The following is a 57287-nucleotide window of genomic DNA, read 5'->3' as shown; positions in this document are numbered from 1 at the left end:
TCGAAGGACGACGCCTCGAAGTCGAAGCCGCACCCGGACATCTTCGAGGCGGCGCTGGAGCGGCTGGGCCGGCCGGATCCGCGCGGCGTGGTGGTGATTGGGGACACGCCCTACGACGCGCTGGCGGCGAGCAAGGCGGGGGTGCCCACGGTGGGGGTGTTGTGCGGAGGCTTCCCGGAGGAGGACCTGCGCACGGCGGGCTGCCGCGCCATCTACAAGGATCCAACGGACCTGCTGGCGCACTACGAGTCCTCGCGAGACACCTGGCCGTGGGCCGCGGACGCGGTGGCCGCCGCCAAGGACGAGGAGCCGCGCTAGCGCGGAAAAAGTCAGAGGAAATCCCGCCCGCAACCAACTCGCGGGACCCGGGTTCATGGAACCGAGGCCGGACAACAACCCTCGGAGACAATCCATGAACCGCACCACGCCCTACCGCCGTCTGCTCACCGCTGCCCTCTGCTTCACCCTCCCGCTGGCCACCGTGGCCTGCAACTCCGCCATGCAGGAGGAGGAGCTCGTCGTCGGAGAGGCCTCGGCCTTCCTGGCCACCTCGGAGGAGTCCGGGGACATCGGCTCCGACGCCGTGGTCGATGCCACCGCCGAGACGCTCACCTCCATGAGCGCCGAGGACGTGGACACCGCCCTCGAGCCCACCACCGACGAGCCCGGCATCTGTGACTTCAGCGCCCGCCGCCAGGAGGTGCTCCAGAAGTACGACGCCAACCAGAACGGCTCCCTGGACCGCGCCGAGCTGAAGGCGCTCAGGGATGAGCTCGCCGCGCAGACCGGCGCCCCGCGCTTCGTCCGCGCCGGCATGCGCGTGCGCCACTGGGCCTTCTGGCGCGTGCGCTGGGCCTTCGACGAGAACGGCGACAAGGCGCTGTCCGCCGAGGAGCGCGCCGCCCTCGTGGACGCCATGGAGGCCCGCTGCGAGCGCCTCCGCCAGGGGGCCCTGGAGAAGTTCGACACCAACAAGGACGGCACCCTCGATGAGGCCGAGCGCCAGGCCGCCCGCCAGGCCATCCGCACCGCCTGGGAGCAGAAGCGCCAGGAGCTGCTGACCGGGTACGACACCAACGGCAACGGCGTGCTCGAGCTCTCCGAGCGCGCGAAGCTCCGCGAGGACCGCCTCGAGGCCGCGCGCGCCCGCCGGCAGGCCCTGCTCGAGCAGTACGACACCAACGAGGATGGCCGCCTGAGCCCCGAGGAGGCCCTGCCCCTGCGCCAGGAAATCCAGCGCCGCATCATCGAGGGCCAGGGCGCCAACTGAGCTGAGCACCCCTCGCTCCCTCCCCTGCCCTGGGAGGGACGAGGCGGGGGCGCCCAGGCGTACACCGTCCTCCTGGCTGCTTCGATCGCTCGTGCGCACCCTTGCTGATGATGGCCAGCGAAGCGTCTCCAGAGGTCGCACTCACGAAGCCTCCCAAGCGCGGTGCCCTCGACGAGGGGCCCGCGCTCCTCGTCGTGAACAGCAAGTGCCGCATGGGCAAGGAAGCCTTCCCGGCCGCACGCGAGGCGCTCGCGGCCCGAGGCATCCCCCTGGCGGCCTGCCACCGGCTCTCGCGCCAGAAGCACATGGACCGGGTGCTGCGCGAGGCCCTGGACGCCGGCGTCCGGCGCATCTTCATCGGCGGTGGTGATGGCACGCTGAACGCCGCGGTCCAACGGTTGCTCGGACGCGACGTGACGCTGGGCGTGCTGCCGCTGGGCACGGGCAATGACTTCGCGCGCTCGCTCGGCATCGCGCCCACGCTCGAGGACGCCTGCGACGTCATCGCCGCGGGCTACACGGCGCGCGTGGACGTGGGGCTCGCCAACGGACGGCCCTTCCTCAACGCGGTGAGCCTCGGCCTGGCCTCCGCCATCGCCCGGCGGCTCACGCCCCAGCTCAAACGGCGCGCCGGCAAGCTGGCCTACCCCGTGGCCGCCTTCGCCGAGCTCTGGGAGCACCAGCCCTTCCACGTGCGCATGAGCACCGACCGCGGCGAGATGGAGCTGGACGTGCTCCAGCTCGTGGTGGGCAACGGGCGCTACCACGGCGCGGGCAACGTGGTGACGCCCGAGTCCCGCCTGGATGACCGCCGCCTGGACGCCTACACCATCGCCGCGCCCTCGGCCGAGTCCGGGCGCGAGGGCACCGGACTGGGCCACGTGCAGGACGTCTCCACCCTGGCGCGCATCGCCCTGTCGCTGCGCCGGGGCGAGCACGTGAGCCACCCGGCCGTCACCTCGGTGCACACCACGCACCTGTACGTGGATGCGCAACCCGCGCAGGACATCAACGCGGATGGGGAGATCATCGGCCACACGCCGGTGCGCTTCGAGCTCGCGCCCGCGGCCCTGCGCGTCTACGCGCCCGCGCCCACCCCGCACTGAGCCGGGATTTCGGCACGGGCCGCTTTCACGGGTAGTCTCACCCAGGGGTGCCATCCATCCCCGCGGAGAAGCCCGTGAGCCAACGTCCCCTCTTCCCGCTCATCGTGGCCGCGGCCCTCTCGGTGGCGGCGCTCCTCCTGCTGTGGCTCCGCCCCACGCTGGGAGAGACTCCCGGCACGGCGGCCATGAGCCCCCGGGCCACCGCGCGCCCGGGTGGCGCTGGCACCCCACCGGCCCGCGCTTCGCCGCGCCCCACGCCACCGCTCGAGGTGCCCGCGACGCTGGCGGATGGCAGCTTCGTGGTGCGGGTGAGGGCCTCGGGCGCGCCCGTGCCAGGAGCGAGGGTACGGGCCTGGTTGAAGGGGCCGGAGGACGGCTCGGGCCAGCCCTCGTGGCGGCGCGCGGGTGAGGGAACGACGGGAGAGGACGGCACGCTGCGGCTGCCCGCCGCCCCGGGCCTCTACCTCCTCAGCGCCCAGGCGGAGGGCCACGCTCCCGCGCGGCGCGAGGTGCCCCGGCACCAGGGCGAGCCCGAGACGGTGGTGGAGCTGTCCCTGCCCGCGAGCGTCTCGCTGCGCGGGCGCACGGTGGCCGAGGGCCGCGGAGAGCCCGTGCCGCTCGCGGAGGTGACGCTGCGCCCCTACACCGAGCCGGGAAGCCCCATGGCCCGGGCGCACGCGCTGCCCGAGGAGGTGGCGGTGGCGACGAGCGACGCGCGGGGGCATTTCGACTTCACGGGGCTCGCGCCGGGCCGTTACGAGCTGGTGGCGGAGGCCCCGGGCTTCAGCCGCCGGACGTTGCGCTTCGTCGCGGTGCCCGGCCCGGGTGAGCTGGAGGTGGGGCTGTGGCCCGCCTCCACGCTGGAGGGTTTCGTGGTGGGCGCGGACGGGCAGCCGGCGCCGGACGCGGAGGTGCGGGTGCTGGGAGGGCCCACGGACTTCCGCACCACCACGGGCGCGGGCGGCGGCTTCGCCCTGGAGGTGTCTGGCGGGACGTACCAGGTGGTGGCCCGGAAGGGTGGCCAGGTGGGACGGGCGCCGGGCTTCATCGTGGTGGGGCCGGGAGAGACGGCGCGCGACATCACGGTGCGGCTCGGGGCCTCCGGGCACCTCGTGGGAACGGTGACGCACGCGGCGGACGCGGGGCCCGTGGAGGGAGCGTGGCTGGTGGCGAGCCCGGCCGGTGCGGGGGGCGAGCTGGGCCGCGCGCGGACGGACGCCTCGGGCCAGTACGCGCTGGAGCTGCCGCCGGGAGACTACGACGTGAGGGTGCTGGCCCCGGGCCTCACGGACACCTCGGGCCAGGGGCTGGTGGTGGAGGCGGACCGGTACACGGTGGCGGACTTCCGCCTGGAGGGCACCACGTCGGTGGCGGGCACGGTGGCGGATGGCCAGGGACGGCCGCTGGCCGGAGTGAGCGTGCGCGCGGGCCTGTTGCGCGGCGCCTCGGGCGAGGAGCTCTACACGCGCACCGACGCGGAGGGCACCTTCCTGCTGGAAGGGTTGCCGGTGGGCACGGTGCGGGTGCGAGCGAAGCAGGACGCCTCGGCCGTGTGGATGAGCCGCACCACGCCGCTCACCGCGGGCGCACGGGGCCGGGTGGACTTCACGCTCTCGGAGACGGGCATGGTGCGAGGCCGGGTGACACGGGCCTCGGGCGCGCCGCTGCCCGAGCCGGCCGTGGTGCGGGCGATGGCGAAGGAGGGCTCCGGTGGCGTGCTGGACATGGGCCTCGCCGAGACGGACGCGGAGGGACACTACCAGCTCGAGCTGCGCGCGGGCGTCTACCAGCTCACCGCCGTGCTGCCGGGAGCCCGCTACACCTACCGCCACGTGGACGACCCGGCGGTGACGGTGGAGCCCGGCACCTCGGTGACGATGGACCTCACGCTGCTGAACGAGCGCGGGCTGCACGGCGTGGTGCTGGAGCCCTCGGGAGCGCCGAGCCCCGGAGCCCTGGTGGTGGCGACCCAGGCGGGAGACTTCCCCTTGTCCATTCCCGTGGACGCGGACGAGGAGGGGCGCTTCAGCGTCCCGCCCCACCCCCAGCCCACCCAGCTGACGCTGCAGGCGCACAACGCGGGCCGGCTCAGTGCGCCCCTGCCCATCCCGGAGGGCGCGGGCGAGCTGAAGCTCCAGTTGCGGCCAGCGGCCACCCTTCGGGGACGCGTGGTGGCCCGTGGCGGCGCCGCGCCGAGTGGCTTCACGCTGCGGTTGCTGAACGCGGACGGCTCGGCGCCGGCGTGGGCTCGCGATACGCAGCGGACGTTCCCCGGCAACGAGTTCCTCCTCACCGATGCCCCGGGACAACCGCTGAAGGTGAGCGTGCGCACCACGGATGGGCGCACGGGCGAGGCACAGGTGACGCTCTCGCCGGGACAGCGCGCGGAGGTGGAGGTGCCGCTGACGGGCGGTGCGGCCTCCATCTCGGGGCGGGTGGTGTGGAGCCCCTCGGGAGCAGCGGCCGCGGGAGTGGGCCTCTACCTGGACCGGGCAGCGGGTTCGGCGGCGGATGCACGCTCGGGACCCGACGGGCGCTTCCGCCTGGAGGATGTGACGCCGGGGGCACACACCGTGCGGTTGCTCGCGCCGGAGGGCAGGCCGGAAACGCGTAGCGTGACGGTGGCCGCGAGCGAGGCGGTGGACGTGGGCGACGTGCAGGTGACGGCGCGCAAGGCGAACGCGGGCAGCGTGGGTGCGGGCTTCAGCGACAACCAGGGGCAGGTGTCCATCGCGTGGCTGACGCCGGAGGGGCCGGCGGCCCGGGGTGGCGTACGCGTGGGGGACCGGCTGCTGTCCGTGGATGGGCAGGTGGTGCGAAACCGCACGGAGGCGGAGCGGCACACCCAGGGAACGCCCGGCACACCGGTGCAAATGACGGTGCGGCGTGAGGGAGGAGCAGAGCAGACGTTGCTGTTGACCCGAGCCGATTGACCCGTGGCCATCCCCTCTCCCTCTGGGAGAGGGTTAGGGTGAGGGTCTTCCTCTTCACCCGGCCCGCAGGAACTCCAGGGCCGTGTCCCGGAAGCGCGGGGCCATCGGGCCGAACACAGGGACATGCCCCCCGTTCGGCACCACCCACAGCGCCGCGCGAGGAATGGCCGTGTACATCTCCACCGCCAGGTTCACCGGATACAGCGGATCCCCATCCCCGTGCACGATGAGCGTGCGAGCGGAGATCGTCGACAGGTACGGCGGCGTGAAATTCATGTCGTCGTAGCTGTCCTTGAACGCTCGCATCTGCGCGTACAGCGCGCGGATCTGCGCATCGCCGTGGACGTGCTTCTGCCGCAGCATCGCCCACTCTCCGTCGCTCAAGGTATCCGCGGTGCTCCGCGCCATGATCTCGCGGGCCTGCGGGGGAAAGTACGGAGTCGCGCTCACGAGCACCATCGCGTCGACGCGGGCCGGCGAGGCGGTCGCCACATGCAGCAGGGCCTTGGCGCCCAGGCTCATCCCAATGGCCTTGAAGCGCTCGATGCCGAGGAGATCCATCAACGCGAGCACATCACGCGCCACCTGACGGAAGGTGAGCGTCCCGGAGGGATTCGTCGAGCGTCCGTGGCCGCGCAGGTCCGGCACGATGACCCGGTATCCCTCGAGGGGCGCATCGAAGACGTAGCGCCAGTCACCGCCCGCGCCGGTGCCACCGTGCAGCAAGACCAGTGGCTCACCGTCCCCGCGAACCTCGCAGTGCATCTCGATACCGTTGAGCTCGAACGTCCGTTCCACGTGCATGAGTGCCCCCTTGATGGATTCGCTCAACACCTCCAGAATCGAGGTCCGCCAGGTGCTGCTGCACGTTCGACGGCTCCCGCGTCCGCGTCGTCGGCGGACGCGTGGAGCCCACCTGAGCCAGGCAACGGCTCAGTTGCAGCCCTGGCTCGTCAGCCAGTTCACGCCACGGTTCTTCTCGTTCGTGCCGTTGGAGCCGCCGTAGTCCGTGTTCGCGAAGGACAAGGACACGTAGCTCCCCGAGGACTGGTTCCGGAGCTCCATCGTCATGTTGTTGGGGATGAGCGCGGTGGAGTTGGGGTAGTTCGCGCCGATGTAGTAGCGGATCCGGCCGCTCGGCAGGCTCCCGCACTTGGCCATCTTGTTCTCGAGCGTCACCCAGTTGCCCCGGTTGAAATTGGCATCCTGGGGCACCAGGTTCGCCCGGCCGCCCCAGCCGCCGAGCTGCGAGCCGATGAGGTGTCCCCCGTCATAGTCGTTGCTGGGGTTCTCCGCGTCGCCCCACTGCCCCACGTTCGTCTGACACGAGTCGATGCGCGCCGCGGCGCTGATCGGCGGCAGGTACTTGTACGCCCGGCTCGGCCGGCCCGCGCCCTCGATGAGGTAGTACTCCCCGTCGAAGTTGAACCAGACGTTCCTATCTCCTGACGCGAAGTACTTCGGGCAGTCGCTGATCGCCATCTCGGTGACCCGCCCACGGACCTGGTACCCGACGCCGTAGGGCTTCAGCGCCTCGCGAATCTCCTCCTCGGTGTGGCTCTCGAAGAACTCCATCAGGCCATCCGGGCCACCGAAGTCCTGCTCCATCTGACTGGCGACGCCATCGCCACCCAGGTCCATCTCCGAGACTCCACATCCGCCGAGCAACAGGCCAGACACCACCACAACCGAGAGCTTGTTCAGGGGGCGCATTCTTCTGGGTCCTTCCTCATCGGGTTCGCTGCCTTCGGGTTCTCGACTATCGAGAAAGTGAGAGCCGAATTGCAACAATTGTGAGAAAGTCGCGCCAGGAAGTTTTTATGCAAAAAACACGCCGAAACGGCCAAACCCGCGAAAACCGTGTGCAACGGACGCGGAAACGGACGCGGGCCGCTCCCGCTACGCGCGGAGCAGCCACGGAGATCGTCCGGAGAATGAGAGGGAGGGACGACCCTCACCCCAGCCCTCTCCCAGAGGGAGAGGGAGTGGGGCTCAGGCCTTGTCGAGCGCCAGCGACAGCACCTGGGCCGTGAAGTTCACCAGGGGGATGATGCGCTGATAGTTCATGCGCGTGGGCCCGATGACGCCCACCGTGCCCAGCACCTGCTCGCGGCTGCCGTAGGGGCTCGCGATGACCGTCACGTCACCGGCCGAGGAGAAGTCGCTCTCGGTGCCGATGAAGATCTGCATCTCCCGCGCGCGCTGCACCCGGTCCAGCAGCGACAGCAGCTTGTGCTTCTCCCCGAGCGCCTTGAAGAGCGCGCGCATGCGCTCCACGTCGGCGAACTCGGGCTGCTCCAGGAACGAGCCGGTGCCCTCGATGAGCACGCGCTCGCCCGTCTGGAGATCCGTGGCGGCCGCGCCCAGCTTGAGCGCCTTGGACGTCAGCGCGTTGTAGAGCGCCTGCTCCTGGTCCAGCTCGCCGCGGATGCGCTCGCGCGCCTCCTCCAGCGTCACCTCGTGGAGCAGCTCGGAGAGGTAGTTGCTCGCCTTGAGCAGCTCGTCCGAGGTGATGGGGAAGTCCACCACCAGCAGCTTGTTGTGCACCTGGCCGTTCTGCCCCACCAGGATGGCGAGCACCCGGTCCTCGCGCAGCCGGACGAATTCAATCCGCTGGAAGATGGCCACGTCCGGGCGCGGGGTGACGACGACTCCCGCGTGCCGGGTGAGCGAGTGCAGCAGGCGCGAGGCCTCGGACAGCAGCTCCTCCATGCCCGACTCGTGCGCCAGCCCGGCGTGGATGAGCTCCCTGTCTCTCGGCGCGGGATCCTTCAGCCGCACCATCGTGTCCACGTAGAAGCGGTAGCCGCGGTCCGTGGGCACGCGGCCGGCGGAGGTGTGGGGCTTCTCGAGGAAGCCGAGCTCCTCCAGGTCCGCGAGCACGTTGCGCAGCGTGGCGGAAGAGACGTCGAACTCCGCACGGCGCGCCAGGTGCTGACTGCCGACCGGGCCTCCGGTGGAGATGTATTCCTGAACGACGGCGCGGAGGACCTCCTTCTCGCGCTCTCCCAGTTCCTCGGACATCCTTGGCTCACACTCCCCAACGACGACGCTTCACCCGGACTGGGGGAAGACGTCGAGAATGCCCTGAAACATTAAGAAGGTGGAGGGGACGGTTCAATCCCCGCCCGCCTGGCGAGCGGGCGAGGAAGCCCCCTCGGCCGCCCGTACCTGTCCACACACGGCTCAGGGCTGCCGGGCGCGACAGGCACGGTCCAATTCATTCATAAGCCTGGGCTCCAGGGCGCGCGTCGTCCGGGGGGACAGTGTCCGGAAGTGTCGGCACCGCTCCTCGGGGTCCTTCTCCTGGCGGAAGTAGCGGCTCATGACGTCCGCCGCCTCGTCCACCCGGCCCTGCTTGAGGTGGAGGCGCTGCAGCGCGAGGTAGGGCTCCGCGGGCACGGGGTTCTCCTGGATCTGGCGCTCCAGTTCCAGGATGGCGGCCGCGTCCCGGCCCTGGCGCTCCAGCTCCATCGCGCCCTCCATGCGGGGCGTGCCGGTGCAGGCGGCCCGGATGCCACGCAGTTGCTGGGCGAAGCGGGCGCCGATGCGCTCGTAGGGGTCGAGGTCCACGGACTTGAAGATCTGACAGCGCTCGGAGCGGGGCTCGTTGGCGGTGGCGTCCCAGACGGCGTCGTACACCTGGGAGGCCTCGCGCACGCGCCCGGCCGCGGCGAGCCGGTCGGCGAACTGGATGTCGTCCAGGGCGTCCTCGCGGCCCTCGTAGGGGCGGACCGAGAGGTGCGTGCGGTACTCGCGCACGGCCGCGTCCACCTGTCCCTGGGTGAGCAGCAGCCCGGCCAGGTCCTTGTGGGCCTCGGGGTGCTTCGGGGCGAGCTCCAGGGTGCGGCGCAGCAGCCGGAGGCGGGTGTCCGGGTCGCGCGTGAGGACGCTGAGCCCGTAGTAGGGCCGGGCATCCGGGACGCCCAGGTCCACCAGTTGCTGGTAGAGCTCGAGCGAGCGCTGGCGGAGGCGGTCACGCTCGGGAGAGCCCTCGCGCTGGCGGAAGGCCTGGTTCCAGACGGCCTCCGCGAGCGCGAGCCGCGCGTCGAGCTGGCGCGGGTCCTCGCGCACGACGGCCTCGAGCTGGCGCACGGCCTGGTCGCACGAGGTGTCGTCGAAGTCCTCGGCCTGGCAGCCCCGCTCGTAGAGCCGCAGCGCCTCCCGGGCGGCCGCGGAGGGGGGAGCGGGCTCGTAGCGCGCGGCGGGCGCGACGGCGGAGGGCCGTGCCGGAGCGGGCGCGGGAGGGGCAGGCCGCTGGGCCCACGCCGCGGAGGACAGGAGCACACAACAGGCGAGGAGACGGAAGCGGGGGGAAGCCATGGGCATGTTTCCTTTCCGGGCCTCAGCGCTGGACATGGACGTGGTCGGCGGCCGGGCTGTCGCACGCGAGGAAGAGGGTGGCGCCGCGCTCGGTGAAGGAGTCGCGCTCGCCGACGACGGCGTCTCCGGCGGCCTCGACGATGCACATCAACTGCTGCGGCGTCTTGCCGGGGATGGGCATGCGGCGCGGGTCGATGTCCAGCGCGCTGCCGCGGGTGTGGCGGCTGTTGATGGTGGCGGAGCCGGCGGCGCGGTTGCGCTGCGGGTTGCGGAAGGCGCTGCTGACGAAGTCCTCCAGCTTCACCTTCGTCTCGCGGTTGTTGGCGCGTGTGTCGGCGATGCCATTGGGCCCGGCGAGGATGGAGCCGGCGCACCGTCCGCCCACGAGGGGGCCCGAGCAGACATCATCCCCCTGGGGATCCGTGTCCCCGAGCGCGCCCACGGTGAGGATGGGTGCACCGGGCGACACCACCACCGTCTTCGGCGTCAGGCCGCGCGTGCCCACCGGTTTCTCCTGCACGTCGTTGTGGAGGAGCGCCTGGAACCGCTCCTCCATCTGGTCCAACAGGCGCGAGAGCCCACCGGCCTCGGACTCGGCGATGACGGTGTAGTTGCCGGTGTTGAGGCTGGGGCGGCCCGGAATGGAGATGTGGTCGCGGCCCGGCTGGAAGCGCGTGCCGAAGTCCAGGTACTCCTGCCGCAGCACGTCGTCCTCCTCCTGGCGGAGGAAGGTGGTGGGGGGCAGGCGGACCTCGAGCCGCTCCCCGTCCTCCATGGACAGCGAGGCCACCAGCTCGTACTCCAGCGGCGGGTTGGGCTCACGGTTGCCCCGGGTGCCCACGCGCGAGCTGGCCTTGAAGACGGCCTCGGCCCCCTCCTTCGAGGCCGGCGTGGCGGGCCCGGTGTGGGCCCCCACCGGCTGGAGGCTCCACTGGATGCGCGGCTCCAACTCCTCCGCGTTGCGCACCCGGCCGCGCGCGGTGATGGGCTCGCCCGTGACGAAGGAGGTGCGCGAGGCCTCCGCGCCCTCGCCGCCCACGGAGACGTCGAGCACCTCCAGGACGATCTCCTCGTCCTCGCGCCGCATGGAGTCCTGGCCCAGGGGCTCGGGCGCTCCGGCGCCTCCCGTGCCTTCCTCGCCGGGATGCTTGGAGCACGTACAACCCGCCAGCACCATCGCCACGCAGGCGAGCCACGCCCGCCAGTCCGTCCGGGTTCCGCTCACGGTTCTCTCCTCCCCCGCCACCGTAGAGAGCGCCCCGCGCGCGTCTCCATCGCCCTCCGGGCACGGGTGTCACGCAACTGACGCGCGCGGCGGCGGATGTGAGGCAGGCAGCCGAGCAATGCCCCGCAGGGTAGGCCGAGGAATTACATCGCCGGGCAGAAGGCACGGCGTTAAAAGCGCGGCGCCGTGTCCTCCGCCACCTCTTCGATTCCCGCCGCGGCGCTGCCCGCGGAGTCCACCCCCGCGGACCCCCACCGCGGGATGCTGCTGTTCTGCCTCTTCGCGCTCTACGTCGTCTGGGGCTCGACGTACCTGGCCATCCGCTGGGCGTTGCAGGGGGGCTTCCCGCCCTTCCTCATGGCGGGCCTGCGCTTCCTGCTGGCGGGCCTCATCCTCTACACGGTGCTGCGGGTGCGCGGGTACGCCAACCCCTCGGCGCGCGAGTGGGGAGCGGGGGCGCTCATCGGCACGCTGCTGCTGGTGATGGGCAACGGCAGCGTGGTGTTCGCGCAGCAGTACGTGCCCTCGGGCGTGGCGGCGCTCGTGGTGGGCAGCGTGCCCTTGTGGGCGGCGCTCTTCGGTGGACTGTTCGGCCAGTGGCCGGGACGCGCCGAGCGTTGGGGCCTGGCCATCGGCTTCTGCGGCCTCATCCTGCTCAACCTCGGCAGCGACATGAGCGGCAACGCGTGGGCGGCCTTCGCGCTGCTGCTGGGCCCCATCACGTGGGCGTTCGGCTCCATCTGGTCGCGCAAGCTGCCCATGGCCCAGGGGCTCATGTCCACCGCCACGCAGATGCTCACGGGTGGCGCCCTCTTCCTGCTCATCAGCTTCCTGCTCGGCGAGCGCCTCACCGCCGTGCCCGAGCCGCGTGCCCTCAGCGCCTTCTTCTACCTGGTGTTCTTCGGCTCGCTGGTGGCCTTCAGCGCCTATGGCTACCTGTTGCGCAACGCGCGGCCGGCGCTCGCCACCAGCTATGCCTACGTCAACCCGATGGTGGCGGTGCTGCTGGGCACCTTCCTCGCGGGCGAGTCGCTGAGCACCTGGGGGATGCTCGCCATGGGCGCCATCCTCGGCTCGGTGGTGCTGCTCACCCGCGCGAAGCGCTGAAAACCCCGCCCAGACGGGCCCGGCGTCAAGCCCGAGTGTCGTCACTTTGACGTGACACCCCCGCGCACTGACTCGGGCGAGGGCGGAGTGTCACGCCCCGCGCACGTGGCTCTTTCCTCTGGAGGGGCTCGTTCCTAGTGTCCGCGGCGCACTGGGAGTACCACCCGGCGGAAAAAGGACAGCGCCCCCTATGACGAACAAGACGGCGAAGGACGTGCTCTCGTACGCGAAGGAGCACGGCACGCAGATGGTGAGCCTGCGCTTCATCGACTTCATTGGCCGCTGGCGCCACTTCGCGGTGCCGATGCACGAGCTGACCGAGGGCATCTTCGAGGAGGGCCTGGGCTTCGACGGCTCGTCCATCAAGGGTTGGTTGGAGATCCACAACTCGGACATGCTGGTGATGCCGGACCCGAACACGGCGGTGATGGATCCCTTCACGCAGACGCCCACGCTGGTGCTGCTGTGCAACGTGAGCGATCCCATCACGAAGGAGCAGTACATGAGGGATCCGCGCAACATCGCGGCGCGCGCGGAGAAGTACCTCAGGAGCACGGGCCTGGCGGACACGGCGTACTTCGGGCCGGAGGCCGAGTTCTTCATCTTCGACGGGGTGCGCTACAGCACGGAGCCGCACCACATGTTCTTCGAGGTGGACTCCATCGAGGGCGCGTGGAACACGGGGCGCGAGGAGCCGGGCGGCAACCTGGGTTACAAGCCGGGCTTCAAGGACGGCTACAACGCGGTGATGCCCACGGACGCGCACAACGACATCCGTGACGAGATGTGCCGGATTCTGGGTGAGGTGGGAATCACGGTGGAGCGCCAGCACCACGAGGTGGCGACGGCGGGCCAGTCGGAGATCGACTTCCGCTTCGACACGCTGGTGAAGACGGCGGACAACCTGATGTGGTTCAAGTACGTGCTGAAGAACGTGGCGGCGCGGCACGGCAAGACGGTGACGTTCATGCCCAAGCCCCTGTACGGGGACAATGGGAGCGGCATGCACACGCACCAATCGTTGTGGAAGGGAGGCAAGCCGCTGTTCGCGGGCGAGGGCTACGCGGGCATGAGCGAGATGGCGCTGCACTACATGGGCGGCATCCTGAAGCACGCGAGGGCGCTGGCGGCCATCTGCAACCCGACGAACAACTCGTACAAGCGGTTGGTGCCTGGGTACGAGGCGCCGGTGAACCTGGCGTACTCGAGCCGCAACCGGAGCGCGTCCATCCGGATTCCGATGTTCAGCGCGAGCCCGAAGGCGAAGCGGCTGGAGTTCCGCTCGCCGGATCCGAGCTGCAACCCGTACCTGGCGTTCGCGGCGCAGCTGATGGCGGGGCTGGACGGAATCGAGAACAAGATCGATCCGGGCGAGCCGCTGGACAAGGACATCTACGGGCTGTCGCCGGAGGAGCTCAAGGACGTGCCGAAGATGCCGGGCTCGCTGGAGGAGGCGCTGGACTGCCTGAAGAAGGACCACAAGTTCCTGCTGAAGGGGGACGTGTTCAGCGAGGACTCGCTCACGAGCTGGATCGAGCAGAAGCAGAAGGAGGTGGACGCCATCCGCCTGCGTCCGCACCCGATGGAGTACCAGCTCTACTTCGACATCTGAGCCGGTATCCACCCGAGCCCCTTGCTCCCCACGGAGCCCACTTCCCCTCTCCCCCCGGGAGAGGGACGGGGTGAGGGTATCGGGCATCCCTGATTCCACACGGGGCGCGTCCCGGGGACAACCTGGGGGACGCCCCGTGACCATTCAGTGTCCGTGCACGCAAGCCCTCTCCACGCATCGCGCCCTGGAGTCCCTCCATGACCTTCCCTCGCATGTCCATCGTGGCACGGCTGCTCGGCGGCCTGCTGCTGTGCCTGGTCTCCGGGGCCCACGCGGCCGGGAAGGCGACACCACCTGCCGCCAGCACGGCCTCCCCGGCCCCACGACTCCACAACGAGGACATCACCCTCATCTACACCTTCATGCTCTTCCACCCCACGCCGCCGAAAGGGGACGTGGTGGCCGAGGCGCGCGAGCTGCTGACGTCGCAGTACGAGGAACTCGCCGGAGCGAGGAAGCCCGAGGCACCGCGGCCCGCGGTGGAGTTCAAGACAGTGCCCTCGGAGGGGCTCATCCCCACCGACGATGCGGTTCTGGACGTCTGGGGCCAGAGGCTGAATGCGGAGGAGCGCAAGCGCCTGCTCGGAGCGAGGCACGCCACGGCGCTGACCTTCCACGTGCCGTTCGCCCGGCGGAACGAGGCGCTCCTGGCGGCCACACGCTTCGCCCACCAGCTCGCCGTCGAGCATGAGGGCATCCTGTGGGACATATCGACGCGCGACTACTACTCGCCCCTGTGCTGGAAGAAGGAGCGGCTGGACCGCTGGAGCGGCGGGGTACCCGCCGTGCCGGCGCACATCACCGTCGACGTGCACGGCGAGGGCGAGAGCCGGCGCGTCACCACGAGCGGGATGGTGAAGCTCGGCCTGCCGGACCTGGTCGTGGAGCAGGTGCCGAGTTCGATGCTCAAGGACATGGGGATGCTCGTTGGCGTTGTCGCGCAGCTCCTGGCCGAGGGCCTCGAGCTGTCCAAGGACGGGACCCTGAACGTGGACCTGGCGCGCTTGAAGGACGCCAGGGTGAAGTGCCTGCTCGAGGAGATGATGGCGGAGGGGGCGCGCCGCAACATGAACATGAAGCTGCGGGCCCTCGAGGCCAGGCACGGCAAGGCAGGCCCCCAGAAACACCTGCTGGAGATTGTCTTCCCGGGCAGCGGCACGGCGCACGAGCGGCACCAGGCGGCGCTCGACACACTCTTTGGCAAGAGGCCCGTCTCCCTCATGGGCGTCAAACCGGAAGACCCCGAGCTGGCGGAGGTAGCGCGCAAGGCCCGCCTGCGGCTCGACGAGCTGAAGCCCCGCGTGGAGAAAGGGCTTCAGCCTCCCGAGAGGCTGGAGGTCAGGGCGAGCTTCCGCACCGATGACGGCGGCTCCGAGCAGCTGTGGTTCGAGGTCACCGGGTGGGAGAATGACAAACTGCGCGGCAGGCTGGTCAACTTGCCGTTCAAGGCGAGGACGGTGAACGTCCCGCTGCAGGACGTGAGCGACTACCTGTATAAGCGCCCCAACGGCACCCACGAGGGCGGGCAGAGCAGCCGCATCCTCATGCGCCGCAAAGAGGGATGTTGAGCCCCACGACGAAAACCGCGCCGCTCACCACGCCGGATGGCCGTTACATCGTGGTGGACGGGCAGCTCTGGAGGCGCTCGAACCCGACGCTCGGACAGAAACAGCGAGCGCTGTTGGTGGAAGCGCTGATGCACGCGAGGCGGGACGTGGGCCTGGCACTCCGGGCACATGACGCGGAGGCGGAGCGGAAAGCCCGAGCGCGGGTGCACCTGGCGAAGGTGGCACTCGGGGAGAGGGGGCCGCCGTGGTGGACGGACGGCAGCCCGGACTTCAACCGCCGCCGCGTGGAGAACACGCCCTACGCCGCGTGGTTCCGGGCTCAGCGAGGCCGCTGAAGGCGCTCAACCATGACTGAGACGTGGCGCTTACGGCGTAGAGCAGGTGCGGTTGATGAGCGTGCCCGATAGGGTCTGCCAGAACGTCACGCGGTAGTACCTGTACGGCACCCTCATCGCCGAGTTGCTATCGCCGTAGCAGGTCGTGATGTAGACCGTCTGTCCCCAGGCCCCCGTGTTCCACCGGTAGAGCGAGCCATCGACGTAGATCCGCGTGTCCGCGCCCGGGAAGAGCGAGAGCAGCGAACCGTCCCAGTACGAAGCCCGCGAGTAGGGATTCCAGCACTGAAGGCGATACTTATTCTCGCCACTGCAGAAGAAGTACTCCGTGCTCTCGGCCGGACCGAAGCCGAGCAGATCCTGCACCACCTTGCCGTCCACGAAGGTCACTTTGCGCGCTGAGCCCTGGGTGGCCGCGTCGTAGTTCTTGATGTCCTGGATGGTATTGAACGGACCGCTCCCCTGCAGCGTGGAGATTTCGCCCGCTCCCTCAGCGCGCTGCGCCGACTGCTCGGCCTCGGCCGCTGCTTCATCGGCCTCGGTCCCCGCCAGGGCGGAACTCGCCAGCAAGGAGGCCAGGGAAATGCCAGCGATAATCGTTGCTCTCATCGAATGGCTTCCTTTCAAGAGCCGCTGTCAGTCACTCTGGGGTGAATGAGAGAACAGGCTGGCGGAGGTTCCAGCCCCACGTCTGCGGCTGCACGTATATCTGTATCGGCCGGCCAGATGAGACAAGGTGTTCTTCACCACCAGTGGCTCACACCCAACACCTAGGGTATTCGCCAATGCTCTCGAGAGCAGCCCTCCGTAAGATAGACGACCTCGACCAGTTCGACACCATGGCGAGGTCGAACGCCATGGGCTTCATCGACAATCACCGCGGCCACGAAATGCGCGAAGCCTTGAAAGTGCTCCACCGCGTATGCGTCGATGGAAAACGAGGCATCTCCATACATGACGATTCCCGCCTGTTTGGCCTCCGAAAGGGTCATGTGACTGATGTTTTTCTTTATTCTTTGGAGATCGGGAAAACCGCCTTGGACTCCGGCGCCTGGCAACCGGCTCACCCCCGCTGCTTGCGGCGACGCGACATGATGCGGCTCAGGGCCTCCTCGGTGATGCCGAGATAGGCCGCCACGTCGCGCTGGGGGACGCGGCCCTTCAGGTGCGGGTGCTCCTCCCAGAACCGCACCAGGCGCTCCTCCGCGGTCAGGTCGAGGAACTCCTGCTCGCGGCGCTCCTTGAGGAGGAAGTGGTACTCCGCCACCCGCCGCGCCAGCCGCTCCCAGCACACGTGGCCCCGCTCGAGCTCCTCGAGGTCTCTCGTCCGGAACACCAGCACGCGGCTCGGCTCGAGCGCTTCGATCGCCGTCATCGAGGGCCGCCGTTGCAGCATCTCCGCGTAGGCGCCAATCAGCTCGCCCTCCGCGCGGAACGCCTTGATGGACTCGGCGCCGCTCGCCGACACGCGCACGGCCCGGAAGACGCCCTGGAGGACCAGCGCGAAACGGTCCGACGGCGCTCCGGGCTGGAGGAAGAGCTCGCGTCTGGCCAGCACCTGCTCCGACGCCAGCGCCTCGGCCTTCTCCCACTCCTCCGCGGGGAGGGAGACCTGCGCCGCGAGGCGCTCGAAGAGCTTCGGGAATCTCATGGGGGAGTCCCTCGGGTTGACCCAGGTCAAGGCGGCGACCGGCCCGGATGCCATACACCAGCACGAATGACCTTGAACATCTACGCCGTGGCCACGCCCTTCGTCATCGTCCTGGCCCTCGCGGAGTTCGCGTACTGCGTGGCGAGGCGCAACGGCTACTATAGCTTCCAGGACTCCATCGCGAGCATGGGGACGGCGGTGATGAACCAGTGCGTCAACGTGGCGGTGGCGCTGCTGGTGCTTCCCCTCTTCACGCGGCTCGGTCAGTTCGCTCCGTGGCGGCTCGATGTCTCGTCGCCGCTGTCGCTGGTGGCCCTCTTCCTCGGGGTGGATTTCCTCTTCTACTGGTTCCACCGCTTCGGCCACCGCACCAACATCGGCTGGGCGGCGCACTCGCCCCACCACTCCACGGAGGAGCTCAACTACGCGGTGGCCCTGCGCGCGAGCGTGACGCAGCGGCTCTTCTCGTTCCTCTTCTACTGGCCGCTGGTGCTGGTGGGCTTCCCACCCGAGGCGGTGCTGGCGATGGTGGCCTTCCACCTGGTGCTGCAGTTCATCCCGCACACCCGCGTCATCCCCAAGATGCCCCGGTGGGTGGAGTCCTGGCTGAATACGCCCTCGCACCACCGCGTGCACCACGCGCGCAATGACGCCTACATCGACAAGAACTACGCGGGCTTCCTCATCATCTGGGACCGGATGTTCGGCACCTACGCCGAGGAGGTCGAGCCCTGTTCCTACGGCCTCACCACCCCGGCGAACACGTGGGACCCCACGGCCATCAACTTCCAGGCCTGGGCCCGGCTCATCGGCGACGCGCTCGCGACGAAGAGCACGTGGGACCGCTTGCGCATCTGGGTGATGCCCACGGGCTGGCGGCCGGCGGACCTTCCCCCGCGCTCGCTGGGTTACTGGAAGCAGGACGGCGTGGAGGTGAAGTACTCCTCGACGGAGCTGCCCGGCATCCGGCGCTACCTCGTCTTCCAGTTGTTCGCGTCCATGCCCTTCATGCTGCTGGTGAGCCACCATGCCTCACCGCTGTCGGGCTGGAGCAAGCTGGTGCTGAGCCTGCTGCTCTGGGGCATGGCGACCGCCTGGAGCGGGATGCTGGAGTCCAAACGCTGGAGCCTTCCGCTGGAGCTGGCGCGGGTGCTCGTCATGGGCGTGGCGGTGACGGTGTGGCTGATGCGGGCCGGCGCGCCCCAGGCGTGGAGCGCCCTCTCCGCGGCCTGGCTCGCCCTCTCGCTCACCTGGCTGGTGGTGGGAGTCCTGGGGCCGCTCCGGCCCCACGTAGCGGCGAGGCCTGACGGGGGCTGAAGCCACCTCAGGTCTGGGCTTGCCCAGGTCGAGCGGCCGGAACAAAGTCCTTTCAGGGGTGGGTGAGTCCGCCTTCCGGGCGCGCTCTTCACGAACTTGTCCAGTTGTTGGACAAGTCTGGCGAGACCGTGCCCGGAGGGGTCCCTCCTGCTTTCGAGCTGAGAACAGACCCCTGAACGGACTGACTTCGGCTGGCATAGAACGGCATGCGGTCCTTCGCGCCTCCGAGCAGTTCGAACGCGGCGTCCCATGTCTGGGAATCGGATTCAGCGCGCGGCGGCAGGCGGTAGTGCGCGGGCCGACCGTCCTCGTCCGGGGCCCTCGGGTCAGCGCCTGCGGCGAGCAGCCGCTTGCTCATGGGGAGATCCAGTCGGCGTGCCGCATGCCCGAGAGCGGTATACCCGGACAGCCCGCCCCAGTCGTTGATGGTCTGGGCGGCCCCCGCGTACAGGAGCAGAGCAGCCATGGAAAGACTGCCCACCTCCGCGCATGCCCGCAGCGGCATGATGCCTTCGCTGCTGCGAACATTGGGGTCGGCCCCCGCCCTCACGAGCACTTCGAGGGCCACCACTTCTTGCTCGCAGATGGCTACCCATAAGGGGGTCAGGTCGCGTTTGACGTCCCAGGCGTTGACGACAGTAACTCTGCCCCCCCCCACCTGCGGTGAGGCCCCTGGCCTCACGCAGTCAGCCCACCGCCCGTGACGAGGACGCTGTCCAGGGGCGCGTAGCGACTCGCGAAAGCGAGCCTGACCTGGACAGCACCGCGGGCTCGGGGCATGCCAGGGAGGGCGCTTCGCACCGAACCAGCGGGGTCAACGTTAGTGGCGCGAGGGGGTTCGTTTCTGCTGTCGCTCTACAGGGGGCAGGCGCCACTTATGAGGTATGTCCACAAAACCGGCTCGAGCCCAGCCTCCGATGGCCCCGCCTCGGTGAGCCCTTTCGGTCTGGAGGGTCCGTGCCTCGTTCTCTCCACGGTAGATTACCGCTCATGGGATCCAGGAGGGTAGACGTGAGGCGCTGGCTCGGGTGGATGGCGGTCATCATGCTCTGCTGCACGGCGGGTGCGGCGGCAGGGCAGGCGTCGGCGGATGCGCGGCTGCAGGAGGCGCAGACCGCCTTTGACGAGGCGACGAAGCTCAAGGACGCAGGCAGTTACTCCGAGGCCCTGGCCCAGGCCGAGCAGGCGCTCACGCTCAGGGAGGCCGTGCTCGGAGGTACCCATCCCGAGGTCGCCAATTGCCTGCACCTGCTCGGGGACATTCATCGGCGGCGAGGGGACCTGGCGCGGGCGGAACCCCTGCTTCAACGCGCGCTGACCCTCCGGGAGGCGGCGCTCGGCAAGGACCACCTCTCTGTCGCCTCCTCGGTCAACAACCTCGCCATCCTTTACTCCGCGCAGGGGTTGTACGAGCGGGCCGCCCCCCTCTTCGAGCGCGCGCTCGCCATCAATGAAGCCGCCCCCGGCGACAACCATGCCCGCATCGCCGCCTCGCTCAACAACCTCGCCAACCACTACGAGAGCATGGGATTGGCCGGCCAGGCCGAGCCGCTCCTGCGGCGCGCGCTTGCCCTCTATGAAGCCACTCCCGGCACCCCTCCATTCCTCGTCGCCTACCCACTCAACAACCTCGCCAAACTCTACTTGAGCCAGGGGGCGTACGGTCAGGCCGAGTCCCTCTTCCAGCGCGCGCTCGCCGTCAACGAAGCGGCCTCCGGCCCCAACCACCCCGATGTCGCCATCTCGCTCTCCAACCTCGCCGTCCTCTACGCGGAACAGGAGTTGTACGACGACCGGACCCAATCCCTGTACCAGCGCTCGCTGGCCATCCGCGAAGCGGCTCTCGGCCCCGACCACCCCGACGTCGCCTACTCGCTGAACAACCTCGCCTCGTTCTACAAGAAACAGGGGCTGTACAGCCGGGCCAGACCCTTGTACCAGCGCGCGCTGGCCATCCGAGAAGCAGCCCTCGGACCTCAACACCTCGACGTCGCCGTCTCGCTCAACAGCCTCGCGGCCCTCTACATGGAGCAGGGGCAGTACAGCCGGGCCGAGCCCCTCCTCCATCGCACACTCGCCATCAGTGATGCGGCTCCTGACAAGTACAACCTCAACACCCAGTTCGCCGTTCTCAACCTCGCCATCCTCCGGGTGGCCCAGCGGCGCCTCGACGACGCCCTGCCGCTGTTCACGCGCGCCTTCGCCGTGATGGAGCAGCGCCTGCGCCGGGAGGCACTCGGCTTCTCCGAGTCGCGCCTGGTCAGCTTCCTTCAACATCTGCGCGTGATCGAGCAGTTGTTCTACGCCCTCCTGCGCGAGCATCCCAAGGATGCCCGGGTGCGGAGACTGGCCCTCGGCGCCGTGCTTCTGCTCAAGGGCCGCTCCGTCGAGGAGACAGCCAACATCTCCCGCACCCTCCACCGGAGTCTGGGGACCGAGGAGCGCGGCACCCTCGAGCGGCTGCGCGGCCTGCGCACCCAGCTGGCCACCCTCTCGCACGCGGGCCCCGGTTCGCTCGCCCCGGCGGACTACCAACAGCGCCTCCAGACGCTGATCGCCGAGGGCGATGCCCTCGAAGCGGACCTGGCCCGGCGCTCCGCCCCCCTCCGCGCGCTCACCGCACTGCCCTCCACCGCCGAGATCGTCGACAGGGTCGCCGCCTCGCTTCCCCAGGACAGCGCCCTCGTCGAGTTCATCGCCTACAAGGACAGCCCCGTCGCCTCCAAACCCGGGAAGACCCCCAGCCAGCTGCGCTACCTGGCGCTGGTGCTCTTCCCCGATGGCTCCACCCAGGCCCTGGACCTGGGGCCCGCGGCGGCCATCGACGCGGCCGCCACGCGTCTGCGCGATGAGCTCGCACGCCGCGACGCTCGATTCCTGCCCTCGGCCCAGGCCCTCCATCGGCTCGCCTTCCAGCCCTTGCGGCCCCTGCTGGGCACCACCCGCCGCATCTTCCTGTCTCCCGACGGACAGTTGGGCCTGGTCCCCTTCGCCGCGCTCCACGACGGCCGCCGCTTCCTCCTCGACTCCTTCGACTTCACCTATCTCACCTCCGGCAAGGAGCTCCTGCCCCGCCCTCAGGAGCTCCCCCCCGCGACCTCCGTCTTCGTCCTCGCCGACCCGGACTTCAATGCCTCACGGCGAACGGCGCCCACCGCCTCCGCCGTCCCCCCCGAGCTCGCCGAGCGCTCCGCCGCGCTCGAGCGCTTCTTCTCCACGCGGAGCGCGGACCTCGCCACCACCCCCTGGCTCCCCCTGCCGGGGACTCGCAAAGAGGCCGAGAGCATTCAGCGCCTCCTTCCCCAGGCCCAGCTCTTCCTGGGCCCCGAGGCCACCAAGGAGAGGCTGTTGCAACTGGCCACGCCCGGTATCCTGCACCTGGCCACCCACGGCTTCTTCCTCGAGGACGCCCCCGTCCCCAAGAACTCCCGAGCCGTGAGCCACTTCGGTGCGTTGGGGGACAACGCCTTCGTACCGCGCCCCCCCGACCCCCTGCTGCGCTCGGGGCTGATCCTCTCCAGCGCACGCGCCCCGGCGCCTGACGTCTCCCCGCCGCCCGACGCCGCGCTCGTCACCGCGCTCGAGCTGGCGGGGCTCAACCTCTGGGGCACCCAGCTCGTCATCCTCTCCGCCTGCGACACGGGCCGGGGCGACGTCAAACTGGGCCAGGGGGTCTACGGCCTGCGCCGCGCCCTCGTGGTGGCGGGAGCCGAAACGGTGGTCATGAGCCTCTGGAAGGTGAACGACGAGACGACCCAAGCCCTGATGGAGCGCTACTACCGCAACCTGCTCGAGGGGCAGGGCCGGGCCACGGCCCTGCGAGAGGCGATGCGCTCCTTGCGTCTGAGCGAGGTCCATCCCCACTACTGGGCCCCCTTCATCGCCGTGGGCAGCGACGCCCCGCTGCGCGCCATTGCCCCTCCCTCACCGTGAACACCGGAGAGCTCAGTGTCCGCCGGTGTTCGAGCTCCAGAGCACGAGGCCATCGTCGCCAAAGAGACGGATGGTGAGGTTTCCATCATTCTGGAGGATCAGATAGGCGTAGGAGCCCGCCCACCCGTAGGTGTCGCTCGACCAGAGGTGATAGCCGACCGTCGGGGTGGTCGTCGTATAGAGGACGAAGTTGCCATCGTGCTGCATCCAGGCCGACTTGCCCTGCGTGTTCCAGGTCCCCGTCGACCACAGGGGCCCGTACCCGTGAAAGTAGAGGACCAGGTTTCCGTCGCCCTGCATGCCGAGCCCGAAACGGCCATCCTTCGACGAGATGCTCTGCCCGACGGAGAGGCTCTTGTCCGTCAGCAGGACGTTGTTGGGATAGAGCGAGCGGATGCCCTGGATATCGTCAGCGGCCAGGTTGCGGCGCACGCCGGTGTAATACGCGTACATCACCGCGGAGGTGTCGGCGGAGTGACCGAGCCCGAGCGCATGGCCAAACTCATGCACCGCCACCGAGAAGAGGTCGGTGCCGGAGCTGCCGTCGCTCCAGGTCTCCGCTTCATCGAAGTGAACGTGACCACCGTAGGGCGGAGAGAATGCGTGGGCCAGGACACCGCCAGGGCCGTCGAAATCGTTTCCGGTGCCGCCGTCGCCGTGATTGCCCGAGTAGAAGTTGATCACGATATCGCCACCGCCGGCGCTGACCTCTTGGAGCCTCAGCCCCGCGACCGCCGACCAGCGGGCGAACGCCCCGTCCAGGGCGGACCGCACGGTGCTCGCGGGCATATCCGGCGTGAGGCTCGCGTAGCTGTAGCGGATGTAGTTCCGATTGCGCCACGGAGAGCCGAAGGTGGTGAAGCCCTGCGCCGGGTCTCCACCGGCCCGGACGTTGTCGGGGAACCCACAGCGGGGCTGCTGCATGAGGTGCCGCGTCCGCTCGTTCAGCACGCCGTCCTGGGGCAGCCCATGCGCACGCTGGAAGAGCACGAGCGCGCGCTCCAGCACCGCGTCGAAGACCTGAGGATCCGCGGGCTCCTCCGCGACCACCGGCCGCCAGCCGGAATACTTGCCGAGCTCGGGATTGGGGAAGTAACCGTAGGCCTTCAGGTATTCGTAGAGCTTGAGCACCTCGGGACCCCGGGCGCCACGCTTCAAGCCCTCTTCCGCCAGGGCACTGGCTTGGGCTTGCACGAGAGGGGCCGCGACGTCCTGGGCACCGTCCTGTCCACCACCGCACGCGGGAGTGAACGCAATCCCCGCCAGCAACAGCGAGGCGGTGATTCTCCGGCTGGACGAAGGAGCCGGGCGGTTGCTGCCCATGCGCGAGTTGGATTCCATGTGGTTGCACCTTTCTTGAGGAGTCAGGGAACCTGAAGGGTTTCGTGGACTCATCTCGAAATGCATGAGCCAACGAGGTCGAAAATGATGCGGAGAAATCGCATCACGCCTCGACAGGAGCGCGTGTCCTGGATGAAGACGGCTCCTGCCCCACGCGGTTGCGAAGGAGCTCGCGGATTCCCTGCATGATTCTCCAGGTCACCGGCTCTCCTCGGTTGCGGGCCGGCGATTCGCGCCCACCGACGTGAAGGCAAAGGAGAGAGGGCCATGACCGCGATGATGAGGAAGTATCTGCTTGCCTGGATGTGTCTTCAGCTTCCCATGCTGGCGCATGCCGAGCCCCCCGGACCCGCGAGCGTGGCCGCCCCGGTGGCCGAGGCCGAGCGCTATGCTCGGCGATGCCAATCCCAGTCGCTCCACCGCACCGTCAAGCCCCAGGGGACGATGCTGTGGGGCACCCGGCGGGACTGGGACACCGAGAAGGTGGCCGACGAGCGCAGCAGTGTGCTCGTCTCGGTCGGACTCGAGCCCCTGCGGCTGGCGGATGCCCAGGTGAAGGCCATGAAGCTCGAGGGGGGGCTCCTGGTGGCCACCTCCGCCACCTCCCCCGCGCGAGGGCTGCCCGCGGGGAGGGGGGTTGTCGGTACCGTGCTCCAAGGCAGGGCGAGTGACGGCAAGCCCGTGGAGGTGGCCATCTGCGGCGCGGAGCCCTCCCCCGAGGATCCCGGAATGGCCTGGTACCGCATCGAGGCCTGGAACGCGGTGGCCCAGGAGTGGGAGAACCCCTGTGTCGCCCTGGCTCGCGTGCCAGATCCCCGGGCGCTCGCGGTAGGCGGCGTCTGGGACGAGAGCGGCGCCCACCACCCCACCCCGGGCAGGTTCACCTTCGCCTGTGAGAACGGCGCCATCACCAAGTGCATCAGCTGGGGCTACAAGCCCTGGGCGAGCCACGCCGGGCAATCGCTGGCCCATTTCCACCAGGCCTGCACGCGCATGGCTCGCGCTGACTACTGCGGCAACGGCCGCAGCCACACGCACGAGGACACCGCCCTCGACATCTATGATCGGCTCGGCGTGCTCGCGCGGACAACCGAGGCCTCGGCGGGCTGGGAGCCCGCGCGGGCGTCGTTCGAGGCGGCCTGGGCGACCGATGGGGCCACCTGCCTGGCTCGGACTCGCGACGGCCGCGCTCTGTCGGCGATTCTCCAGGAGTGCCCCAACCGCTTCCGCACGGGCGCGGCGCTCGAGCTGGGCAAGGGAGAGCGCTGCACGGTGCGGCGTACGGATATGAGCCCCGCGGCGGCGCTGCTGAGCAACCAGTCCTATGAACCTCCGAAGGGTGCCGTCCCCCAGGACAAGGGGCCGTAGGACTCCCCGTCCCCCGCGTCAGCCCTGCTTGGGGCCGTCCTCCTCCTTCAGCAACTGGCTGAGGCCCAGCTCCAGCTGGCTGTCGAGGACGGCCAGGAAGCTCTTGAAGTCACGGTGGGAGAGGCCCAGCCGCGCCTGCAGACGGCGCTGCGTCTCCTCGTAGATGGCCTGCCTTGCAGTCTTCAACCAGCGGGAGACCGTCGATTGATTGACGCGAAAGAGCGCGGCCAGCTCGTACATCGAAAGCTGATCCACGAAGTAGAGGCGGAGCACGTGGCGCTCGTCCGCCGAGAGCACGGAGAAGGCTTCGCGCACGCTCTGGCGGAAGTCGGTCTGGTGGCGCCGCTTGATGAGATCCAGCTCCGCGTCGACTCCTGGCGCTGGCAGTGCCGCGAAGAGGGTGTCCGCGTCCTGCTCTGGCGCGGGCTTCTCGACGGCCCGCAGCTTGATGGCGATACGCACGGCGGTGACACGCACCCAGCTCAGCAGCGCGCCCCGTCCCGTGTACTCAGCGAGCTTGGGGCCACCTTCGGGGGTGTGGACCAGGAGCTTCACGCGTGCCAACTGGCACACCTCGTCCATCATCGCATCGGACTGCTTGGGACCCCTGAGCAGCCCCGGTAGCATGGCGAGGTAGTTGCGCTCGAAGAGCTCGATGGCGGAGGCAATCCCTCGCACGCAAGCACACGCGAGGTAGAGTTCCGCCAGGGAGAGTTGCTCGAGGAGTGGCTCGATGGGGCTGTGGGGCCCCGCCTCGGGCAGCCGTTCGGCGAGGTGCGTCACGAACGGCTCGGCGGGGAGCGCCACGGCCGGCCACTGCGCACGGGAGGTCTCCCATGCGCGGCCGAGCAGACGTTCGAGAGTGGCGGTATCCACGGGAGGCGCGAATCGCACCTTCGCGTGAGCGATAAACGTCGCCGCCAGCCCAGACCCTTGCACCATGCGGATTGCTGTACCATGCGCTTCGCCAGGCCTGCAATCCGCCACCAACCTGAATCTCCCGACTCCATGCGCTCATTCACTTCCAGTGACAACGGGTCGGGCGCATCCGATTGCCTGACGGATGAGGTCCTGGTTGAACTCCTCGATGAGCGGTTGTCCGACGAGGCGCTGGCCCGTGCCCATCAGCACGCCACCGGGTGCGGTGCCTGCCGGACCCTCCTCGTCTCGGTCTCGCGAGGGGGCCTGGGGGCGAAGCCAGGTGTCCCGGAGCGCTCCGGACCGGCCGGCGTCGACGTGGAGGAGCCGGGTCTCCCCTGGACGCCGCCCGAGGTGTTCGACGAGTTCCGCCTGGAGCGCGTGCTCGGCCGTGGCGGCATGGGCGTCGTCTACCTGGCGCATGACACCTCGCTGGACCGGCGCGTGGCGGTGAAGTTCATCGCCTCCAGTCAGCCCGAGCCCTGGGTCCGTGCGTACTTCGAGACCGAGGCCCGCGCGCTCGCCCGGTTGCAGCACCCGAACGTCGTCAGTGTGTTCCGCGTCGGTGCGGTGGGCGGGCACCCATACATCGTCTCCGAGTATGTCGTTGGCCAGAGCCTCGCGGAGCTGCCATTGCCAGTACCCTGGCGCCGGGTCCTGGCGTTTGGCCTCGGCCTTGCCCGGGGGCTCGCGGCGGCGCATCGCCAGGGGGTGCTCCACCGCGACCTCAAGCCCTCCAACGCCCTGCTCACCAGGGACGGCGAGGTGAAGCTGCTCGACTTCGGTCTGGCCGAGCGCTTCGAGCCAGGTGCGGCCCCGCTGTCGTCCCACACGGGCCTCGCGGGCACGCGGCTGTACATGGCCCCCGAGCTCCTGGAGGGTGCTCCGGCGTCCCCCAGGAGTGATCTCCATGCCCTGGGCCGCGTGCTCCACGAGCTGTGGACGGGCGAGCTGCCACGGAATCCTCCCCGTGGGGTGGAGGCGGGGGGCTCGCGGGAGGGAGGACCGGAGATCGACCCGGACTTCGCGCTGATCATCGCGCGGTGCCTGGCGCCCGACCCGCTCGAGCGTTTCACCTCGGCCGAGGCGCTCTGCGAGGCCCTCGAACGCCTCGAGCGGAGCATCGACCCCGTCCCCCTGGCCGCCAGCAACCCCTACCGCGGTCTCGCGCCCTTCGAGGCCGAGCACCGGGCGCTCTTCTTCGGACGCGACACCGACATTCGCGCCGTGCTGGAGCGCCTCCACCACCGGCCGCTCGTCCTGGTCGCCGGGGACTCTGGAGCCGGCAAGTCCTCGCTGTGCCGCAGCGGCGTGCTGCCCCGGGTGGAGGCTGGGATGCTGGGCGGCGCGCGTGAGCGAATCACGGCCACGCTGTGGCCCGGCCGCCGCCCGCTCGAGGCCCTGGCCGCCGCGCTCGCGCCTGTCCTTGGCCGGAAGGAGGCGGAGCTCGTCACCGCGCTGGCCGACACGCCGGCATGGCTCGGGCGGGCGCTGCGCGAAGTGCACCAGGACGGGCGGGGTCTGCTCCTCTTCGTCGACCAGCTCGAGGAGCTCATCACCCTCTCCGAGCCGGTCCAGGCGGCGCACTTCGCGCGCCTCCTCGGCGAGCTCGCCCTGCCGTCACAGGGGGTGCGCGTGCTGCTGACGGTGCGTGGCGACTTCCTGACACGCCTGTGCGCATTGCCCGGCCTGGGTGACGAGGCCGAGCGGGCGCTCTACATCCTCCGCCCCATGCCGCCCGAGGGGGTGCGTGAGGCCATCGTCGGTCCCGCGCGCAGCCGGGGCGTGGTCTTCGAGTCCGCGGAGCTCGTCCAGACACTCGTCGAGTCCACGGCGCGTGGCGTGGGCAGCCTTCCCCTGCTCCAGTTCGCGCTCGCCGAGCTATGGGAGCGGCGCAACCCGGTACAAGGCCGCATCACCCGGGCGGCGCTCGAGGAGATGGGCGGCGTGGCCGGAGCGCTGTCGCGGCACGCGGACGGAGTGCTCGCGCGCCTGAGTCCCAACGAGCGCGAGGCGGCGCGGCGCCTCCTGCTCAGGCTCGTGACGGGGGACGGTACGCGCATGGCGTGCGCCGAGGAGGAGCTCGTCGAGGGCTCGGATGGGGCCTCCCGTGCCGCCCTTCGCGCCCTCGTCGACGGCCGCCTCTTGCACACGCACACCCCGGGAGGCCAACCGCGCTGCGAGATCGCCCACGACTCGCTCATCGAGAGTTGGGGGACGCTGCGGGGTTGGCTCGACGACGACACCGGCCATCGGGCGGTGCGCAAACGGCTCGAGACGGCGAGCGCCGAGTGGGAACGCCTGCTGCGTGCCAGGGAGGTCCTCTGGGGGCAGCATCAGCTCGACGAGGCGCTTCCCCTGGAGCCCTCCTCGCTGGGTCCGCGCGAGCGTGCCTTTCTCCTCGCCTCCCGCCTCGCCGTGACACGCCAGCGTTGGGGCCGCTGGCTCGCCGCGCTCGCCCTCGCACTCGCCGTCACTGCCTCCTATGGCGGTCTTCGCCTGCAGACATACCTCGCGGACGCGCGCTTCGTGGCCGCCCAGGCCAGCTCGGCGCGGAAGGTACTTGCCACGGGCCGTGGTTTCGCCGAGCGCGCCAGCGCGCGCCGAGAGGAGGCTCTGGCGCTGTTCGACGGCCGGCCTTCTCCATCCGTCGGCCCCGGGACCTTGCCGAGCCCTCGTGACCGCAGGAAGGCCGCTGAGCGGCAATGGGCCGAGGCACTCTCCCTGCGTGAGCAGGCCGAGGCGGACTATGCCCGCGCGAGCCAGTTCCTGGAGAAGGGCCTCGATCGCGATCGCAACCACGTGGACACGCGCCGGCTCATCGCGGAGGTCACCTACGAACGGGTCCTCCTCGCCGAGCGCTTCCATCAGCGGCGCGAGCGCGACACCTGGGCTCAACACCTGGAGCAGGTGACCGACACCGCGAAGGAGGGGGCGCAGTGGCGGCAACGGCTCCGGGCCCCGGGCGAGCTCGAGCTCGTGACGGATCCTCCCGGCGCACGAGTCGAGCTCGAGCGCTACGTCGACCTCCAGGGGACGCGACACCGCCAGCCCGTTCCGGAGGTGGGTCCCCTGGGCCCGACGCCCATCTCCCGCCTGCGCCTGCCCGAGGGATCCTATCTCCTCCACGTCACGCACCCGGGCCGCGTGCCGGTGAGACTGCCCCTGCTCCTCACGCACGGCGCCCGCGAGCAACTCCGCCTCGTGCTCCCCACCGAGGTGCCCACCGGCTATGTCTACATCCCGCCGGGCTGCTTCCTCCTGGGCAGCGACGATCCGGAGGAACTGCGGCTCTTCATGCTCAGCACGCCGCTTCACCGGGTCTGTCTCCACGAGGGCTTCCTGATCGGCAAACGGGAGGTGACGTTCGGCGACTGGCTGGCCTACCTCGACACCCTGCCCCCGGATGCGCCCGCGAGACGGCTCCTCGAGCTGCCGCGCTTCAGCACCACCGGGGCCGTCACGCTGCGGTGGCAACCCGGCGCCGGGTGGAGCTTCTCCTTCTACCGTTCGCACGAGGACGTCTTCTCGGCGAAGGAGGGGGAGACCTTTCGCTATCCGGCGCGCACCCTGCGCAATACCGCGGACTGGCGTCAGTTTCCCCTCTCCGGCGTCTCCGCCGAGGATCTGGTCCCCTACTTCTACTGGCTCGACCACTCGGGGCGTCTCCCTGGAGCGCGCCTGTGCAGCCAGAACGAGTGGGAGTACGCCGCCCGTGGCGCCGATGGCCGCCGCTACCCCCATGGTCAGCGGCTGCAGCCCGACGACGCCAACATCGACGAGACCTACGGCCGACTGCCCACTGCCTTCGGGCCCGACATGGTCGGCGCCCACCCGGCCTCGGAGAGCCCCTTCGGTCTGGAGGACATGGCCGGAAACGCCTTCGAGCTCACACGTTCGCCCACCGCTGAGTTCGGGCGCGTCGTCCTCCGGGGTGGCGCCTGGTACTACAACTCCTTCGGCGCGTACGTCGCGAACATCTCCGAGGGAGATCCGACGGCGCGTGATGCAGCGATCGGCGTGCGCGTCTGTGCCTCGTTTTCTCCATGACCCAGGGAGGAGACAGCGGAGCCCCATTCCTCCGGCGTCCGCGGCGGGGTGCGAGTGATGGCGCGCAGGGGGGCGGCGCTCCCCAGGGGGGCTCACGTACCACGTGCTGGTGGGCATGGACTCCTTCAACGTGGAAAAGGTCTTCGTCCGTGAGAAGGAGGCGAAGGCGTTCCCGCTGACGTTCCTCGGGCAGCTGCAAACCCGCTTCGAGCGGAACATGTTCGAGCAGGGAGTGAATCACCGGTACAGGAGCGAGCTCTGGCGGGACAACGAGCGGGCGTACCGGGACACCCTCCGCAAGAAGACGTACGAGTCCTATCGGGAGTACAGGGAGCATCCCCTTCGTCAGACCGTCGAGGCCTTCCACGCAGCGGAGCAGGCCCTCTGTCCCGACAAGGACTTCAATCCGAGGAAGTTCTCCTGGAGGACTTCTTCTCGAGTACCGCCCTCCCCTCCTTCCTGGACCCTCCCTTCGCTCCTATACTTCGTGAGCCTCCAAGAGGAGCACTTCGCCTTCGAGGGCCCGGTTGGCACGCGCCAGGAAAGAGCCTTCTCCCCTGCGGTACTGGCTCGTCGCGGCGGGCGCCTTGCTCCTGCTGCTGGCGCTGCTCCTGGCCCTCGTGCCCGGCGGCACCGAGGCACCAGGGGCCTCCATGAAGACGCGGGCCGCCGGTACGGGCCCCCCCTCCTCCGCACCGGCCCCGGCGGCCCCTGAGCGCGCCGCGCTGCGCGGGTGGGTCCAGGATGTCCGGGGCCAGCCCGTGGCTGCCCGGGTGCTCGCCTTCGAGGCGGGGCCCGCCCTGACGCGGGAGGGCCTGGAGCAGCACGTGGCCGCGGAAGCCCTGGAGGCACCCGCGCGGGCCACCGCCACCACGGGCCCGGACGGAGCCTTCCTGCTGCCAGTCCCCGAGGGCCGCTACCACCTGCTGGCCGAGGTGGACGGACGCCCCGCCGCGCTCGCCCTGGAGGTGGAGGCGGGCGCTTCCGAGGTGCGCCTGGTGGTGACGGACGGTGAGCGTCTGAGGGGCCAGGTGGTGGACGTGGCGGGGGGCGTGGCCGGAGCCCACCTCACGGTGGTGAGCCTGGCGCCCGTGAGGCGCCTGGGGGAGGTGGAGAGCGACGAGACGGGCGCCTTCGAAGTGGCGGGGCTGCTCCCCCAGGCGCGCTATGGCGTGTGGGCCCGCGCGGCGGGCCACGGTCCGCGGGGAGTGCTCGTCGCCGCGTCCCGGCACGCCACCGTGATGCTGCCTTGCGCGCTGCGCGTGGAGGGCCGGGTGCTCGAGCGTGGCGTCGCGGCGCCAGGGGCCCGGGTCAGGCCGCGCGGGGGGGGACCGGAGGCCCGGGCCGACGGCGCGGGCCGCTTCGTGCTGGAGGGGCTCGACTGCAGCGGGCGCACCGAGCTGCTCGCCGAGAGCGCCACGGGCGTGGGCGAGCGGGCCCTCGAGCCCCTGAGCGAGGACACCTCGGGGTTCGACATCTCCCTGGAGACGGCGGGCGGGCTCCTCGTCCGGGTGGTGGAGGCACGCTCGGGCCGGCTGCTCGAGGGCGCGAGCGTCCAGTCTCCGGCCGCACCGGAGGCCGTCTGGCGCGAGGAGGACGTGGGGCGCTTCCGGGCCGCGCCGCTGATGCCGGGCCCCCATGCCCTCCTCGTCCGGGCACCGGGCCATGGAGCCGTGCAGCGGGTCCTCGAGGTGCGCGCGGGCTCCGAAACGGAAGTCGAGCTCGAGCTGCCACCCGAGAGCGTGCTCACGGGCCGCATCCTGGGACCCGAGGGGCTGGGGATGCGGGGCGCGCGGCTCCACCTCCTGGGGCCAGGGCTGAGCGGGGCGGAGGAGGTGCTCACGGGCGCGGAGGGACGCTTCGAGGTGCGTGGGCTCGCGGAGGACACGTATGAGCTGCGCGTCGAGCGCCCGGGCTACCTCTCCGTGACGCGAGCGCTGCGGCTGCCGCGGCCCGGGCCGCTGGAGCTCTCCCTGGAGCCCGCGGCGGCGGTGGCCGTGAAGGTGCTCGGCGCGCGCGGGGAGCCCGTGGGGGAGGCGGCCGTGTCCCTCTCCCAGGTGGGCGAGGGGCGCGGGGAGACGGTGCGGGAGGAAGGCACGGACGCCCGGGGGGTGGCCCACTTCGGGGGGCTCGTTCCGGGCCGCTACCTCGCGAAGGCGCGTGCCCCGGGCTACCTCACGTCCGAGCCCGTCCCGCTGGAGGCGTGGGACGAGCAGGCCGTGCCCGTCCCGTTGGTGCTGCGCGAGGGCCTCACGCTGTCCGGCCACGTCCGGGACACGCGGGGCCGTCCCGTGGCCGAGGCGGACGTGACCTTCATGGGGAACGGAACGAGCGTGGGCCGCACGCGCACGGATGGCCAGGGCCGCTTCACCCTGCCGGGCCTCGTGCCGGGGCGCGTCCGGCTCCTGGTGGAGAAGTTCGGCCACCCGATGCGGGAGGTGGAGGTGGAGGTGCCCGCGTCGAGCCTGGAGCTGATGCTGGAGGGCCCCGGTTCCGAGTGAGTCCCCACGAGGGAACTCCTCCCGGGGAGACCCCGGGAGGAGCCGTCCTCAGTTCTGCAGCTGCGAGCGCTTCAGGGTCTTCGTGGTGACGGTGACGCCCGCTCCCGAGATGCTCGAGCGCTGCTGGGGGTTCTGGATGACCTTGAGCGTGACGGTGGGGTCCGCCAGCGTCGTGTTGAACTCCATGATGCCGAAGCTGTACTCGGCGGGCGTGCTGGGCGAACCGATTCCGGAGGAGATCAGCTCATACAGGGGGTAGCCCCCCGCGGGGGTTCTATCCGTGAGCAGACTCCGGTGGATGTCACCCGTCACGAAGAGCACGCCTCCTATCTTGTTGTCGGTGATGAAGTCGAAGAGCGCCTGCTTCTGGGCTCCCCAGCAGGTGTTGCCCAGGGTGGAGCCATTCACAATCACCTTGAAGGTGGCGTTGGAGTCCCGCAGCGCGCTCTTCAGCCAGCTGAACTGCGTGGAGCCGTACATCTTCGGCGAATACCCCGCGGGCATGGACCTGGGGCAGTCGCGGCCCCAGCGGTCATCCATCATGAAGAACGCCACGCGGCCCCAGTTGAACGAGTGGTAGATGCCGTCGCCGGCGAACGAGGGGTGGGGATAGAGGGCCGCGTACGCCTCGCGGGCCACGTCCTTCTGGGCGAAGGTGCCATCCTCGTCGTTCGGGCCATAGTCGTGGTCATCCCAGATGGCGAAGGTCGGGAAGGCGCGGAAGACGTTCGTGAATTGCGGCACGGCGCGCTGCTGGAAGTACTTGAACCAGTAGTGGCCCTTCGAAGGGGGATTCTCCGTCGTGTACATGTTGTCCCCCACGAGCAGCTGGATGTTGGGCTCTCCCGTGTTGAGCTGCTCGTGCATGATGTCCCACGAGGGCTGACTCGGCGCATTCGCGCCGTTCATGCAGGAGGCGACGCCGACCTTGAAGCGCGCGCCCCCATCCGGCTCGGTCCTGAAATAGAAGCCACCGCGCTCGCCCGTGAAGCCCGAGGCGAAGATTCCATAGTGGTACCGGGTGTTGGGCTTCAGTCCGTCGAGAGCGCCCTTCCAGGAGCGGAAGCCACCTCCGGTGCCCGAATCCGTCATCTGCACCGTGACCACCCAGCAGGTCTCGCAGGCGGTCGCCTCCCGGGCGCGCAGGGTCAGCGTCTCACCGGCGGCGTCCCCGAAGGAATCCGCGGTGCCCACCCAGATGCTGGCGCCGGTCGTCCAGGTACGGCCCACGAAGGGGACACGCACCAGGGGCGCGGCGTAGGCCTGCGCGGCACTGGGAACCACGAGGCCGATGGCCACGAACAGCCCCAGCAACGCACCAGGTACGGAACTCCTTGTCATTGTCTGCTCCTGTTGAAGGGGAGGTCTTGAGTGCTCTGTTACCTGGAGGAGGGAGCCTCCATCGTGGAATCCCAGAAAAGATTAAGATTCATTTTCTTGGGATTTCGCGGGCCCCGTCCTGTCGCACGGCTCGAACCGCGCCTGTCCGCCTGACAGGCTCGAGGACTGGTGATCTCGCTCACTACGACGGCATCCAGCAGGCGTACCGTTACGACGGCAAGCCCGGCCCCGGGCTGCCCAGCACCCTCAAGTCCGACGATCGCTTCAGCGAGCAGCACCCGGGGACCCGCTTCAACAGCCTGGGCCCCGAGCCGGTCCACGCCTGGCGCAATGCCCATGGCCTCGCCGTCAGCCCGCTGGAGGTCAGCCCGCGCAGGAACGACCCCCTCATCCAGAACGATGATGCCCTTGTCGGCAAGGTCATCGGCCACCACTCGCACATGCAGGAGGAGTTCGAGACCGTCGGCATGAAGCCCACCCCGCACACCCCCAACCGTGACGGGTGGACGCCCAACGAGAACCAGATCCGCCGGGAGCACGGGCTCCCCCCGCGCAACGATTACTCGGGAGAGACGCCGGCCAAGGTCGATACGCTGACGAACAACATCAACGCGGGGCCGCTGGATCAGCGCAGCTGGGCCAACAAGCTGTGGGACCGGAACCCCGAGCCGCCGCTCCAGACCATGATCGACCACCTGGAGAAGTGAGCGCGCGCCGCTGATGCTCCATGGCCGGGGAGGCAGTGCTCCTCCCTCCCCGGCCTATCCTGCCCGCGGGCGTCGACCCGGCTCGGGAGGGTGACAACCTACTCGCCGAGAGCCCCGTAGTGCACCACGCGGAAGCGAGCGCCCTGGGCCTCGCGGATGCGGGCGGCGAGCGCCTCGTGCAGCTCGGGTGTCCAGGTGGTCCACTGGTCGAAGAAGCGCGCGGCGGCGGCCTTGTCTCCCGCGTGCTGAAGCGTGAGCACTTCCTTCAGGAGGGAAGCGACGGTCTCCGGGTAGCGCTCGTAGCGGATGGTGAGGCGGGCGGTCTTCGGGTCGGCCTCGAGCAGCCCATGCGAGAGGAACCAGTTGAACTGGATGAGCTGCATGGTCTGGTAGGGCTGGTCGCGGCGAGGCTTCGCGTTCTGCAGCGTGCGCCGGATGCCCGAGGCCCGCACGGCGCGCAGCGTGGCGTCCCCCACCGTCCCATTCTTGTGCATGGATTGCAGCGCGAAGAGCGAGACGAGGTCGGCCTTCATCTCCTCGAGCGCGTCCGCGTAGTCCTCCAGCGCGACGTCGAGCGTGCGCCCCTTCGCGTCCCGATCAACACCCAGGTAGTGGCCGATCTCATGCCACAGCGTGCGTTGGGAGTTCCCCTCGGGGGCGAGGTCCTTCGCGTGGGCCTCCACGGTGGCGGCGCGCCAGATGCGCTCGTCCGCGGCGAAGATGTCCGGGTTCTTCATGATGTTGTCGCGCAGCAGGATGGTGCGGCCGTAGCGGCGCGAGAAGAGCGCGTCGTTGGGGAGGATGCTCGCGGTGTTGGTGCCACGCGCCTGGCCGAAGTCGGCGATGACGTCGTAGACACCCACCGGGATGTCCTCACGCACGCGCCGGGGGTGCACGTACGGCAGCGAGTCCTGGAGCGCCTGCAACCCACCGAGGGCCCGGCGCAGCTCGGCGGTGGCCTGCTCGTTCTCCAACAGCAGGCTCATGCCGTGGAACGCCTTCACGCCGAAGATCGCGTCATCATACGTCTCGTACGAGCCGATCTGCGCGTTGAGGCGCTGGAAGCGGCCCGTCACCCAGGAGGCATCACCGCTCTCGTAGTCGTTGGAGAGCAGATCCCTCGCGCGGTTGCGGAGGAAGCGGGCGAACTCATCATCCGACTTCTCCAACGAGTCCGCGGCGCTCATGAGCAGCTCGTACGCACGCACGAAGTCATTCGCGTACGCGACGGGGTACGGCACGGCGTAGAGCACCTTCGCATCGGGCTTCTTGGCGAGGGACTTCAGATGCGGGGCGAGCCGGGGGTGGAGCACGGCGAGCACGGGGTGCTTCGCGAGCGTGGCCAGGTCCCGGTCGAGCGAGGCCTTCATGGCACGGCGGACCACGGTGCGCTCGCCGAGGAGGGAGTCCCGCTGCTCCGGGAAGCGGGCCAGGAAGGCGTCGAGCTCCTCGCGCGTGGCGTCGGGAGGATAGACGTTGCGCGCGGGCACCTCGGCGGAGACGGGAAGGAAGGCCTCGCGGCGGTTGTCGAGCGTCGTGGCGATGGGCCCCTGGAAGAGCCGGTAGAGGGTGAGCAGATCGCGCGTCTGCTTCGGGCCACCGAGCTGCGAATCCAGCTTGGAGAGGCGCGCCCGGGCCTCGAGCGCCTGGGGGTGCCGGGACTCCTCGTAGACGCGCTGGAGGATCTGCCCCACCTCGAGGAGCTCCTTCACGGCCCGCTGCTCCTCGGGGGTGAGGCGCGAGAGGTCCGGCGCGAGGCGGATGGTCTCGGTCTTGGCGAGGAGCTCCTGGGTCCTGGACTCGGGCCAGTAGCCGGCGGGGAGGGGCTTGGGGGCGGCGGAGGCGGCCGTGGAGAGTGCGAGGGTGATGACGAGCGGCAGTTTCATACGCGCCAGACTACCGCGCTGGAGGTTCCTCGGGGGCGGGCGGGCCCCAGGCGGACGTGGGATCTTCCAGGGCATCGCCGATGTGGCGCAGGACTCGCGCGACGAGCTCCGCGTCGAGCAGGCGCGCATCGAAGGTGCACGAGAGCGTCATCTCCTTGCCTGGGACGAGGGAGTCCCCCTCGAGCACGGGGACCTCGCGCACGGCACCGGCGGCGAGATAGAGGGCCACACGGGTATAGGGCACCATGGCCAGCCAGGCGCGCTCCAGGCCGAGCGAGCCCACGTTGGAGACGGCGACGGAGCCGAAAGGGTCTCTCGGCATGCCCACCCACGCGAGGTCCAGGTTGAGGGTGAACCAGACGAAGGAGAGCAACCGGAGGACGGTGTGCATGAGGAGGCCAGGGACGCGGTAGGAGCGCCGCTTGCCCCGCTCGATGGCGGCGTCCCGGCGGTGGCGGACGTGGTCGACGCGCGCCTGCATCGCGCTGGCGAGGCCCTGGAGCGAGAGCGTGTCCGCATCGGGGACGGTGGCGGTGGTGAGGTCCACGCGGCCGAGGTGCTCGGGCTGCACCACGAGGACGCAGACGCTCACGCGCTTGCGCAACCAGGGCCGGTTCCAACGGAGGATGACATTGGCCTCGGGGTAGCGGCGGAGGGCATCGGCGGCGGCCTTGGCCACCAGGTGCGTCACCGTGAGGCGCTGCCCCGAGCGGGAGCGGAAAGCCTCCACATACGCGAGCGCGCGCTCCATGCGTATGTCGATCGCCGCATAGGCGCTCGGGTCCCTGGGGGACCTGTAGGAGCCAAGGGCGAGGAGGGGGAAGTTCACGGGCTGGCGAGTCCTCTACCACCGGTCCTCCCCACGTCCACCTCCTGACGTGCCCTCCACGGTCCGGTGGCGCACGGTCCATCCACGCGTCATAGATGCGGCATGCGTACCTGCCTCGTGCTCTCCGCACTCGTGTTCCTCGCCGCCTGCTCCGGCTGCCGCAAGAGCCAGGCGAAAACAGCCCCCGATTGCATCCTCGTCGAGGACGACTTCGGCCCCGATGGAACCGTGCCCATCACCGTCGACGTCGTCGCCGAGGGCCTCGAGGTCCCCTGGGGCATCGCCTGGCTCCCCGGCGGCGATGCGCTCGTCACCGAGCGTCCCGGCCGCATCCGCCTGCTGCGCAACGGCGCGCTCCAACCCACGCCCGTCGCCACCGTGAAGATCTCCTCCAAGGGCGAGAGCGGCCTGCTCGGCATCGCCGCGCATCCCTCCTTCGCGAGCAACCGGCAGTTCTACATCTACGTGACCACCGACGAGGGCGGCTCGACGCAGAACCGCGTGGAGCGGTGGACCCTCTCCGAGGACCACGCCTCCGCCACCTTCGACCGCGTCATCTTCGGCGACATCCCCGCGGCCATGTACCACGACGGCGGGCGCATCCGCTTCGGCCCGGACGGCATGCTCTACGTGGGCACGGGGGATGCGCGCGAGCCGGACAACGCGCAGAACGTGGACACTCCCGCCGGCAAGCTGCTGCGGCTCACTCCCGAGGGCGAGGTGCCCGGAGACAACCCCTTCCCCGGCAAGCCCGCGTTCCTCACCGGCGTGCGCAACACCCAGGGCTTCGACTGGAAGGACCGCGACACGCTCTACTTCACCGACCACGGCCCCAGCGGAGACACGCTCCGCCGCGGCCATGACGAGGTCAGCGTGGTGCGCGAGGGAGACAACCTCGGCTGGCCCACCGTCTACAGCTGCGAGTCCGGCGAGGGCCTCATCACCCCGTCCCTCACCTGGGAGAGCGCGGCGCCCCCGGGCGGCGCGGCCATCTACACCGGCGACGCCATCCCCGAGTGGAAGGGCTCCCTGCTCATCGGCACGCTCGGCTCACGGCACCTGCACCGCGTGGTCTTCTCGCAGGAGCATCCCTTCCAGGTCGCCCAGCACGAGGTGTACCTGCGCGACCAGTGGGGCCGCCTGCGCGAGACCATCATGGGCCCGGATGGACACCTCTACGTCACCACCAGCAACTGCGACAGCCGTGGAGACTGCACGGCGCGCAAGGACGTCATCCTGCGCATCCGCCGCTGAAAAAGAACGGGGCCGCGTGCCCTGACCGGGCGCACGCGGCCCCCCGGGCTCACCAGCTCACCGAGTCCACGTACAGCGTGCCGGACCAGGCGGCATCGGTGAACAGCTCGAGGCCGAGCTGGTACAGGGGCGACACCGCGTTCGCGGGCACCTGCACGGTGACGGTGCTCCAGTCCCCTGCCTTCAGGGCGGTGGAAGCCACCCACGAGCCCGTCCACAGCCAGCTCCCCGCCGCGCCCTGCTGCACATAGGGCTGGACGGCCGTGAGGCGGCTGCCGGCCGGGACCCAGACCCGGAAGGACACCGTCCGGCCCGCGGGCACGGCGGCGTTGGGCACCGAGACACGGGACATTCCCGCCGCGGTGCCACCCATCGTCACCGCCAGCGAGCGGCTGCCCGCGTACGCCTTCGCGGTGGACGACGTCACCCCCTTCACGAGCGTCCCCGAGAAGGTCCACCCCTGCGTGTCCGTCTCGAAGCCGTACGTCGCGGTGTCGGTACCGGGCGTGGGAGTCGGCGTGGGCGTGGGAGTCGGCGTCGTGGTGGAGCCCGCGGGGATGGCGAGCCCACCAGCGTTCAGGAAGGCGCCCGCGTAGGTCTTCAGATAGAGCTGGCCGTTCTTGTCGTAGTCGTTGGTGTGCGAGGCCTGCTGGCCCTCGCCCCGGCCGAAGAGCAGCGCGATGACACCACTGCTCGCGAACTTCTCGCGGTGCGTGTGGCCGCCGGTGCCGAAGAAATACTCGGTGCGGTTGTCCTTGTAGCCCGAGCCCGGCACATTGGCGGCGTAGGACCTGTTCAAGCTGGCGGAGTTGCCCTCCGGAATCTGCCACAGCACCCAGCGCTTGCCCGAGGTGCGGTTCCACAACCGCAGCCACTCGGCGTACCGGTTGAAGCTCTTGGACGAGATGGAGGCCGTATCGCTCGTGTCCCACCACCGGTCCTGTCCGAACTGCTTGTAGAAGTCCGCGTCGCGGTCGAGCGGGTCTCCCACCAGCACGTCATAGGTGGCCCCGGTGACGTTGGCTCCCAGGCCCAGCGGCGCGAGGAAGTTGTAGACCTTGTCCACTTCCGGCTGCAGCGCGTCCGTCACGGAGAAGTGCGCGATGTCCTTGCCACTGGCCCACCCCGAGATGTGCATGCCCAGGATGACGTTGTTGGCGCCCACCGCCTTGCGCAGTTGGAGGAAGGCGAGCCCCCACCCGGCCACCGTGTTGGGCAGCCCCGCGAGCTCCGGCAGCCCCGTGGCCGCCACGGCCGCGTAGGCGCCGGGGGTGTTGTTCGAGTACTGCTGGAGGTAGCCAAAGCCATCCGCCTCCATCAGCACGAGCACCGGCTTGCCGAACTCCCGGGCCCGCTGCATCAGTATCTTGAAGTCGGAGAAGTAGCTCTTCATCGTGGTGGCGTTCTGCGCCTTGACGAGGAACTGCGCCTCGCCGCCACCGGGCTCTCCGTTGACCTGGTAGTACTGGATGGCCGGGATGAAGCCCTGGGTGGCGGACTCCGTCATGAACTGCTTACCCCAGGAGCCATCCCTGGCGGACCAGCCCCAGTTGTCGACCCAGCCCTTGGTGAAGTAGCGGTAGCGCACGTCCCAGGGGACCTTGCTGTCCCTCATCCACGTCTGGGGGGACTCCTCGAAGAGGCCCACCAGCAGGCGAGCGGGGAGTCCCGTGGGGATGGAGCCCGCGGGTGGTGAGCTCACCGGAGCCTCCTGGGTGTCCAGCGTGTCCAGGGGCGGATGGTCCGAAGAGGCGTCTCCAGGCAGCTCGGGGCCACAGGCCGCGCACGCCAGGAGAGCAAGCGACAGGAGGATGTGTTTCATGGGGCCCCAACCCCAAGGGACCCTCCCCTTTCCCACCACCCCGGTGAGACACCAGGGATGGACCCGGGGGCTCGCCTCCCTGGTGGCCCGGAGTGAGACCCGGCCGCAGGCAACCCGTGCACGAGCCCGGCGCATCTGCGAGGCTTGGGCCCGCGTGCACCTCGAAATGCCCCTCATCATCGGCCTGATGGTGGCCGCCAGCTCGCTCGCCATCGCCGCCAAGCGCGTGCGGATTCCGTACAACGTCGCGCTGGTGGTGGGTGGTCTGCTCCTGTCCGTGGGAGGAATCTTCCCGGGCATGCCTCCGCTCAACCCGGAGGTCGTCTTCCTCGTCTGCCTGCCGCTGCTGCTCTTCGAGGGCGGCATCACCGCGGACGTGGCCAACGTGCGCGCCAACATCCTGCCCATCGCCACCCTGGCCACCCTGGGCATGGTGCTGGCCATCGCCGCCACCGGCACGGCGCTCCACTACGCCCTCGCGCTCGCCTGGGGGCCCGCCCTGCTGCTCGGGGCCATGCTCGCCGTCACCGACACCGTCTCCATCCTCTACGCCTTCCGCCGCGCCCCCGTCCCCCGCCGTCTCTCCGGCATCATGCAGGGCGAGAGCCTCTTCAACGACGGCACCGCGCTCGTCGCCTACGCCGCCATCTCCAGCATCGTGGTGGGTGGCCAGGCCTCCTTCTCCCTGCCGCTCATCAGCGCCAAGGTGATAGGGGCCACCCTCGGCGGCCTCGCCATCGGCCTCACCCTGGGCCTGGTGGCCGGCTTCATCATCCGCCGCACCGAGGATCCGCTCGCGGAGATCATGGTGACCTCGGCGCTGGCCTTCGCCTCCTTCGTCATCGGCGAGCAGCTGCACCTGTCGGGAGCCATCGCCGCGGTGACGGCCGGGCTGGCCACGGGCATCAACCTGCGGCGCCACGTGGCCGCGCAGAGCCAGGTGGCCATCCACACCTTCTGGGAGTACGCCGCCTTCGGGGTGAACACCTTCCTCTTCCTGTCCATGGGGCTCACCACCCGCCCCGAGACGCTGGTGCGCTACCTGCCGCAGACGCTGCTCGCGGTGGTCTGTGTCTTCGCCGGCCGCGCGGTGGCCATCTACCTACCCTTCCTGCTGCTGCGCTGGCTGCGCCCCTCCGAGGCCGTCCCCCTGCGCTGGCAGCACGTCTTCATCCTCGGCAACATCAAGGGCGCGCTGTCCATCGGCCTGGCGCTCGGTCTTCCGGAGTCCACGCCCTCGCGCGAGCTGCTGGTGGCCATCGCCTTCGGCGTCTGCTTCCTGTCCCTGGTGGGGCAGGGGTTCATGCTCACGGGCCTCCTCAAGCGGCTGGGCCTCTTCCATGAAGACCCCGTGGCCTACGCGGTGGCCGAGCAGCAGGCGCGCCTCATCGCCAGCCGCGCCGCGCGCCAGGAGTTGGAGGAGCTGCACGACCAGGGGCTCATCCCCCGCGCGGCCTATGAGCACCTGCGCAGCGACTACCAGGTGGGCATCGCCAGCGCCGAGCGCGAGCTGCGCCGGCTCAGTGAGCAGCACCTGGCGCAGGGGGCGAAAATCGTCTTGGCCACGCGCCGCCGCCTCATCGACGCGGAGCGCACGGCCCTGTTGTCGGCGCGGCGCGCGGGCCTCATCCCCGAGGCCACGGCCGAGGTACAACTGGCGAAGCTGGACTCGCGCACGCTGGAGCTGGAGCACGTGCTGGCGAGCGCGCAGGAGCACGAGGCGGGCAGCGAGAGGAAGGCGTCATGAAGATCATCATCGCGGGTGGCGGACGGGTGGGCGGGACGCTGGCGGCGCGGCTGGTGGCGGAGCAGCACCAGGTGACGGTGGTGGAGAAGGACCCGGGCACCTGCAACCGGCTCTTCGAGGACATTGGCGTGGTGACGGTGTGCGGGGACGCGAATGATCCGTCGGTGCTGGACGCCGCGGGCATCTCGGGGGCGGACATCGCGGCGGGGGTGTTGGCGCGCGACGCGGAGAACCTGGCCTTCGCCACGCTGGTGCGCTCGCTGAGCAAGGCGCGCGTCATGGTGCGCATGCTGGACAGCCGCTACCGCCAGGCCTACCGGCTGGCCGGGGTGAGCGAGCTGGTGGCGGAGGCCGATGTGGTGGTGGCGAAGATGACCACGGCCATCGACTTCCCGCAGGTGGCGGGCTCGCTGCCGCTGGCGGCGGGGACGGCCATCCTCTTCGAGCTGGAGGTGAGCCCGAAGGCGCTGGTGGCCGGGCGTACGGTGGCCCAGGTGCGCGCCCTGCCCGAGTTCCCGCGCGAGTGCGTGTTCATCGGCCTGGTGGACCCGGAGGGCCGCATCACGCTGCCGGACGGGAACACGGTGCTGCGGGCGGGGCACACCATCATCCTCGTGGCGCGCCGCGCCGAGCTGGCCCGCGCCGTGGATTGCCTCACCGCCCAGGCCCAGCGCCAGAGCGACACGCCGCTGACGGAGATGCTGCGCAAGGTGGACTTCCTCACGCCGCTCAACGACGAGCAGCTGGCCTCGGTGGCGCGCGGCGCCGACTACCTGCGCAAGGAGGCCGGCGAGACGCTCTTCAAGAAGGGCGACGCGGGCGAGTCGTTCTACGTCGTCGTCTCCGGCGAGGTGAACCTGATGGCCGAGGGCGGCCGGCTGGTGGAGACGGTGAAGCCGGGAGGCTTCTTCGGGGAGATTGCGTTGCTCACGGGAGAGCCGCGCGCCACGAGCGCCCTGGCCTCCACGGCGTGCGAGCTGGCCGCCGTGGGCCGCGAGGACTTCCAGGGCATGGTGATGGCCAACCCCTCCGTGGCGCTGGAGATGAGCCGCATCCTCGGACAGCGGCTGGCCAGGATGGCCCAGCAGGATCGGGCGCCCCAGAAGCGCAAGGGCCTGTTCGGCCGCTGAGCACGGAGCTCCGGGCCCGCCCCTTCAGGCGGCGGGCTGGAGCCGCTCCTGGGCCTTCGCGAGCGCGTTCGCCGCGCGCGCCAGCGACTCCAGGTGACGCCGGACCTTGCCGGCATCCTCCACGAAGCCGGGGGTCTCGTACGCGAGGCCCACGTGGTTGTCCTGCACGAAGCTCACGCTCTCGGGGTTCACGAGGTCGCGGAGCGCCTGCTGGACGTCCGGCTCCTGGAGGAGCTTTTCGCCCGCCGGGACCACGCCGCACTGGAAGATGTAGGCCCCATCGAGCACGGGCTCTTCCGCCTTGAAGACGTTGGGGACGCCCAACCGCTCGGACAACGACGTCCACTTGCGCGGCGCGGCGAGGAAGTCACGGGGCAGTTTTCCGGGCACCTCCACCCGCACCACGTACACGGACGCGTTCCTCTTCGTGTGCCCCATGCTCCCGCCCGACTCCCGGAAGATGCGCACGGGCAACCCCTCGAATGCTCCCGAGAGAGTCCCGCCCCTCTCGTACGTCAGCCCGAGCGGCCTAGCCATGTTGGACCAGGCGGCCTGCCGTTTCTCCTCGAACATCATGTCGTGCCTGGCGCTCCAGAAGACCCAGGGGATGGCCACCGCCATGATGGCGAAGAAAGCGATGACCTCGCCCGAGAACAAATCCGACATGTCCATGATGCGCCCAGCATAACAGGCGGCGTCCGGAAGACCCTCACCCCGACCCGCTCCCAGAGGGAGAGGGGATGGAGGGTCCGTTGCGCACTCCAGGAGCCGGGGTTCACGCCGGGGGAGCGCGTCGGCCCGTGAAGGCCAGGAGCCGGGGGCTCCGTCGGCGTGAGGCGAAGAGGAGCACCCCGCCCAGCGCCGCCACGCCCAGTCCCGCGCCCACCCATCCCGCGGGCGTCGTCCCGGGCTCCACGGTGAAGGTGTACTGACCGGGAAGCAGCCGCACCCCGAGCAGGCCCTGCTCGGAGAAGGTCTCCAGGGTCCGCTCGCCGTCCCCCGTGGCGCGGTAGAAGTCATAGGCCACCACGGGCAGCACGAGCGGACCGCCCTGGGGCGCATCCACCCGCACACTCCACCGCGAACCGTCCCGCTCCGCCCCGAGCACCTGGATGCCCCCGCCAAGCACCGGTGAAGAGGACACGCGCTCCACCCACTGCTCCATGGGGTGGAGGCGTGGCAGGTACTCCCCGTTCGCCGTGTACCCGCTGAAGCCATTGCGCCGCAGCGTCCACGGGTTGATCGCCGCGTCATCCCAATCCGCCACCAGGCTGTTGGTGCGCTGGAAGGGCGGGATGGACAGGGCGAGCACCACCGTCGCACCGGTGATGACGGCGCCCAGTCGGGGGCTGATGGGGGCGCGGGCCAGGAAGAGCCCGGCGGCGGCGAGCGAGAGGAACGCCGTCACGCCCAGCAGGCGCCAGGGGAACTGGATGGCGCTGAACGCCGTGGGCAGCACGCTCACGAAGGGGAGCGGGGCCACCATGAAGAGGAGACAGCCGGCCCACAGCACGGCCAGGCCCTTCGCGAGCACGCTCAGCCGAGCGTCTCCCACCGCCAGGCCGCGCCTCGCCACCACGGTATAGGCCCCCACCGCCAGCGCGAGCACCACCCACTGGCCCGCCCCCAGGGAGAAGCACATGCTGTCGAAGGAGAAGGAAGAGATGCCGTTCCACCGGTTGGGGTGCTCGTCGAACCACTGCCACGGCTGGACGCGGTGGCCGTGGACGAAGTCGGGCAGGCTCCGCATCACCTCCGGCACGCCCGCCCACACGTCCGCCAGGGCGAGCCGCGCGGGGAGGAAGTGCCAGAGCGTCAGGGCCCCCCCCAGGAGCCCTCCCGCGGCCACGCGCCCCACTTCGCGCCAGCCGAGCCGGAAGCCGACGGCGCCCAGCCCCAGCGCGCACAAGGCGAGGAAGTACAGGCCCATCACCGCGTGGGTGAGCAGCAGCGCCGCCACCGAGAGGGGAAGGAGCCAGGACAGCCGCTGGCGCGTCAGCGTCCACCACGCCCCGGTGAGTACGAGCGGGTACCAGAGGAACGTCCAGGACTCCTCGAGCGCCCCGATGACGAACACGTTCACGAAGCGGTACGGCAGGGAGACGTAGAGGAGCGCCGCCATGAGGGCGAGCCACCGTCTGCCGGTGAGGGCCATGCCCATGCCGTACATGGCCCACGCGGAGAGCAGCACCGACAGCAGGAACGACACGTTGACGCCCACCACCATGTCGCCGAGGGACAGGCCCAGGAAGGCGGACAGCCAGTACGCGAGCGGTGGGTGGAAGAACGGGAAGGCCGAGCCGCCACCCGCCACGGCGTCCGGGAACACCCGGGGAGGAAAGTGCCCGGCGGCGAGCTCCACGGCGTATTGCTGGACGCGCAGATACAGCCAGAAGGTCTCCCAGCTCTGGAAGGCCAGGTCCGAGAGCACCTCGAAGAAGAGGTAGAGCACCACGAGGAGGAGCAACGCGGCGGCGCCCCCATGTGCGGCGAGGGCCCGCCAGCGCGAGTGCGGAGTGGGGACCGCCGGTGGGGTCGTCGTCGGGATGCTCATCCAGCGTCCATCTTTCCAATGGAGCCGGGCCCGGGTCCAGCAGGCGGGCAAGCGTTCACGGCCCCCCATCAGGACGCGTGGACCGACGGCCGCGCGGGCTCCACCGGAGGTGGCGGCCTGGGATCGATCTCCAGGGCGTCCACGTAGCACCAGCCCCAGTGCTCGCCGGGCTCGAAGGAGCGCATGAGCGGATGCCCCGTGGCCTCGTCGTGCTTCAGGGGGAGCACCACCTGGAGACGACCACCAGTTCCTAGCAGCTCGGGAGCCTGCATGGGACGCGCCTCCCCACGCCTCGGACTCCCGTAACGGCCTCAGCGCTGGAAGTCCACGCCCACGCCCACGCCCGCCGTGAAGCCGTGGAGCAGGTTGCCCTCGGCCTGCGGGAAGTGCTCCCGGCCCGCCGTGACGAGCCCGTACACCGCGGGCAGGAAGCGGTGGCGCACCTCGACGGCCGCCGAGTAGCGCGGGTGCAGGGTGAGGTCCGTGAGGATGACGCGCAGCTCGGCCATCGTCTTGCCGCCCGGCAGGTGCGCCTGGAGCACCGCGTCCGCGTCCACCCGGCCCGTGCTCACGTAGTATTCCCCGGACGCGCTGGCCGTCAGCTCCAGGTCCTCCGGCCCGCCGAACGGAATCACCGAGACCGCGAACTCGCCGTAGCCGGAGAACGTCCCCGGCAGCACTTCCTCGGCGAGCGGCTGCTCGCTCAGGCCCACGCCGGAGAAACGCGAGAACTCGTAGCCCGCGCCGAAGAAGCCGAAGCGGAAGCGGCCGCCCTGGCGCCGCGCCTCCAGCCGGCCGGTGAGGTCCACCGCTTCGTTGGCCTGGCCGCGCACCACCACGCCGAGGGCCGCGCCGTAGTCCGGAATCGACTCGATGAGCGTGTCGGCCCGCGCGCCCGCCGCCGCCTGCAGCCACAGCTGCATCTTCTCGTTCTTCACCACGCCCGCCTGGAAGCCGATGCTCGCCGCGGACAGCGCCGGCGTCGTGCCGCCTCCCTTGCCGAAGTCATGCGCCGCGTCCACCGACAGCAGGAAGCGATCGAAGGCCGTGTCCTGGTCGCTCAGCACGCGGCCCAGGTCCAACCGCACCTCGGCGGCGAAGAGGCGCATCGCCAGCACGTCGCTCGCGAAGAGCTCCACCCGCGTGGGCCCGAGGTACGCCACGAGGTTGCCGCCCGCCGGGTGGTAGTCCGGTGAAATGCGGTTGTGGTAGCGGTTCACCAGCCAGCCCGCGCCGAGCGAGTACGTGGAGAAGGCGCCCGCGCGCAGCTGCACGTGCCCGTCGTCCCGGCCGATGCGCAGGTTCCTCAGGATCTGCCCGAAGTCGCTGCGCTCGTCCCAGTCCTGGCGCCGCAGCCGGCCGCCGTAGTCCTGCTCCAGCTGCCGCGGCTCTTGATCCAACACGCGCAGGCGCAGGGGCGCGCCCAGCTCGAATTCGAACTCATCGCCGCCCTTCACGCCCAGACGCGGCAAGACGACACCGAAGCCGTCCATCTGGTTGGCGCCCGCGCCCGAGGGCAGGGCCTGTCCGCCCACCTCGAGGGCCGCTTGGAAATGAATGCCTTCTTCCGCGGGCGCGGGGGGATTCTCGACGAAGGCCTTGGGGGCCTGATGGAGCACGGAGGCAAGAACGAGGGCACCAATCATGGCGCGCCACTCTACCCCGCTTCCCGCCTCGTGCCGTTGACAGCGCGTCGAACATGCGGACGGCTCGCCCTCTCGGAATTCGAGCAGGCGAGCCGTTTGCCGTCATGCTGTGTGAATGGGCCCCGGCCCGCGTCCAGAGGGGGGTTTGCCCCACCCTCCCCACTCCCCGACCCGCCCCTCCCCTGGACGCGGGCCGCTGCCCGAACCCGCGCTCAACCCACGAAGACGATCTGCTTGCCCGTCGCCTCGGTCATGGCCCGCGACGACACCAGCTTCACGGCGGCCGTCGTCTCGCCCGCCACATCGAAGGCCGCGGCGATCAAATCCCCCAGCGTCACCTGCACCTTGCGCACCGGCCGGCTCGCCTTCGCCACCGCACGCCCCGCCGTCCCCTTCACCCGACGCGCCACCTTCATCACCTGTCCACCCCGCTGGGTCTTCGCCATGGATCGCCCTTCCCTCAAGTCTGGGTTGCCTGTCTCGTTGCCGACGCCCCACGCCGCCGCCCGACGTGAAACCCTTAGAGCAACCCGCGTGCCCGCGCATAACCCCCTGGAATCACTTGGCTCCCACAAGGTGAGAGGGCCCCGAGCCCCCCACCCGGGACTGACATTTCTACAGAAGGGGGGGTGAAGCACCCCGGAACGAATGACCGGAACCACCGCCTCTATCGACAAGACGACGGGCGCGCGGCGCCGGGAGCACAACCCCCTGCCCTGCCCGCCTGGAATCGCGTCTACTCGAAGTCCCAGTCGTTTCCGACGCAGTCCTCCCCGGGAGCCAGCCAGCATGAACAACCGCGTCATTCCCCTCGAAGTCCAGGTGTTGGGCCAGTCCATCATGGCGATGGTCGGAGGAATGGAGCTGCTCAAGTCCAGGGCGATGAAGATCCTGGCGGAGAACGGCATTCCGCAGCTGGAGCCGCAGGGGTGGTACCCCATGCGCAACGCGCTGACGGCCATTGGGAGCATCGAGCAGAAGATTGGCCCGGTGACGATGCGGGCGGTGGGCCGGAAGATTCCGGAGCACGCGAAGTTCCCGCCGGAGATCCGCACCCTGGAGGAGGCCCTGGGCTCGCTGAACGTGGCCTACCAGATGAACCACCGGGGCCAGCAGAGCGGCAACATCGGCGGCTACCGCTTCGAGACGGCGCCGCACGGGGGCCGGATGATCTGCGACAACCCCTACCCGTGCAACTTCGACCACGGAATCATCGAGGCGCTGTGCGAGCGCTTCCGGCCGAAGGACGCGATGTGGGTGCGCGTGGAGCACGCGCCGCTGGGGTGCCGCCAGAAGGGCGGCATGGACTGCACCTACCTCATCAGCTGGTGAGGGGGACTATTTGGCGGGCACGTTGAGGACGAGGACGAGATCTCCTCCCACGTGATTGCCGGCGCGCTGGTAGACGGCGCCCTGGCGGCCCAGCTGCACTTCCACGGCGGACTGATTGGGGATGGTGACGCGCAGCTTGGCGGAGCCGTCCTTCATTCCCAGCAGCAGGAACGAGGCGTTGACGCCGTTGGGGAGCTTCACCTCGGTGGGCTCCTTGCTGCCCACCTCGATGGACTGCTGGGACATGCGCTTGAAGGAGGTGTAGCTGAAGTTCTGACGCTGGAACGTCTCCTTCATCTTCTGCAGCTCGGGAGGAGTCACCTCGTCGCCCTTGTTGGAGACGAGCACCACCTCGACCTCCACCTTGAGCTTCAGCTCCTGGGCGAGTGCGGCCCCAGGCAGGAGGAACAGCCCCAGCAGGGCCAGCACCCCCAGCACTCCCGGCATGCGCGTCGTCGTCCTCATAGCTCTCCTCCCTTGGGTGGCACGGTCTTGGCCGGGCCCTTCTTCAGCGGCTCGCCGTCCAGCTCGTCGCTCTCGTCCGGCGGGTTGCCGGCCTTGGGCCTGGATTCCGAGCCATCGTGCGCCGGAGCCGCCTCCTGGTCCACCACCCAGATGATGGTGTTGCCATCATCGGACTCGAGCACCACCGGGGCCACCTTGGCGCCCTCGGTGGCCCGGACGGCGCTCACCCGCATGCGGTCCGCGCCGTAGCCCATGGGGGCGTCGTTCTGGTTCATCACCATGGGAATCACCACCAGGGCGAGCGCCGCGGCGGTGGCCAGGGAGGAGACCATGGCGGTGCGGTGGTAGAGGAACATCTCGGACAGCGAGATGCGCAGCCGCTCCAGGAGGGGAGGACGCTCGGGCGTCACCCGGGCCATGACGCGCTGGGTGAAGTCCTTGAAGTCCACCTCGTCCACGGCCATCTCGAGGCCCACCCGGAGCAGGGCGGACTCGGCACGCAGGTCGGCGGCGCGGCTGGCGCAGTCACGGCAGGCGCCCAGGTGGCGCTCGACGTTGACGCGATCGGTGGGGGACAGCTCCCCATCGATATAGGGGGACAGCAGTGGGACGAAGCGCTCGCACGCGGGATTTCCGGCCATGTTCCTCACCCAGCGTAATGGGGGACGTGCGGGTTGGACGGGGGTGGCGCACCGATATTCCAGCCCCTTTCACTCACTGCCCACTCCGCTCTTGGCCTCGTCCAACTCCAGGTATTCACTGAGGATTTTCTGCACCTTGGCCCGGGCGTGGAAGAGGCGGCTCATCACCGTGCCCTTGGGAATGTCGAGGGTGCGGGAGAGGTCCTCGTAGGACATGCCCTCGATTTCGCGCAAGAGGAGGATGGCGCGGTGCTTCTCGGGGACGGTGGCGAGGGCCTCCTGGATCTTCTCGGCCAGCTCCCGGCGCAGGGCGCTCTTCTGGGGGTTGGTGCCCAGGCGGCTGCCCAGGGCGCCGATGCGGGCCTCGGAGAGATCATTGGCGACGGACTCGTCGAACTCCTCGGTCTCGCCGCCGGAGGCACCTTTGCGGCGCATCACGTCGATGCAGATGTTGACGGTGATGCGATAGAGCCAGGTGTAGAAGGAGGAGTCGCCCTTGAAGTGGTCGAGGTACTTGTAGACCTTGACGAACGCCTCCTGGGAGACGTCCATCGCATCTTCCTTGTCCTTCAGCATGCCCAGCGCGACGGCGTACACCTTGCGTTGGTAACGCTCGACGAGGAGCTTGAAGGCGCGCTGGTCTCCACCGCGGACGCGCTTGACGAGAGTGAGATCGTCGGTAGCCAAGGGTGCGCCACCCTACCATGAGCACTCCGCGCCCCAAGCAATACTGCGAGGGGCGGCCGTTCACCGGTGGGCGGCCATCCCGGCGGACGGGCACGGCCGTGGACACGAGGAGCGCGCTTTCGCGGACACCACGAAACCGAGAATCGCCAACCGCCGTCACCCGGCCGGGCTTCAGGTGTAGACGTCTACACCTGGGGTGTGGGTTTACAGGCAGCCTTCAAGCGCGTCCTCGGCGGGGAGTAAGAAGCCCGGCACATGCGCGCCTACGCCTATCTCGCCATCGCCATCCTGGCCGAGGTCATCGCCACCTCGTCCCTCAAGGCCACCGCGGAGTTCACCCGCCCCGGGCCCAGCCTCCTCGTCATCGCGGGTTATGCCACCGCCTTCTACTGCCTGACGCTGTCGCTCCGGAGCATCCCCGTCGGCATCGCCTATGCCATCTGGTCGGGGCTGGGCATCGTCCTCGTCGCCGCCGCCAGCTACGTGCTCTACAAGCAGAAGCTGGATGCCCCGGCCCTCATCGGCATGGCCATGATTCTCGGCGGCTGCCTCGTCATCAACCTGCTCTCCAAGAGCTCCGCCCACTGAGCTTCACGGGCGGGCCAGCACCCAGGGCCCCCTGGCTACTCCGTCTCCCGCTCCACCTTCACGGCGGACGTCATTCCGTTGGCATCCAGGGTCACGCTGAAGACGGACACCTGGCCGTCTCCATCCAGGTCCCCGCGCGCGTAGCAGGTGACCTCCGCCTCGCCCAGGGGCGTCTCCTGCACCACCACCTGGTACTGGTAGTGGATGCGCTCGCCGGGGCTGAAGCCGATCCGCTTCAGGTTCTCGTCCGGCTCGAAGCGCACCGCCCTGCCACCGCGCGGCACCTCGCGGGGCACCGGCCCCCCTTGGAGGAACACACCGTGCTCGTCACGATAGGACTGCACGTCGCCACACAGGCGCAGCACGTTGACGCGCGCCTCGTTGGCGAGGGACGGGTCCCCCGAGCTCCCTCCACCGCCGAGGATGCCCAGGGCGAAGAAGGCACCGCCGGCCACCGACAAGGCGCCCAGCGCCGCCATCGCCAGCACCAGCTTCTTCCGAGCGGCCACGCGCGGCCCGCCGGGAACGGGGCTCTCCATGATGGACCCTCCTCCTACCGCGAACCGGCCCAGTCGCGCGGATTCCGGAGCACCTCCACCAGCCGCGCCTCCTCGGTGCCGGGCTCCGGGTGGTGGTCGTAGCGCCAGCGCACCTGCGGGGGCAGCGACATGAGGATGGACTCGGTGCGCCCCTTCGTCTCCAGGCCGAAGGTCGTGCCCCGGTCCCACACGAGGTTGAACTCCACGTAGCGCCCACGCCGCACCTCCTGCCAGAAGCGCTGCGCTTCCGTGTACGGCAGCTCCTTGCGCCGCTCGGCGATGGGCAGGTACGCGGGCAGGAAGGCCCGGCCGGCGTCACGCACCAGCTCGAACTCGCGCTCCAGGTTCCCGCCGAGGTTCTCGAAGAAGATGCCGCCCACGCCCCGCGCCTCCTCGCGATGACGCAGGTAGAAGTACTTGTCGCACGCCTCCTTGAAGCGCGGGTAGTACGCGGGATCGTTCCGGTCGCACGCCTCCTTGTGCACCCGGTGGAAGTGCACCGCGTCCTCGTCATGGAGGTAGTACGGCGTCAGGTCCGCCCCACCGCCGAACCACGCCTTCCCGCCCTGGTGGATGAAACGGTAGTTGGCGTGCACGGTGGGCACATGCGGATTGCGCGGATGGAGCACCAGCGAGATGCCCCCGGCCCAGAAGGTGCGGCCCTCGCCCTGCAGCTTCTTGGCGAAGGCCTCCTCCAGCTCGCCGAACACCACCGAGGTGCTCACCCCGCCCTTCTCCAGCACCGCCCCGTCCTCCAGCACGCGGCTGCGCCCGCCACCGCCGCCCGGCCGCTGCCAGGGGTCCTCACGGAACCGCGCCTTCCCATCGAGCTGCTCCAGCGCGCCGCAGATGTCGTCCTGCAGCCCGTGGATGAACTCCACCATCCGCTCCTTCAACTTCTCCACGTCCACCGTCATGGGTTCTCCTGGGTCGCCACCGGCGCCTCGAATTGCAGGTTGGGCACCGCGGGCGCGGTATTACCCGCCGCGTCGAAGACCTCCAACTTCGCGCGATAACTCTTCCCGTCCTCCAGGGCGAAGGCCCCACCGCAGGCATGGTGGCCCACCAGCGCCACGCCATCGTGCAGCGAGGTGAAGTAGTGCTGGGGCGCCATGTCCTGGCCCCGGCGCCAGAGCGTCACCACCACATACGAGGGACTGTCCTCGCGCAGGGACATGCGCAGCTTGACGAAGCGCTCGGTGCCCTCGCGGGTGCGGCGGAACAGCCCCTCGCTGACGGCGGGGCGCTCGACCCAGCGCGGGCGCGCCACGTCCTGGCCCCGGCCGCTGTGCCACTCGGGCCGCGTGGAGCCTCCCCCGTTGAGCACCTTCGCCCCGGGCAGCACGTCATCCAGGCGCAACGTATAGACATGGCCCGGCTTGAGCGCGCCCGAGGGCCGCAGGACGACGGTGGAGCGCCCGAGGGTGCTGCTCCAACCGCGCTGGACACGCACCTCCACCTCGTGGCCGTCCGCCTGCAACCGCAGGACGCGGCCCGGGAGCTCGGCCACTCGCGAGCTGAAGGCACCCAGGCCCTCCAGCAGGAAACGGGTATTGGTGGGAACCACCGCTCCGGGCATGGGGAACACCTGCACACCATCCGACGGACAGTCGGCGTGTGCGGCCGGAGCGGCCAGCATCAGGACGAGGAGCAGGACGACGGAGCGCACGAGGCCTCCGAGTCTGCGCCGACCCGGGGCCGGAGGCCAGCATCCCGACGCGAAGTCCGGAGGACTCCGTCCGCCAGGACGCCCGGGCCATGACGCGGCCCGCCGTGGAGGGCCGGCTCGAGCGCCCTTCTAATGACGGCCCTCCTCGGAGAGGACAATGGAGCCGAAACGCTCCTCGTACTTGGAGACACCGTCCTGGAGGACGGCCAGCAGACGCTTGAGGTGCTTGGGATTGAGGATGACGCGCGAGCGCACCTTGGCGCGGGGCTGGTGCGGCTGGACGTAGATGAAGTCCAGGGTGAACTCCGTCTCCGTGTGATTGACGAGCGCCATGTTCACGTACTGACCATTGGCTACATCGTCATCGATTTGAACCTGCAGGGAGACATCGGGGGGCTTGGGGGTGTCCGACATGGGAGGGGGGGCATACCGCCAGAAGCGCGCGGTGACTAGACTGAGACATGGTGCGAGCACAGCGGATGGACCCGGAGAAGACGGCGCCGTTCGAGCTGGGGCGGGGAGAAGACGCCTGCCTCCTGCTGCACGGCTTCACGGGAAGCCCCTGGGAGGTGCGCCCGCTGGGCGAGGCCCTGGCCGCACGAGGCCTGTACGTGCGAGCCCCCCAACTGCCGGGCCATGGCTCCACCCCCGAGGCCCTGTTGAGCGTGAGCCATCGCGACTGGGAGCAGGCCGCGGCGCAGGCGCTGCTGTCGCTGCGTGGCTACCGGCGCATCTTCGTCGCGGGTCTGTCCATGGGGGCGCTGCTGGCGCTGCGGCTCGCGGCGGACTTCCCGGAGCGGGTGCACGGGCTGGCGCTCGTGGCTCCGGCGCTGCGCTTCAAGGGCCCCCTCATGTGGCTGCTCAAGCGGCTGCGGCGCCACGGACTGCTGGAGCGGGTGAAACCGTGGGTCTTCAAGACGGGCACGGACGTGTCGGACCCGGCGGTGCTGGCCGAGGCGCCCATCCTCCCCGCGTTCCCCTCGGCGCGGCTGAGGGACCTGTGGGAGTTGCAGGACATCGCGATGAGCGTCCTGCACCGGGTGCGCTGCTCCACGCTGGTGGCGGTGGCCGAGCAGGACCACGTGGTGGACCCCACGTGCGGCCCGGTGCTGGTCCGCGGCCTCACCGCCTCACCCCAGGTGCGCTTCATCTCGCTGAGCACCGGCTTCCACATCATCCCCCGGGACAGGGGCGGGCCGCTGCTCGCCTCGGAGGTGGGGAGCTTCTTCCACAGGCTCCGGGAGGCTACGCCCGCGCGCCCGGTGGCAGCGACACCGTGAAGGTGGAGCCCTCCGTCCGGCACGCGTTGAAGCGCAGTGCGACCAACAAGGGGGTGGGGAAGCAGGTTCTTCGCTGCTCGGCTATCCTCCGGGTAGTGCGTCCAGGGAAATGATGGCGGCGCTGGAGGAGCTCGCATGACGACTCCGTCGAAGAAAGGCACGAGCGCGAAGTCCGCGGAACGACCCGGCAAAGGCCCTCCCCTGCCCATCTCTGGCGAGCACTTCAAGCTCGTTCCCAATGGCGCGGCGCTCGCCATCGTCAAGGCCGCGCCCGGTGAGCGCCGGGAGTGCTCCGGCGACGTCCTCACCCGGGCACAGCTCGAGCAGATGCTATGGCGCCACTCCATTCCAACGGTGCCGGGCCCGGCCCTCTCGGGTTACCTCTCCAGCCTGCATTCCCTGCCCGCCTTCGAGCGGCATGCCCCGGGCGCCTTCTCCCTGAACCCGGGCTCCACCACCCTCTCGCGCAGCGACTGGCGCGGCAACCTCGGCGAGCGCTCGGCCCAGCACGGGGGCATGTTCCCCCAGCAGGACCTCAATGCCGTGCGCCCCAACCATCCCATCTTCGATCTGCGCGACCACCGGGGGCGCCTGAGCTCGGTGAAGACGAGCGTGCGCTCGGCGGACAGCCGGGGAGACCCTTTCGAGACCTACCTGCGGGGCCTGCGGGACATCGTGGGCCTGCGCCCCAGCACCTGGGAGCGGGCGCGAGCGGCCCTGTACCCCCAACTGCCGGCGGATGAGGGCCGCGCCCAGATGTTGCGCAATGGCCTCCTCCTGGTGAACGAGGACCATGTGGAACCGTTCCGGGCTGCCTTGCGAGATCCCGACAACTACCGCAAGCAGTCCTACCGGGAGGTGGCGGACAAGCTGCTGGAGATGGAGCCGGTACGCATGGGCGGGACGGTGTACCGCGCCTACCAGAACCTGGAGAACACCCGCCGGGGCCCCGGGACTCCAGCCGAGGTGCGCCGACGGGCGGAAGTCTCGCTCTCCTCCTTGAGGGAGAAGATCGCCAGCCATGTCGGGAGCAACAGCCTCACCACGCCCCATCTCGTCCAACTGGAGCGGTTCCGGCACCAGGTGGCCGCCGCCAATCCCCACATGACGCCCGCGCAGATCAACCGCTGGGTCTTCCCCGAGTTGCTCCTGGTGGCGCGTCATGGGGGTGGGGTGCGCGGAAACGCCGTGGCTTCCGGTATCGCTGCCGGGCGGGGCGCGGCGGGGGGCGCGGTGGTTTCCCTGATTTGTGAAGCCGGTCACGCGTTCTACGAATCCCGAGCCTATCCGGATGAGCAGCAGCCCGAAGCAGTGCCGCGAGCTCTGCGGGCAGGCGCCACCGGAGGTACGTCAGGTCTGGTGGGGGGAGCGACCCAGAATCTCGTCATGGCCAACGCGGGCAGCGCCATGTCGCGCAATCTGATTGCTCGAGGCGCAAACGTCCGGGTGGCGGCGGGAACGGGCCGTGCCATGGGTGGATTCGCGGGAGGCGCTCTGGCCGCCCCCGTCTTCACGATGACCGCGCTCGCGCTCGACGATGAAGAGCACAGCGGTACGGACTACGCCGCGACGGGGACACGAGCCTTTGTCGCTGGGGGTTTGAGCTCGGCCATCGCGGCGGGGCTCGTTGGCGCCATCTGGGGCTCGGAGGTTCCCCTGCTGGGAAACGCCGTGGGCTTCATCATCGGCTTTGGCGGGTACTATCTGGTGGATGCGCTGACTGGCGAACAGGTGGAGCAGGGCGTGCGCCGCAGCCTGGACGGCCCAACGCCGAGAGGACGGTGACGTGTGAGGAAGACCGCCCACAAGAAACCCACTTCGCCGTGGTGCATTGGGCTGGGGGTATGGGTCATGTTCTTCGTGGCCTTTACGGGCTACTGGGTCTACGAGGGCCACCGCAGAGGGCTTGCCGGGGAAGTAGACTGGGCAGGCTGGGGCTTGATGGCGCTCGGCCCGGCGGGATTGGTGGTGATGCTCGTGCAGCGCATCCGCGCGGAGCCGACGCCCGAGGAGCGGGCCGCGTTCTGGGCGCTCCTGGCGGCGGAACCGGGGACGATTGGCGCGGTCGTGGTGAAGAAGAAGGGGAAGCCCGAGGTCATCGCGACCGTGCGCAGCGTGGAGGAGTACTGGATGCTCGCGGCCAACGGCAAGCTGCCTCACGAGCACTATTTCTTCATGGAGGCCCCCGAGGAAGACCCGAAGCAGAATCGGAGAACCTCCCCCTGACGGCTCGACCAGCCAGCTCCGGCCCGCGCCTCCCCCCGCGCGCCTGGCGGCTGGAATTGGTGGCGCTACGGAAAGCTCACGCCGTCGAAGAACTCCGCCCCGCCCTTTTCCTCCTGGCTCCACAGCTTCAGGGTGAAGGTGCCACGCGCCGCCTCCTCCGGCATCTCCACTTCCATCCCGACGCCGCGCTCCTTCCCCGGAGCAATGGGCTCCTGCGTCCACACGCCCAGCGCCTTCCACTCCTCTCCCTTCGGGCCCACCAGCACCGCTCCTCCAGCCGTCCAGGGCGTGCTGCCATTGTTCTGTAATTGCTGCGTCACCATCAGCCGCACCACCTTGCGCCCGCCCTCCACGCGTGTGGTGTCCGAACGGTAGCTGAGGGCCGT

Annotated in this window: 49 protein-coding genes and 1 pseudogene (1 of these 50 running past the window's edge); 22 read left to right on the top strand and 28 right to left on the bottom strand. The window is 69.8% G+C overall.

The genetic code is table 11. The features are described 5' to 3' along the window. The 4 genes from Q664_RS47440 to Q664_RS47425 form a co-directional block, all read left to right on the top strand. A protein-coding gene (locus Q664_RS47440) for an HAD family hydrolase (RefSeq protein WP_043412864.1) crosses the window boundary here: on the top strand, positions 1 to 318 show its final stretch. The gene continues 396 nt to the left of window position 1, outside the view; only the last 318 of its 714 coding nucleotides appear in the window; its start codon lies off the left edge, out of view; it ends in the stop codon at positions 316 to 318. Between the two features lie 94 nt (positions 319 to 412). Beyond that, positions 413 to 1270: a CREC-EF hand family protein gene (locus Q664_RS47435; RefSeq protein ID WP_043412826.1), complete on the top strand. Its 858-nt coding sequence runs from the start codon at positions 413 to 415 to the stop codon at positions 1268 to 1270. Positions 1271 to 1377: 107 nt separating this feature from the next. Then, entirely contained in the window at positions 1378 to 2376 is a 999-nt protein-coding gene (locus Q664_RS47430; protein ID WP_235217160.1) for a lipid kinase, read from the top strand. A 74-nt stretch (positions 2377 to 2450) separates the two neighbouring features. Further along, complete coding sequence (locus tag Q664_RS47425) at positions 2451 to 5309, top strand: carboxypeptidase regulatory-like domain-containing protein (RefSeq protein ID WP_043412824.1); 2859 nt, start codon at positions 2451 to 2453, stop codon at positions 5307 to 5309. Between the two features lie 54 nt (positions 5310 to 5363). On the opposite strand, the gene Q664_RS47420 is transcribed toward Q664_RS47425, so the two are convergent. The 5 genes from Q664_RS47420 to Q664_RS47400 form a co-directional block, all read right to left on the bottom strand. Further along, on the bottom strand, positions 5364 to 6113 hold the full coding sequence (locus Q664_RS47420) for an alpha/beta fold hydrolase (RefSeq protein WP_043412860.1): 750 nt from the start codon (positions 6111 to 6113) through the stop codon (positions 5364 to 5366). A gap of 129 nt (positions 6114 to 6242) precedes the next feature. Beyond that, complete coding sequence (locus Q664_RS47415; protein WP_043412821.1) at positions 6243 to 7022, bottom strand: DNA/RNA non-specific endonuclease; 780 nt, start codon at positions 7020 to 7022, stop codon at positions 6243 to 6245. A gap of 279 nt (positions 7023 to 7301) precedes the next feature. Next, positions 7302 to 8333, bottom strand: coding sequence for a heat-inducible transcriptional repressor HrcA (gene hrcA / locus Q664_RS47410; RefSeq protein WP_043412818.1), 1032 nt, complete (start codon positions 8331 to 8333; stop codon positions 7302 to 7304). A gap of 162 nt (positions 8334 to 8495) precedes the next feature. Further along, positions 8496 to 9632: a tetratricopeptide repeat protein gene (locus Q664_RS47405; protein ID WP_043412817.1), complete on the bottom strand. Its 1137-nt coding sequence runs from the start codon at positions 9630 to 9632 to the stop codon at positions 8496 to 8498. A gap of 22 nt (positions 9633 to 9654) precedes the next feature. Continuing rightward, positions 9655 to 10857, bottom strand: a complete 1203-nt coding sequence (locus tag Q664_RS47400) for a hypothetical protein (protein WP_152622776.1) — start codon at positions 10855 to 10857, stop codon at positions 9655 to 9657. Between the two features lie 186 nt (positions 10858 to 11043). On the opposite strand from Q664_RS47400, the gene yedA reads away from it, so the two are divergent. The 4 genes from yedA (at position 11044) to Q664_RS47380 (ending at position 15479) form a co-directional block, all read left to right on the top strand. Then, entirely contained in the window at positions 11044 to 11964 is a 921-nt protein-coding gene (gene yedA / locus Q664_RS47395; RefSeq protein WP_043412812.1) for a drug/metabolite exporter YedA, read from the top strand. Positions 11965 to 12154: 190 nt separating this feature from the next. Further along, positions 12155 to 13576: a type I glutamate--ammonia ligase gene (gene glnA / locus Q664_RS47390; RefSeq protein WP_043412810.1), complete on the top strand. Its 1422-nt coding sequence runs from the start codon at positions 12155 to 12157 to the stop codon at positions 13574 to 13576. 197 nt (positions 13577 to 13773) lie between these two features. Further along, the gene (locus Q664_RS47385) at positions 13774 to 15144 is read left to right on the top strand and encodes a hypothetical protein (RefSeq protein WP_043412798.1); all 1371 of its coding nucleotides are present in this window, start codon (positions 13774 to 13776) and stop codon (positions 15142 to 15144) included. After that, entirely contained in the window at positions 15138 to 15479 is a 342-nt protein-coding gene (locus Q664_RS47380) for a M14 family metallopeptidase (RefSeq protein WP_043412795.1), read from the top strand. The genes Q664_RS47385 and Q664_RS47380 overlap by 7 nt, the downstream gene beginning before the upstream one ends. 30 nt (positions 15480 to 15509) lie before the next feature. Here Q664_RS47380 and Q664_RS47375 read toward each other — a convergent pair whose 3' ends face one another. The 3 genes from Q664_RS47375 to Q664_RS47370 form a co-directional block, all read right to left on the bottom strand. Beyond that, complete coding sequence (locus Q664_RS47375) at positions 15510 to 16088, bottom strand: hypothetical protein (RefSeq protein ID WP_152622775.1); 579 nt, start codon at positions 16086 to 16088, stop codon at positions 15510 to 15512. 161 nt (positions 16089 to 16249) lie between these two features. Further along, positions 16250 to 16471 carry a hypothetical protein gene (locus Q664_RS58630; protein WP_152622774.1) on the bottom strand — a complete coding sequence of 74 codons (222 nt, stop codon included), beginning with the start codon at positions 16469 to 16471 and terminating at the stop codon, positions 16250 to 16252. A 71-nt stretch (positions 16472 to 16542) separates the two neighbouring features. After that, positions 16543 to 17130 (bottom strand): Crp/Fnr family transcriptional regulator, encoded by a 588-nt coding sequence (locus Q664_RS47370; RefSeq protein WP_043412793.1) that lies wholly within the window; start codon positions 17128 to 17130, stop codon positions 16543 to 16545. 66 nt (positions 17131 to 17196) lie between these two features. On the opposite strand from Q664_RS47370, the gene Q664_RS47365 reads away from it, so the two are divergent. Further along, positions 17197 to 18447, top strand: coding sequence for a sterol desaturase family protein (locus Q664_RS47365; protein WP_052519593.1), 1251 nt, complete (start codon positions 17197 to 17199; stop codon positions 18445 to 18447). A gap of 88 nt (positions 18448 to 18535) precedes the next feature. On the opposite strand, the gene Q664_RS47360 is transcribed toward Q664_RS47365, so the two are convergent. After that, the gene (locus tag Q664_RS47360) at positions 18536 to 19105 is read right to left on the bottom strand and encodes an ankyrin repeat domain-containing protein (protein ID WP_043412792.1); all 570 of its coding nucleotides are present in this window, start codon (positions 19103 to 19105) and stop codon (positions 18536 to 18538) included. Positions 19106 to 19458: 353 nt separating this feature from the next. Between Q664_RS47360 and Q664_RS47355 the strand changes: the two genes are divergently transcribed. After that, on the top strand, positions 19459 to 22380 hold the full coding sequence (locus tag Q664_RS47355; RefSeq protein WP_063934892.1) for a CHAT domain-containing tetratricopeptide repeat protein: 2922 nt from the start codon (positions 19459 to 19461) through the stop codon (positions 22378 to 22380). Between the two features lie 12 nt (positions 22381 to 22392). Here the strand turns inward: Q664_RS47355 and Q664_RS53730 are convergent, their stop codons facing one another. Next, a complete protein-coding gene (locus Q664_RS53730) occupies positions 22393 to 23721 on the bottom strand; it encodes a matrixin family metalloprotease (RefSeq protein ID WP_052519592.1) in 1329 nt (442 codons plus the stop codon). A 267-nt stretch (positions 23722 to 23988) separates the two neighbouring features. On the opposite strand from Q664_RS53730, the gene Q664_RS47345 reads away from it, so the two are divergent. Beyond that, positions 23989 to 25089: an ADYC domain-containing protein gene (locus tag Q664_RS47345; protein ID WP_043412788.1), complete on the top strand. Its 1101-nt coding sequence runs from the start codon at positions 23989 to 23991 to the stop codon at positions 25087 to 25089. 18 nt (positions 25090 to 25107) lie between these two features. Here the strand turns inward: Q664_RS47345 and Q664_RS47340 are convergent, their stop codons facing one another. Beyond that, positions 25108 to 25965, bottom strand: coding sequence for a sigma-70 family RNA polymerase sigma factor (locus tag Q664_RS47340; RefSeq protein ID WP_326938802.1), 858 nt, complete (start codon positions 25963 to 25965; stop codon positions 25108 to 25110). 132 nt (positions 25966 to 26097) lie between these two features. Here Q664_RS47340 and Q664_RS47335 point away from each other — a divergent pair, with 132 nt between their 5' ends. Both Q664_RS47335 and Q664_RS47325 read left to right on the top strand, forming a co-directional pair. Next, positions 26098 to 30057, top strand: coding sequence for a bifunctional serine/threonine-protein kinase/formylglycine-generating enzyme family protein (locus tag Q664_RS47335; protein ID WP_043412784.1), 3960 nt, complete (start codon positions 26098 to 26100; stop codon positions 30055 to 30057). A gap of 527 nt (positions 30058 to 30584) precedes the next feature. Further along, on the top strand, positions 30585 to 32558 hold the full coding sequence (locus tag Q664_RS47325) for a carboxypeptidase-like regulatory domain-containing protein (RefSeq protein WP_160174659.1): 1974 nt from the start codon (positions 30585 to 30587) through the stop codon (positions 32556 to 32558). 48 nt (positions 32559 to 32606) lie between these two features. Here the strand turns inward: Q664_RS47325 and Q664_RS53725 are convergent, their stop codons facing one another. Continuing rightward, the gene (locus tag Q664_RS53725; RefSeq protein ID WP_084610942.1) at positions 32607 to 33899 is read right to left on the bottom strand and encodes an alkaline phosphatase D family protein; all 1293 of its coding nucleotides are present in this window, start codon (positions 33897 to 33899) and stop codon (positions 32607 to 32609) included. Between the two features lie 26 nt (positions 33900 to 33925). Between Q664_RS53725 and Q664_RS55840 the strand changes: the two genes are divergently transcribed. Beyond that, on the top strand, positions 33926 to 34606 hold the full coding sequence (locus Q664_RS55840) for a M91 family zinc metallopeptidase (protein WP_075207707.1): 681 nt from the start codon (positions 33926 to 33928) through the stop codon (positions 34604 to 34606). A 98-nt stretch (positions 34607 to 34704) separates the two neighbouring features. Here the strand turns inward: Q664_RS55840 and Q664_RS47310 are convergent, their stop codons facing one another. Further along, the gene (locus Q664_RS47310; protein WP_043412779.1) at positions 34705 to 36492 is read right to left on the bottom strand and encodes a hypothetical protein; all 1788 of its coding nucleotides are present in this window, start codon (positions 36490 to 36492) and stop codon (positions 34705 to 34707) included. A 10-nt stretch (positions 36493 to 36502) separates the two neighbouring features. Beyond that, complete coding sequence (locus Q664_RS47305) at positions 36503 to 37321, bottom strand: 2-oxo acid dehydrogenase subunit E2 (protein ID WP_043412777.1); 819 nt, start codon at positions 37319 to 37321, stop codon at positions 36503 to 36505. Between the two features lie 102 nt (positions 37322 to 37423). On the opposite strand from Q664_RS47305, the gene Q664_RS47300 reads away from it, so the two are divergent. After that, positions 37424 to 38575, top strand: coding sequence for a PQQ-dependent sugar dehydrogenase (locus tag Q664_RS47300; RefSeq protein ID WP_043412774.1), 1152 nt, complete (start codon positions 37424 to 37426; stop codon positions 38573 to 38575). A gap of 49 nt (positions 38576 to 38624) precedes the next feature. On the opposite strand, the gene Q664_RS59740 is transcribed toward Q664_RS47300, so the two are convergent. Next, a complete protein-coding gene (locus Q664_RS59740) occupies positions 38625 to 40397 on the bottom strand; it encodes a hypothetical protein (RefSeq protein WP_160174658.1) in 1773 nt (590 codons plus the stop codon). 154 nt (positions 40398 to 40551) lie between these two features. On the opposite strand from Q664_RS59740, the gene Q664_RS47290 reads away from it, so the two are divergent. Together Q664_RS47290 and Q664_RS47285 are read left to right on the top strand one after the other, a co-directional pair. Then, positions 40552 to 42144, top strand: coding sequence for a cation:proton antiporter (locus Q664_RS47290; protein ID WP_043412772.1), 1593 nt, complete (start codon positions 40552 to 40554; stop codon positions 42142 to 42144). Next, positions 42141 to 43274, top strand: coding sequence for an NAD-binding protein (locus Q664_RS47285; RefSeq protein WP_043412769.1), 1134 nt, complete (start codon positions 42141 to 42143; stop codon positions 43272 to 43274). The genes Q664_RS47290 and Q664_RS47285 overlap by 4 nt, the downstream gene beginning before the upstream one ends. 24 nt (positions 43275 to 43298) lie before the next feature. On the opposite strand, the gene Q664_RS47280 is transcribed toward Q664_RS47285, so the two are convergent. The 5 genes from Q664_RS47280 to Q664_RS47265 all read right to left on the bottom strand — a co-directional run bounded on the left by Q664_RS47280 (position 43299) and on the right by Q664_RS47265 (position 47920). Next, positions 43299 to 43946 (bottom strand): hypothetical protein, encoded by a 648-nt coding sequence (locus tag Q664_RS47280; protein ID WP_043412765.1) that lies wholly within the window; start codon positions 43944 to 43946, stop codon positions 43299 to 43301. Between the two features lie 103 nt (positions 43947 to 44049). Continuing rightward, positions 44050 to 45828 (bottom strand): glycosyltransferase family protein, encoded by a 1779-nt coding sequence (locus tag Q664_RS47275; protein ID WP_043412763.1) that lies wholly within the window; start codon positions 45826 to 45828, stop codon positions 44050 to 44052. A gap of 68 nt (positions 45829 to 45896) precedes the next feature. Beyond that, entirely contained in the window at positions 45897 to 46100 is a 204-nt protein-coding gene (locus Q664_RS58615; protein ID WP_152622770.1) for a hypothetical protein, read from the bottom strand. Between the two features lie 39 nt (positions 46101 to 46139). After that, positions 46140 to 47474 carry a hypothetical protein gene (locus tag Q664_RS47270; RefSeq protein WP_043412761.1) on the bottom strand — a complete coding sequence of 445 codons (1335 nt, stop codon included), beginning with the start codon at positions 47472 to 47474 and terminating at the stop codon, positions 46140 to 46142. A gap of 212 nt (positions 47475 to 47686) precedes the next feature. Beyond that, entirely contained in the window at positions 47687 to 47920 is a 234-nt protein-coding gene (locus tag Q664_RS47265) for a hypothetical protein (protein WP_043412758.1), read from the bottom strand. Between the two features lie 343 nt (positions 47921 to 48263). Between Q664_RS47265 and Q664_RS47260 the strand changes: the two genes are divergently transcribed. Next, positions 48264 to 48806, top strand: a complete 543-nt coding sequence (locus tag Q664_RS47260; RefSeq protein ID WP_043412756.1) for a hypothetical protein — start codon at positions 48264 to 48266, stop codon at positions 48804 to 48806. A 6-nt stretch (positions 48807 to 48812) separates the two neighbouring features. Here the strand turns inward: Q664_RS47260 and Q664_RS47255 are convergent, their stop codons facing one another. The 3 genes from Q664_RS47255 to Q664_RS47245 all read right to left on the bottom strand — a co-directional run bounded on the left by Q664_RS47255 (position 48813) and on the right by Q664_RS47245 (position 50599). Next, positions 48813 to 49271, bottom strand: coding sequence for a hypothetical protein (locus tag Q664_RS47255; RefSeq protein WP_043412753.1), 459 nt, complete (start codon positions 49269 to 49271; stop codon positions 48813 to 48815). Beyond that, entirely contained in the window at positions 49268 to 49912 is a 645-nt protein-coding gene (locus tag Q664_RS47250; protein ID WP_043412750.1) for an anti-sigma factor family protein, read from the bottom strand. The genes Q664_RS47255 and Q664_RS47250 overlap by 4 nt, the downstream gene beginning before the upstream one ends. A 69-nt stretch (positions 49913 to 49981) precedes the next feature. Further along, positions 49982 to 50599 carry an RNA polymerase sigma factor gene (locus tag Q664_RS47245; RefSeq protein ID WP_043412748.1) on the bottom strand — a complete coding sequence of 206 codons (618 nt, stop codon included), beginning with the start codon at positions 50597 to 50599 and terminating at the stop codon, positions 49982 to 49984. A 255-nt stretch (positions 50600 to 50854) separates the two neighbouring features. Here Q664_RS47245 and Q664_RS47240 point away from each other — a divergent pair, with 255 nt between their 5' ends. Then, a complete protein-coding gene (locus Q664_RS47240; RefSeq protein ID WP_043412745.1) occupies positions 50855 to 51187 on the top strand; it encodes a DMT family transporter in 333 nt (110 codons plus the stop codon). Between the two features lie 35 nt (positions 51188 to 51222). Here the strand turns inward: Q664_RS47240 and Q664_RS47235 are convergent, their stop codons facing one another. The 4 genes from Q664_RS47235 to Q664_RS47220 form a co-directional block, all read right to left on the bottom strand. Then, positions 51223 to 51726: a hypothetical protein gene (locus Q664_RS47235; RefSeq protein WP_043412743.1), complete on the bottom strand. Its 504-nt coding sequence runs from the start codon at positions 51724 to 51726 to the stop codon at positions 51223 to 51225. A 14-nt stretch (positions 51727 to 51740) separates the two neighbouring features. After that, complete coding sequence (gene hemF / locus Q664_RS47230; protein WP_043412740.1) at positions 51741 to 52643, bottom strand: oxygen-dependent coproporphyrinogen oxidase; 903 nt, start codon at positions 52641 to 52643, stop codon at positions 51741 to 51743. Beyond that, on the bottom strand, positions 52640 to 53395 hold the full coding sequence (locus tag Q664_RS47225) for a hypothetical protein (protein ID WP_200883875.1): 756 nt from the start codon (positions 53393 to 53395) through the stop codon (positions 52640 to 52642). Before Q664_RS47225 ends, hemF begins: the two co-directional genes overlap by 4 nt. A 129-nt stretch (positions 53396 to 53524) precedes the next feature. Further along, complete coding sequence (locus Q664_RS47220; protein ID WP_043412738.1) at positions 53525 to 53809, bottom strand: DUF3467 domain-containing protein; 285 nt, start codon at positions 53807 to 53809, stop codon at positions 53525 to 53527. Between the two features lie 65 nt (positions 53810 to 53874). Between Q664_RS47220 and Q664_RS47215 the strand changes: the two genes are divergently transcribed. The 3 genes from Q664_RS47215 to Q664_RS47205 all read left to right on the top strand — a co-directional run bounded on the left by Q664_RS47215 (position 53875) and on the right by Q664_RS47205 (position 56901). After that, on the top strand, positions 53875 to 54675 hold the full coding sequence (locus Q664_RS47215; protein WP_043412736.1) for an alpha/beta hydrolase: 801 nt from the start codon (positions 53875 to 53877) through the stop codon (positions 54673 to 54675). Positions 54676 to 54810: 135 nt separating this feature from the next. After that, the gene (locus tag Q664_RS47210; protein ID WP_043412733.1) at positions 54811 to 56460 is read left to right on the top strand and encodes a hypothetical protein; all 1650 of its coding nucleotides are present in this window, start codon (positions 54811 to 54813) and stop codon (positions 56458 to 56460) included. 66 nt (positions 56461 to 56526) lie between these two features. Beyond that, positions 56527 to 56901: a hypothetical protein gene (locus Q664_RS47205; RefSeq protein ID WP_152622769.1), complete on the top strand. Its 375-nt coding sequence runs from the start codon at positions 56527 to 56529 to the stop codon at positions 56899 to 56901. A 65-nt stretch (positions 56902 to 56966) separates the two neighbouring features. Here Q664_RS47205 and Q664_RS47200 read toward each other — a convergent pair. After that, positions 56967 to 57287: pseudogene (locus Q664_RS47200) on the bottom strand (DUF2381 family protein); the annotation flags it as partial.

It is taken from the genome of Archangium violaceum Cb vi76, assembly GCF_000733295.1.
Taxonomy (GTDB): domain Bacteria; phylum Myxococcota; class Myxococcia; order Myxococcales; family Myxococcaceae; genus Archangium; species Archangium violaceum.
Note: the sequence above shows the minus strand (reverse complement) of the source record. Positions and strands in the feature narration are given on the sequence as shown.

Coding starts and splice junctions, on each gene's coding strand:
- Q664_RS47435 (WP_043412826.1), top strand. CDS start 413: ATGAACCGCACCACGCCCTACCGCCGTCTGCTCACCGCTGCCCTCTGC.
- Q664_RS47430 (WP_235217160.1), top strand. CDS start 1,378: ATGATGGCCAGCGAAGCGTCTCCAGAGGTCGCACTCACGAAGCCTCCC.
- Q664_RS47420 (WP_043412860.1), bottom strand. CDS start 6,113: ATGCACGTGGAACGGACGTTCGAGCTCAACGGTATCGAGATGCACTGC.
- Q664_RS47415 (WP_043412821.1), bottom strand. CDS start 7,022: ATGCGCCCCCTGAACAAGCTCTCGGTTGTGGTGGTGTCTGGCCTGTTG.
- hrcA (WP_043412818.1), bottom strand. CDS start 8,333: ATGTCCGAGGAACTGGGAGAGCGCGAGAAGGAGGTCCTCCGCGCCGTC.
- Q664_RS47405 (WP_043412817.1), bottom strand. CDS start 9,632: ATGGCTTCCCCCCGCTTCCGTCTCCTCGCCTGTTGTGTGCTCCTGTCC.
- glnA (WP_043412810.1), top strand. CDS start 12,155: ATGACGAACAAGACGGCGAAGGACGTGCTCTCGTACGCGAAGGAGCAC.
- Q664_RS47385 (WP_043412798.1), top strand. CDS start 13,774: ATGACCTTCCCTCGCATGTCCATCGTGGCACGGCTGCTCGGCGGCCTG.
- Q664_RS47380 (WP_043412795.1), top strand. CDS start 15,138: ATGTTGAGCCCCACGACGAAAACCGCGCCGCTCACCACGCCGGATGGC.
- Q664_RS47375 (WP_152622775.1), bottom strand. CDS start 16,088: ATGAGAGCAACGATTATCGCTGGCATTTCCCTGGCCTCCTTGCTGGCG.
- Q664_RS58630 (WP_152622774.1), bottom strand. CDS start 16,471: ATGACCCTTTCGGAGGCCAAACAGGCGGGAATCGTCATGTATGGAGAT.
- Q664_RS47370 (WP_043412793.1), bottom strand. CDS start 17,130: ATGAGATTCCCGAAGCTCTTCGAGCGCCTCGCGGCGCAGGTCTCCCTC.
- Q664_RS47365 (WP_052519593.1), top strand. CDS start 17,197: ATGACCTTGAACATCTACGCCGTGGCCACGCCCTTCGTCATCGTCCTG.
- Q664_RS53730 (WP_052519592.1), bottom strand. CDS start 23,721: ATGGAATCCAACTCGCGCATGGGCAGCAACCGCCCGGCTCCTTCGTCC.
- Q664_RS47345 (WP_043412788.1), top strand. CDS start 23,989: ATGACCGCGATGATGAGGAAGTATCTGCTTGCCTGGATGTGTCTTCAG.
- Q664_RS47335 (WP_043412784.1), top strand. CDS start 26,098: ATGCGCTCATTCACTTCCAGTGACAACGGGTCGGGCGCATCCGATTGC.
- Q664_RS53725 (WP_084610942.1), bottom strand. CDS start 33,899: ATGACAAGGAGTTCCGTACCTGGTGCGTTGCTGGGGCTGTTCGTGGCC.
- Q664_RS47310 (WP_043412779.1), bottom strand. CDS start 36,492: ATGAAACTGCCGCTCGTCATCACCCTCGCACTCTCCACGGCCGCCTCC.
- Q664_RS47300 (WP_043412774.1), top strand. CDS start 37,424: ATGCGTACCTGCCTCGTGCTCTCCGCACTCGTGTTCCTCGCCGCCTGC.
- Q664_RS59740 (WP_160174658.1), bottom strand. CDS start 40,397: ATGAAACACATCCTCCTGTCGCTTGCTCTCCTGGCGTGCGCGGCCTGT.
- Q664_RS47285 (WP_043412769.1), top strand. CDS start 42,141: ATGAAGATCATCATCGCGGGTGGCGGACGGGTGGGCGGGACGCTGGCG.
- Q664_RS47280 (WP_043412765.1), bottom strand. CDS start 43,946: ATGGACATGTCGGATTTGTTCTCGGGCGAGGTCATCGCTTTCTTCGCC.
- Q664_RS47275 (WP_043412763.1), bottom strand. CDS start 45,828: ATGAGCATCCCGACGACGACCCCACCGGCGGTCCCCACTCCGCACTCG.
- Q664_RS58615 (WP_152622770.1), bottom strand. CDS start 46,100: ATGCAGGCTCCCGAGCTGCTAGGAACTGGTGGTCGTCTCCAGGTGGTG.
- Q664_RS47270 (WP_043412761.1), bottom strand. CDS start 47,474: ATGATTGGTGCCCTCGTTCTTGCCTCCGTGCTCCATCAGGCCCCCAAG.
- Q664_RS47265 (WP_043412758.1), bottom strand. CDS start 47,920: ATGGCGAAGACCCAGCGGGGTGGACAGGTGATGAAGGTGGCGCGTCGG.
- Q664_RS47260 (WP_043412756.1), top strand. CDS start 48,264: ATGAACAACCGCGTCATTCCCCTCGAAGTCCAGGTGTTGGGCCAGTCC.
- Q664_RS47255 (WP_043412753.1), bottom strand. CDS start 49,271: ATGAGGACGACGACGCGCATGCCGGGAGTGCTGGGGGTGCTGGCCCTG.
- Q664_RS47250 (WP_043412750.1), bottom strand. CDS start 49,912: ATGGCCGGAAATCCCGCGTGCGAGCGCTTCGTCCCACTGCTGTCCCCC.
- Q664_RS47240 (WP_043412745.1), top strand. CDS start 50,855: ATGCGCGCCTACGCCTATCTCGCCATCGCCATCCTGGCCGAGGTCATC.
- Q664_RS47235 (WP_043412743.1), bottom strand. CDS start 51,726: ATGGAGAGCCCCGTTCCCGGCGGGCCGCGCGTGGCCGCTCGGAAGAAG.
- hemF (WP_043412740.1), bottom strand. CDS start 52,643: ATGACGGTGGACGTGGAGAAGTTGAAGGAGCGGATGGTGGAGTTCATC.
- Q664_RS47220 (WP_043412738.1), bottom strand. CDS start 53,809: ATGTCGGACACCCCCAAGCCCCCCGATGTCTCCCTGCAGGTTCAAATC.
- Q664_RS47215 (WP_043412736.1), top strand. CDS start 53,875: ATGGACCCGGAGAAGACGGCGCCGTTCGAGCTGGGGCGGGGAGAAGAC.
- Q664_RS47210 (WP_043412733.1), top strand. CDS start 54,811: ATGACGACTCCGTCGAAGAAAGGCACGAGCGCGAAGTCCGCGGAACGA.
- Q664_RS47205 (WP_152622769.1), top strand. CDS start 56,527: ATGTTCTTCGTGGCCTTTACGGGCTACTGGGTCTACGAGGGCCACCGC.